Here is a 45,125-nt window from a genome sequence, read left to right as displayed (position 1 = left end):
ACCTTATTTGAAAGTGACCTATGCCTTTTTTATTGTCTGAAGTATAGAGTTTTCAAGGTGCATCACACCTTTTGGGTGTGGGAAGTTTGAGTTATATATAAATAATATCCGATTTAAGGGTATATGGTCAATTGAAGGCGTTATGTATGACAGATAAAATAGAGACTATATATGAATCCTTAAGACAGAAAAAGACTTTTCTCCGGCTATGTGCCAAAGAAAAGTCTTAACCACAGCATTTTATCCAAGAATCCATCTCACAAGCCTGAGATGATGAATGATAACTATACCAACATCCATAAAAATGTGTGCTATCAGAGTCGATACAAGCACACCGTTCGACTTCCATAAGAACCCGCTATGGAAACCGTACCAGATGGTGAAGCCTGAATATGCAATCATCATAAACAGTATCGGAAGATTTTTCCAGATACTGATGATATCTCCTCTGAAATTCTCCCAGGTTACGTCAAAATAAAAGAGTCTGCCGATAACCATCATCACAAAATAAATGATGATGCTTCCATAATTCGGACTTTGATAGATAAAGCAGATATATACAAGTATCAGTATGACATATATGGAACTCAGAAGCCGTATACCGGCCCGCTGCTTTGCATCTATATATCTGAGTCTCACAAGCAGGCGGTCGAAGATTCGGTTCATGACCATAGATACTATAAGAAATGCCACCAGAATCCAGTCTTTGTAGGTATCCCAAAGCATATGTACTTCCCTTAGATTTATACGGTCATTGATGATGTAATAGAGACTTAGCAGCAGCAACACCGCAGTACTTGCAAATGCCATTTCATAAAAAGACTCAATAAAGACAAATGGACGTATATCAATTTGACGCCTCAATGAACCCTGACGTCTTCGTGAGCGTCTCCTATAGTACTGCTGCGTGCGTGCATCCGGTCTTAAGTCATCATCTTCAGAGTAAACATTATCCCCATATGCATTTTCCGAATCAAAGGCGCCCATATCAGATTCGTCTATATACTCGCCCTCAGAACTCTTCCTGTCCAGTTCTTTTCTGATCCTTGCAATAACAAGGATTATGCCCATAACAACCAGAAGAGCTGCAAAGCATATCAAAAAGTAGGGGATAGCTTTCTCCATATCAAAATAATGTTCTGCGTATTCCTGAAATTCCATAAAACCTTCTTTTCTGAAAATATCATTGACTACTCAATCTTATTTCAAGAGTTTTATCATTCTCTGTTTCTAAGGTCAATCCATAATTAACAGAACGACATGAAACTAACCGAATAAACAGAAATTCTTTAAACATTATTAAGACATAAAATAGGGCTGCCGCAATGCGACAACCCTGTTTTTTATTTTCCTGCTGCGCCCTGTGCGATGGGGATAAATATCTTGGCAACCACAAAGCAGAGAATATACATAGGAATGAAGGTGCCAAGGAATGCAAAGATAAACGCAGACAGTGGTTCCTGTCACCATTAAATATAAATCATTGAATTTGAAGAAACTGAACTAGCAGAAGAGGCAGAGATAAGGCTTATACAATGAGGCTTTATCCCTGCCTCTTTGTTGTTTGAACATCGTATCTGTCCTTGCTTTGATAACAGACCTAAGCGCTATAAATGTTGAGTGGTGGTACTTTTTTGAATATCTGTTGTTTGCGCTAATTTATTCTTTGTCTGATCTCTCTTTGCATCATAGAAACAGAGGGGAGCTTTTTATCAAAACAGCTTTATTGGTTTTGACAGCCGTGATCCTGCTTCCGAGGGTATCGATCCTTATATTCATTTGGGCAGTGTTTATCTCGCTTGTTAATGCAATGATCATGGAGAAGATATATAATGGACCACTAAGTCCGTCCCCTTGGTCCACCGGCTGAACTGTTACCACTGAATAATATAGGAGGTTAATATCATGCAACCAACACTTGTTTTGGACAACATCATCACCATGGATCTCAGGCGTCCGACAGCAATAGCTGCGGTGGTCAAAAACGGTGTATTCGCCTTTATCGGCGATGCGCATACCCTTTATAATACTCACAGAGAGTTTTCAAATCATGCATAAGCGGAGAACATCATGACTGAACAGGAACTAATATATATTCTTGCAATCGCTGAAGAAAAAAACATTACACATGCTGCCCAACGGCTTAATATCAGCCAGCCTTCTTTGACACAATGTCTCAGGAAGATTGAAATAGAACTGGATACAAGACTGTTTACTCGGAGAAAATACGGTCTGGATCTTACTGATGCCGGGAAATTGTATATTGATATGGCTCGTGATGTTTCTTCCAGGATTGAAACATTCCGGGAGGATCTCAGAAAGATGAAGGATCCCATGAACGGGCATCTTGCACTTGGAGCTTCCTGGTACAATACATTGATCTATTTTTCGGCTTTTGTTAAACGATTCAGTCAGCTTTATCCTGATGCACAGATCAAGCTCGTGGAAAAACGGACAACGGATCTTCTGGATATGCTGAAGGGGCATGAAATAGATATCATCATTGCGCATGAGTATCCATCTGAATATTTGGGCATAAAAGAGAACTATGCCAAAGATATCTGCAGAGATCTCCTTGAAATTGAAAGATTTCGTCTGATCGGAAACAGAAGTATTTTGAATAAGGTGGGTATCTCCTACAATGAACCTGCTGATTTACAAAAACTGAAGGATCTACCGTTCATCTTTTTTAACGATAATCAACGCATACGCCGCATAACTGATCATATCTTCCATGAAGCGGGTATTTCACCGAAAGCACTGCTCTCCACACAGAGCTTTCCGGGTGCTTGGGCTCTTGCTGCGCAGGCTGTTGGACTGGTCATCCTGCCTGAAAAATATATAGAGCAGAATATTCACCGGTTTCCGGAGCTTGTTTCATTCTCTCTGGATTCCTCACTGCACGGTTATTGGTCAAACTACATCTATTACAGGAAACAGGAGTATCCTGATCCGCTCAGGAAAGAAGCAATCCGCATTCTGAAAGAAACCAAATACATCGAAGAATAAGTTATTCCTATTTTTAGGATTCATTTCATATATTTTCCTTTTTTTTACATCTCGGCTAACCTTTATTTATAAAGAAATCCTGTAATGAGGAGTCGAAAATGAAAAGATCATGGAGGAAAAATAAATGAAAGAGAATAAAAGAAAGTTCAAAGTCCCTCATTCGCTGGCCATCATTTTAGCTGTAATGGTAGCAGCCGCTGTTTTGACTTATCTGATACCTGGAGGTACATTTGAAAGAGTCAAGGACGACACCGGAAGAACTGTAGTCGTACCGGGAAGTTATCATCTTATTGAAAAGACGCCGGTTAATCCTTTGCAAGTTTTGGATTATGTATTCCCGGGGCTGCAGAGCGCAGCTCAGATCATTTTCGCACTTATGTGTGCCGGCGGCGGACTTGGAATCATTCTGTCCACCAACATGTTTCAGGGTGCTGCATGTACATTAAGCAAAAAAGCAAAGGGTAAAGAATGGCTGATCGTTGCTTTTCTTATGGTCGTGTTCGCTCTGCTTTGCATTCCGATCAACCTGAATTATTTCATTCCCTTCGCTCCTCTTGGCATTATCGTTGCAATGGCAATGGGTTATGATGCAATAGTCGGTATTTCAATCATCATGCTCGGAGGCGCTGTCGGATTCTCCTGCGGTGCAATGAATCTCTCAAACACTGGTACCGCACAGGCAATTGCCGAACTTCCGGTTTTCTCAGGTATGGCTTACCGTTTGTTCTGCATGATTCCTTTCTTGATAGTGACAATCCTATTCGTAGTACGTTACGGTGAAAAGGTCAAAAAAGATCCTGAGCAGAGTCTTGTTTACGGCACACCGCTTGATTTTGGAACATTTGATCCTGAAAATGTTCCGAAATTCGAGAAAAAACATATTCCTGTTGCAATCGTTGTTGCTATAGGCATTATATACATGGTTTATACCGCTATCTTCTCCACTCTGAGCTTCGCGATTTCGTCTTCCATCTTTATGTACATGGGTGTTCTTTCCGGTATAGTCTACCGTATGCCTGTTGACGATATGTGCAAAAAGTTCTGCGACGGTGCTAAAGGCATGGCAACAACTGGAATCCTGCTCGGCTTCGCCTATGCCATTTCCGGAATTCTCTCTGCCGGTGGTGTAATGGATACGGTCGTCAATGCCCTGGCAAGTGCCCTTGGATTATTTCCGAAGATCATTCAGGCTCCTGTTATGTTCTTCATGCACGTCATTATAAACTTCTTTGTCACATCCGGTTCCGGCCAGGCTGCTGTAACTATGCCGATCTTCATTCCGGTGGCAGACCTCGTAGGTATTTCCCGCCAAACCGCTGTTCTTGCATTCAACTTTGGCGATGGATTCTGCAACTTTATTCTGCCGCATGCTGCAGCAACGATGGGCTTTATCGGATGTGCAAACATTCCGTTCACAAAATGGTTCAAATATGCTATTAAACTGTTTGCAATTTGGTGTGTGGTCGGAAGTATCCTTCTGATCATCGCGGCACAGATGGGTTATTAATTCAAGTATTCAGAATTCAAACAAACTTCTGAGTATTGCAGAAAACAGGAGAAATCACATGAAAATCAAAAAAATCGATCAGAGTTTTGTCGGATCAAAAAGTATTTTCTATATCGAAGGTGATATAATTCGTGATTCCGGAAAACAGCATATGTACAATCAGATGTATGTAGAAGCTTTCTTTCCCGTAACACAGACAAAACCGTGGCCTATTATCATGTTCCACGGAGCAGGTCAGACAAATGTTAACTGGCTGATGACGCCGGACGGAAGAATGGGATGGGCAGACTGGTTCGTCTCCAAAGGATATGCCGTATATCTGTGCGAACAACCTTCCCGCGGTCGTTCTGCATATCATCCCGATCAAAATGGACCGAGGATCTATCATTCCCTGGAATCACTGCAACGGTTCATGGCTGATAACGGCAGCTGGCCGCAGTCAAAACTTCATACCCAGTGGCCTGGGGAAGGAAGCCTTGCATTCGATGACGAAACAGACCGTCAGTTTATTGCTTCACAGGTTGAGTATCTTCCGTCCAACAAAGAATCCCAGCGTCTCATGCTGTCTGCAGGAACAAAACTTCTGAAAGATACAGGACCTGCCATTCTTTTCACTCATTCACAGGCAGGACCGTTCGGGTGGCTTCTGGCAGACGCATGTCCGGAGCTTGTTAAGGGAATAATGGCTTTGGAACCATCCGGACCTCCGTTCTCTATGAATACAGACGTCCCGGTTTCACAAAACTTCGGTATTGCAGATCTTCCACTGCATTATGAACCTGAGATCAGTTCACCCGAAGATATAAGACTTGAACTTCTTACTTCGGATACACCCGGCATCAACTCCGGCTGGATTTTTCAGGAACCGGCTCCACAGCTTCCCCGTCTTGCTGGTATTCCAATATGGATCGTTGTCAGTGAATCCTCATATCATGCAGGATACGATCATCTGACAAGCCGTGTTCTGGAACAGTGCGGTGTTCCGCATCAATTTGTGCGTCTGGAAAATAGAGGCATTCACGGAAACGGTCACATGATGATGCTCGAGAAAAATAGCCTTGAAGTTGCAGGTCTCATTTTGAGCATGCTTGAAGAAGCAGATCTTTGACAGATGGAACTTTTTCCAAATGCGAGTGGTTGAACCCAGACTATAACGGCTGCAGATTCTCTTATGGGACTTACCCCACTGCAAGATATTCAATTTGAATCTGACAACAGTTTGAAACAAATTGGAAGTGATTCATTCGCATCTTTCGACGGTTTGCAGACTTCTTTTTTGGATCAAGCCGGAAGTGGAGTCCTTAATCTTAGTTTAGAAAATTCTGACGAGCGTTAACACTCATTAAAAATTATGGTTTTATAACGAATTCCCCGGTTGTGTGACTCAATGTCATTTATTTAACATCGGTCACGCTGTAGGGGAATTTTGCGTCAATATATGAGAACGCTTGTAGATAAAGAAAAAGCGCAGTCATCAGTTTCGATGACCGCGCTTTCCTGTCTTGCACTCATTATGCAGCAACACTTTTGCCTGCTGCGCCCTGTGCGATGGGGATAAATATCATGGCAACCACAAAACAAAGTACATACATCGGAATGAAGGTGCCAAGGAATGCAAAGATAAACGCAGGGAACGGAGCTCCTCCGAATACCTGGACATTGGCAAAATTCATAACAAGTCCGATTATGATCACGAAGATAAATACCACCGGTACATTTCCGAGAATCCTTCCGGGAACACTTTCAGGCTCTATCTTAAATAATTTAGGAAAACTTATGGCGATAAGGGGGATGGGAAGAGCTGCATTGACGATGCATGCAAACACAAATCCCAGTAAAATATTTACTAAAAGAGCCGGGGTAAGGAGCTTGTCAGCATTACCCGAAAAAAGCATTCCACCGATGGACATGGCTGTTGCCAGTGGAATATTCATGACCAGATTGAAAACTATAAAGAATTTTAAGCTTGGCTTTTCCATATGATTAATCTCCTGTAAAATATGACAGTTATTGACTGTTCTATTAAGGAATACTCATTCCATGTGATCTGTATTGAAAAATACTGCACCAGACGGCAGTACGTCCGATAAGCATGCATACCGGCCCTCAGCCATCTGATGGCTATGGCATTACCTGTCTGAAGTAATGCTTAGGAATTATATGTTCTGTGATGCCGATTTCAGCATCGATCTTACTTGCTTGGGCTTGGTGTAGGTGCGCAGACTGCTGTGTAGTGCATCTTACGTGCCTTGAACTCAGGATCCTTGTTAAGGTTCATGAGTCTTCCTTCATTTCTGAAGATATCATCGCCGTGAAGCTTCTTTCCCGAGATGGTATCGTGAGCCTTGTGCTCGTCGGCAGGGTCAAACTTAAACTTGAAAGCACCGTTGACTACTTCAAGTGTTCCCTCAAGTCCGCAAAGCTCACATACGCAGTGAGTTGTGCCCGGGAAGATATAGAAGTTGTTGCCCTGGCAATGAGGACATGCGCCTTCCTTACCCTGCCACTTGGCATTGTCCACATCCTTTGCTGCTTCAACGAGATTACGTGCGATCTGCTTCATTCTCTCGATCTTGTCATCCTGCATGATGACATCCTTTGACCATGAGAACCAGTCATTGTCGATAACTGTCCATGAAGGGCTCATGGCAAGCATTGCGTGATCTGTCTCTACGCGGCATGCCCAGTCGGAACCACCGATTCCAACGAAAGAAATAGCCTTCTTTCTGAGATACTTTGGATCGAGTCCTTCCTTTCCCTGCTCCTTAAGCTTTGCATCAGCCATGAAAAGCATTCCGAGATCATGTCCCGGACCCATACGGTCACATACGACATGGAAAAGTCCTGACCCGCCTGACTCATAGATAGGGTCAACAACCAGTACACCGTCAGCCTCAGCCATCTTGTCAAAAAGCGCTGCATAATCGTCCTTCTGTGAACAGATCATGCCCTTACCCATAACAAGACCTCTTGAACATGCAACACAGCCTGAGCAGTACTTGATATCCCAGTCAAATACGTGGATAAACTCGATCTCTGCACCAAGCTTCTGTGCCTCCTCGAGAGCAACGCGGCACATAGTATCGTTGTTGCCGTTTCTTGTTCCGAAAGATAAACCTAAAATCTTCATATAAATCTCCTGTTTACGTCAGCCCTTGGTATTCGTTTTGCGAGGCTGACGGTATTTTTGTATAAGACACTGCTTTTCTCCATGCTAATGTCTTATGATTTAATGTTCTGTATTTGAAATATACTCATACACCTCTGTGGAACCTGACAGCTTACACCAATGCTTTTAACGGTTTCTCGATAATAAGGCTGGTGATCAGCCCCACCACATGAAGTATGGGGTATGTTGACCACCAGGCGCCCAGGAATTCATCCCCGGCTCCAACATTGATAAGCGCCATGGAAAGGCTCACTATGGTGACATAAATTGCATTGATGATAAAGTTTCTTGCCAGCATCTCAGAAAATCTGCCGGGCTTTGTCTTTAAAAGGTCCTCTGCGAACCATTTACCGATGGCTCCCACCGGTATGATGACCGCCGCCACTGTGTTGATGGTGAAAGCACAGCAACAGCCTTTCACCCAGCCGGACAGGATGTCACCTCCTGCAAGAAGGGTTGCTGTTGTATTGATGGACAGCGCCATACAGATATTTGTAATGACATTCCACCTGAAAAAACGGGTTTTTTCCCTCATATCAATATCCCTCTATGACCGTATTCCGGCGCGTTTTATGCCTGACCTGCAGAACCGGATCTAATCAGGCTCCCTCTGTATTTACGCAGGTCATAACGAAAGCCATCACCCCATTTGTGCTTCACATTCTTCAGCTGCTGTAGTGTTCTTTTTTATCAGCATGGTACAAACCACCGCCATGACCACTGCCACCATCATGATCATGAAAATGGTCATATAACTTCCCTGTCTGTCGTAGATCACTCCCGCAAGAGTTCCACCGAAAGAGGCAAACAGCAGGTTCAGATTTACGATTGAGAAGTTTACGGGATAATGCTTCGTTCCGTAAAAATCCATCATAAATGCCGAGTTCGTTGGGGGAACTCCTCCGTAAGAAAGTCCGAAAAGAATAAAGCCAAGAATTACGAGCGGAAGGCTTCCGGTTTTCAGTCCGCCGAGGTTCACAAGCACCGAGACCAGGTACAGAGCGCAATTCAGAAGCATTGTCATCTTCTGTCCCAGCCTGTCATAAAGCCCGCCGAAGATCACTCTTCCCACTCCGTTAAACACTGAGATAAGTCCCACTATGGTGGCAATGTTTCCGGCGCTGAGTTCCGGTGCAGTATCCGTCACTATTCCCCTTGCCTGGGCGATAAGGGCGAGAGCCGCAGCACTGAGAAGTACCGCATAAACAAAGAATAACCAGAAGGATGGATCTGCTATCACCTGCTTTGTGGTAAAGTCATTGCCCTTCTTTTGTGCTGTCCCTTTGAATGCTGTAACATATCCGGAAATCTCTTCTGCATTTGGCTTTCTGATAATCATCCCGCAGAAAAGAATCACCAGGAAAACCATGACGCCAAGTGCACTGAATTCTGTTCTCCAGCTGAAAGTCTGATTTAAAGCTGTATAAAGCTTTCCTATTATAAAAGCGCCCATTCCGAAACCCATGAGAAGGATTCCCGAAATAAGACCTTTTTTATCAGGAAACCACTTGGTGACGGAGCCCATAACAGTGTTATAGGATAATCCGGCGCCAAGGCCCGCAAGAACGCCGAAACCAAGGTAAAGCTGAATCAGCGTTTTCATATTACTTACAAGGAAGAATCCAAGCAGAAACAGTATGGCTGACAGAAAGAAAATCACTTTTTCCTTTACTTTTCCGGCCAAAAGACCGGCTACGAGACCGCCGATACAGAAAAAGCTCATGGCAAGAGTAAAGCAGAGAGACATTGCCCCCTTACTCCATCCCGGATACTCCGCTGCCATGGGGCCCGAAAGAACGGACCAGGCATAGATGAGTCCGGCAAAGAGCAGGATCAGCACTCCGGCAATGGCATAAAGCCATCTGTTTAATTGTTTCATTTATTAATCACTAAACCCTTCTTTTTTATATCTTTAAATTCACTCAAAAATCCGCGCTTTCTCCTCGCCGCGAAGCACTCTGAGGGTTCCTTCCGCAAGGGCCTTCATCTCATTCTCCCCGGGGATAACCTCTATAGGCCCTACAAATCCGGCATGCTTTCTGATTGAGTTTACAAAACGCTCAGAGTATGCAAGTCCTCCTGTGAGAACGATGCAGTCAACCTGTCCGTCAACCGATGGAGCGATACGGGCGATGGTCTTTGCAGTGTTCAGAGCCATGGCTTCATAAAGAAGCGCTGCCTCTTCGTTTCCTTCATCGATAAGCTTTTCAACGTCGCGCATGTCGGCAGTTCCGAAATAGGAGATCATGCCGCCTCGACGCTGAAGATTCTTCATCATCTCTTCCTTTGTATACTTCCCGCTGTAGCACATATCTACAAGTGCGTAGGTGGGAAGTCCCCCTGCACGCTCCGGAGCAAAGGTTCCGATCTCATCATTGAAGAAATCAATGATTCTACCCTTGGAATGAAGGTTTACAGTGATTCCGCCGCCGAGATGTGCAACTATGATGTTTACCTTGTTGTAATCTAGCCCCTTGTCTCTGCAAAGTTTGAGAGCTGCTGCACGGGTATTGAGATTGTGACCCTTTGCAGGAACTCTTACACCCTTTAGGCCTGTGATCTTATTGACCTCAGTCATCTCATCAACGGTGATGGCATCGTAGATATAAGCTTTAACGCCGATTTCATTGGCGATGCTGTAGGCGATTCCTGCCCCCAGATTGCTGGCATGCTGATCTACAGGATGATAGTGAAGGGTTTCCACCATCTTCTCATTAACTTCATACGCACCTGTCTTCACCGGTGGAAGCGCCCCTCCACGACCTACAACTGCTGCAAATGAAGCAAGCTTGTCTCCGTGACTTACGAGACTTGCAAGGATAAGCTCCTTTCTCATATCAAGCTGATCATAGATTGTGGGATATGCTTTCAGATCCTCGAGACTGTGGGCAATGCTTTCGGTCCACTGCTGCTCTTCACCCTGATACACTGCGATCTTTGTAGATGTGGAACCGGGATTTATAACCAGTATTTTTTCGTTTAACATATATTTCCTTTACTTCACGACAGGTTATCTGCCTGTCATTTTCCAAATTTATCTCTTATTTGCTGGCTGCTGCCGATACCACGATGGAGAGATATTTCTCTTCTGCTGAAGAGCCTCTGGAAACCATAACGATAGGGCACTTGGCACCAACGATGAAACCTGCCATCTTTCCGCCGCAGCTAATGGTGTACATCTTTCCCATAATGTTTCCGGCGTGAATATTGGGCGCAACCAGTACATCAGGATCACCGGCGATCTTTGACTCAAGTCCCTTGAAATCTGCGATGTCTTTTCTCATGGCACAGTCATACTGTATAGGTCCTTCCACGATACAGTTCTTTATCTCGCCTCTCTCATTCATGGCCTGAAGTTCTGCTCCATCCACTGACTCAGGCATCTTCGGATTCACCTTTTCAACACAGGCAAGCACTCCCACCTTGGGACAGTCATATCCCATGGAAACAAGAGTATCTACAGTGTTTTCAATGATTTCTTTCTTCTGCTGAAGGTCAGGGTATGGTACCATTCCGCCATCCACAGGAACGATAAGCTTGTGATAGCCCGGAACCTGGAAGATGGAGAAATGAGACATGAGTTTGCCCTGTCCGAGACCGTATTCCTTGTTGACAACTTCCTTGAGGATGATTTTTGTATCAACCTTACCCTTCATAAGGAAGTCAGCCTTGCCATCCCGTACGAGTTTTACTGCCTTTTCGCAGGCTCCCTTAAGGTCCTCCATGGGAACATCGTAAATGTTTTCCTCCTGAATCTCTTCACCGAGACCTGAGAGAATTTCCTTTATTACCTTTCTGTCACCAACCAGTAACGGCTCAACGATTCCTTCACGTCTTGCATGAACAACTGCTTCAAGAGTGTGTTCATCATTGGCACAGGCTACCGCCATGACCTTTCGTGAAGGCTCGCCCTTAACCTTGGCGATCAGTTCTTCGAAATTGTGAAATACCATTTGTTCTAACCTTTCAAATAGGCACTTGATTCAGAAACGACCGGGGCGGGGCCTGGCCCACATCCCCTGCATTTTCTTATTGTGCAACTCTTTTTATTGTTTATTCTTCTCTCTGAACTCTCTTCCTATCTCAAGGCCCTTGTCGAAGGCTGCCTTGTTAAGAGGAAGAAGCTTTGGCTTGCTTGAAAGCTTATGCTCCACTGTTCCCCAGACAATCTCAGGGGCAACAACCTCTGTGTATCCAACATATACACCAAGCATGATGACATTGAGGACCTTTGCATTACCCATCTCAAGGGCAAGCTCAGTTACAGGTGCCGAAACGATCTCGATATCATCTCTCTCGATTCTGTCCTTTACGATGGAGCTGTTGATGAAAAGTCTTCCGCCTTCCTTCAGTGTTCCGATGAACTTGTTGAGAGACGGTCCGTTCATAACGATAAGGTCGTCCATCACATCCCCGAGAGGTGCACCGATAAGTTCATCCGAAATTACAACATAACAGTTTGCTGTACCTCCACGCTGCTCAGCGCCATAGGACGGGAAGAATGTTACATTCTTATCTGTAGAATCACAGGTAGCTGAAGCAAGGAATTTTCCAAGGGTCATGACGCCCTGTCCGCCGAAGCCGGCTACACATAAATTTGTTTCCATTATTTTTACCTCCTTCAGCCCTTATCTCTGATCACGCCAAGGGGATATTCCTTCAGCATGTTCTCCTCAAGGAAATCAAGTGCCTTAAGGGAATCAAGTCCCCAGTTTGTGGGGCAGCTTGTTACGATCTCAACAAGTGAGAAGCCCTTTCCTGCCAGCTGATATTCAAATGCTTTCCTGATGGCCTGCTTTGTTTTCATAACATTTGCAGGATTGTTGCAGCTGGTTCTTACGAGATACTGAGGTGCTGTAAGCTGGTTCAGGGTCTCGCACACATGCATGGGATAACCATGCTCCTCTGCAATACGTCCCTTTGGTGCTGTTGTTGCCTTCATACCAAAAAGAGTTGTAGGCGCAAGCTGACCGCCGGTCATGCCGTAGATACCGTTATTTACAAAAATAACAGTGAAGTTCTCACCTCTGTTTGCTGCAGACATGGTCTCTGCAAGTCCGATGGAAGCAAGGTCACCGTCACCCTGATAGGTAAAGTAAAGAGTACCCGGGTTAGCTCTCTTAAGTCCTGTTGCAACTGCACAGGCTCTCCCGTGAGGGGCAGTGATATTGTCAAATGCCATATAATCCATCTGAAGACCGCAGCATCCGATGCCGAGTACCATCGCAGTTTTATCAATGATTCCCATCTCATCGATAACTTCACCGATCAATTTCATGATGGTTGAATGCATACATCCTGGACAGAATCCGGAAACCTTGTCTTCCTGGATGTTTTTTGTTCTGCTATATAAAAGTTCTGCCATATAAAGCCTCTTTCTTTGAAAACATCAGCCCATTGAAAATTCGCTCCGCGAAGAGCTGATGCTGCATGCCGGGTTCATGTAGAATCCGGCATATTTTTTTCAAACATCACCAACTGAGTTTCTAACTAACTTAAAAGTGATGTCCCACATCGATATTCATCTCAAGTATCGATATTTATCCTATAATCTTCATCACAGCCTCTATCACGGCTTCTCTTGACATAATGTTTCCGCCTGAGCACAAGCACTTCTCAACAGGACAGCGCTTTCTCACAACAGCCTCAACATCAGTTGCATACTGGGCAGGGATAGACATTTCCACCGAAAGAATTGCCTTAACATGTCCGTAGTCAAGTTTCTCAAATGCTTCTGTCGGGAAGGGGTTCAATGTTATAGGCCTGATAAGTCCTGCCTTCACGCCCTTCTTTCTCAGGATATCAACAGCTGACTTTGCGATACGCGCTGAGATTCCGTAAGCTGTGAGCACGATTTCGGCATCAGACAGCTCATATTCCTCAACCATGACGTCATTTTTCTTCCATGACTCATAGAGCTCTGCTGCTTCCTCATTGCACTGCTGCATAACTGTGGTCTGCCACTGTCCCGGCTGAATCCATGCACGGTTCTGATAATCAAGCTTGTGACCTACTAAAGCCCACTTCCTCTTTGACTCTCTTATCTCTTGAACCTTCTCCTCCGGCATCATCTCCGGAAGCTCTACAGGCTCCATCATGGTGGCTATAACACCGTCAGCAAGGATATGAACAGGATTTCTGTCTCTGTCTGCCAGTTCAAATGCCTTTACCGTGAGATCCACAGCCTCCTGCACTGTTGACGGTGCAAGAACCATCATCTGGAAGCCACCGTTTCCTGAAGCCTTTGTTGCTTCGAAGTAATCCATCTGTGCAGGCTGAATGGAACCTACGCCTGGGCCGCCTCTCTGGAAGTTTGTATACACCATGGGGATACGGGCTGCGGCACAGTATGAGATACCTTCGCTCTTAAGTGCGATTCCCGGTGAAGATGAAGATGTCATGGCTCTGACACCTGCAGATGCCGCACCGTAAACCATATTGATGGATGCAACCTCTGACTCACCCTGTATAAATGTTCCGCCCACCTCGGGAAGTCTTCTTGCGAAGTACTCCGGAACCTCGTTCTGAGGTGTGATGGGATAGCCGGCAAAGAAACGACAACCGGCACGTACAGCAGCTTCCGCAACAGCCTCACTGCCCTTCATAAATGTTCTTGCCATTTCAGTCCTCCTTATAAATCTCTATAGCCCCATCCGGGCAGATACGTCCGCAGGTAAGACAGCCTACGCAGTCCTCCTGCTTTTCCGCTACCACATATTCGTAGCCTTTAGCATTAACCTCTGATCCTACCGAAAGCACATGCTTTGGGCAGAACTTAATGCAGTAACCGCAGCTCTTACACCGCTCGGAAACCACATTTATTCTGAACTTTGCCATTTCCTGACCTCCAAAATCAAAGTCAGCCATTTATATAACTTCGCAAAGGGCTGACGCTTCGCGAAGGTATTCATAGGAAAATCATTCCTGAATCAACTTTTAGACTCTATTTATTCATGCCATATCCGGTTTCAGCCAGTCATAGGTCAGATAAAGCTGCACCGGGAAAAGTATTGTCCCTTGAAGCTTAGCCCGAACTGCTTCTTCCAGCTCATTTCTGACCATAACCATCTCGATGGGCTTGTACTTTGAAACAAGCTCATCCATCCGTTTAGCACCCTCCACCACTTCATTTTCCGTGGTGGAGATGCCGATATTCGGATTGTCTATGAAATGGATATCTTCGGTACCGAGATGTGATACCGTAAGGATTTCTCTTAAGAATTGATCGATATGATCTATGTCCTGACAGAAAGGTCTGTAGTAATTGAGAACATACATGACATAAAGGCTGTTCCTGTCCGCCGCTGCCATGAAACCTCCTATGGCTCTGGCGCCGATGTCATCGCCGCCGACGTCCATGACCACCAGGCTGTCCGGGTCCTTCAGAAGTTCCCTCACACCCCCGACGATGGTTGGTGCGTCAAAGAACTGTTCCTCAAAATGAATGGTGACACCGGACAGTTCTTCGCAGTTCAAAAGGTCTCTTGACCTGAACAGCGGCTTCGTCATGTCCATATCGAAGAGATGAACCGTCTTTCCAGAAAGCTCATGAAGAACTTTTGCAAGATTAAGAGCTATCTCTGATTTTCCGCAGCCCGCCTCACCTATAAGCACGAAGTTTGTTTTTCCTTCTGCCAATGTTTTTTCCAAAAGTTCCATGTTCACCTCTTTACTTCAATAAAACCATTGCTTCTTTCGACTTTTGAACCACTCTTCATCCCACCGGATTAAGAAAACTATATTTAAGATGGTCACAGCCCTATATCAGAACATTCTCTGCTTTCAGTTGACCGCTGAAAGCCGTGTTCTCCCTTGTCACCTCATGGTTATATAGCCCCTGTACTGTGTCAGATTATCTGATGTACATCTGTCGCCAAGGAATACCGATGCTATGTTGTGCTGAGGCTTTAAGAAGGGGAACTCATCCTGCTGTGCCCACTCAGGCTTCTTAAGATGTGTCTTTGCAAGATTTACGCAAAGGTCATACCACTCTTCAGGTCCCTCAAACCAGACCTCGCAAACTCTGTCAAACTGAGCCTCGGGAGCGCCGTAATTCTTCATTACCCTGCTGCTGACAACACGGTTTACTCTTACGCTGCCTGTAAGGAAAGGAACCACTTCCTCGTGGAACCATCTCTCTCCCTCTTCCTTTGAAACACCTTCAGGATACTGGATCAGGAACTGCCAGCGGAAGTTTGGTCCATCTTCAAGAGTTCTTCCCTTGCCCTTGAAATCCTCTTCCCAGTTCATGGGAATGAAAGAGAAAATAAATGGCGGGAAATCTCCGCCTCCTGCTGCACGTCCTGCATCTCCGGAGTCTGCATTGTTATGAACCGTTGCAGAATCCACATCCGGAATACATCCCTGCCAGCGAAGCACATCCATAGGCATATACTCGCAGAAAATATTGTTTGCCATCTCCGGAAGATGCTCATCCACCATCCAGTAGTGCTCAGTCAGCTGCATCTTTCTGGCACCGAATCTGTCACCTTCAGGTGGTGTAGGATAACACTGATAAAATGCATACTTCGTTACATAAGGTGTGAACTTGCTGATGCTCTCAGGTACATGATGATAGTAAAGCCAGTGCTCAAGCTTCGGTCTGTACTCTTCCTTTGCAAGTCCCACATAAATAAGACTTCTCATGATATTAAAGTCGTAAGCCATAATTAAACCTCCGTTGTCTTATAAAATCGGTTCTTCCTGTCTACTCAGGAACCCGACATAAGCCACGACAAAAGGATTTCTGTCAGTCGCATATCATATGCACAATGACGTTAAACCTTTCTCTTAATGTCGCATCATGCACTAAGTTAGGCTTTGCTAACGCTTTTTATTTGTGCATCTTTGCGGTGACGCTAATATATCATTTCTGACTTTGAAGAAAAAATATCAATATTCGCGACTTTCCATAACAAATCTGTTATAGATTTCGAAAAAGTTAGATATTGGACGGAAAGAACCTTTATCCGCTAGACTTTCAGCATCGGCAAACAGTTCCGTCAGGGATTTTAGAATTCAACGGTACATTTATGGAACTGATACTACCAATACACTGAATTTTAAAGTTACTGTTTAGATTGATTTTTATAATTTGGAGGTTATATATGAGCGAAAAATTCTATGCGAAGAGTCCCGGAAATGAGGGATATATAAAGAATATGGAGGTTGTGGCTTACCATGATGCGGACAACCACTATCTTTTCCAGTCACAGCTTTATAAGACCGGGGACGGCCGCTACTATCTTTACGGCGGATGTTTCTACGGCTACGGTGTTGAGATCATAGAGGTAACAGATCCTGCACATCCACGTCATGTACAGTACATGCCCGTTATGGATCCCGAGAAGTATCCATACATGTCAACACCCAAGGTTCAGATCGCGGATGATTTAATGATTGTTTCCAACGGAAACTGCCTTGAATTCCTTCACGGACCGGCTCCTGAAAAGTACACACCGGCTCCAGGCGGAGTTCATATTTTCTCACTTAAGGAAGATCCGGAACATCCTAAAAAGCTTTCCTTCTGGGCGACCGGAGACACTGATAACCCCGGTGCAGGAGTTCACCGATTCACCTATAACGGAGGCAAATATCTCCATCTTTCCGCAACCGCTGTAGGATTTAAGGATTTCATTTACAGAATAGTAGATATTTCCGACCCGACAAATCCCAAGGAAGTTGGGCGCTGGTGGAATCCGGGACAGTTCTACGGAAATCAGACAAAGAAAACAAGAGAAAAGGAATGGAACGGCTGGCAGGGTTACAATACCTATCCGGGATTTGTTCATTTCCCTTATGTTGACGGAGACACAGCATACTTAAGCTGTGCCGGCGCAGGCTTTATGATTCTGGATGTTTCAAATCCTGAGTGGCCACAGGTCATCGGTGAAGCAAAAATGACGCCTCCTTTTGCAACCAAGTTCGGTGGCGCTCTGTGTCATACCTTCATGCCTATTCACGGCACAAAGTATGCCATCGGAATGCAGGAAGGCGAGCGTCAGTGGACCTACAACAGAAAGGATTTTGAGAAATTCGGTGTTCAGGCTATGTGCGGTATCGAAATGTTCGATATATCAGATCCTGAGGATCCTGTACTCATCTCTGTTCTTCCTTATCCTGAGGTTCCTGAGAACTTCCCTTACAAGAACTTCAACGACCTTGGATACGGATACCCCACATCCTTCGGTCCCCACAACCTTCATGAGCCTATGACAGGAAAGCCATGGCTTGAGGACAGAAGCGACAGAGCCTATGACTGCTATTTCCACGCAGGACTCAGGGTCTATGACATTAGCGATCCATACGTTCCAAAGGAGATCGCATACTTCATTCCTCCTAACCCTGAGAAGCTCTGCTTCGATGTGAAGATGCCTAACAAGCCTCTCGGAACCGCAGAAGATCTTGTAGTTGACGACAGAGGTTATATATACCTTAATGCAATGCACGACGGTATTTATATTCTGAAGTGCCTCGTTTGATGATTATTTTCCCCAAATAACCTGTTTTTTATTCTCCTTATATCCCCGGATCTTTGATTGGTCCGGGAATGTTGTTATATTTCAATAATCCATGCCTCTGCAAAAACATTTCTGCTATAATGTCCTCATGAATGATAAACAGATTGAAGCATTTTTAGAAACAGGAAAACATCAGAGTTTTACAAAGGCCGCACAGAATCTCTATCTGCCCCAGCCCGCCATCAGCCGCTATATTTCTGCCCTGGAGCAGGAACTGGGGGTTACTCTTTTCATACGCGAAAACAGCCGTCATATCACCTTATCGGATGAAGGCAAGCTGTACTTCAATTTTTTCCAGAGATATTACGCGGAGTTTATAAACATAAGAAAGATGCTTTCCCATAGCATGACAAGTCTTCGACTTGGATATAACGTGGGCTGGGATATGTCATCCTTTTTGCCGGATGTTATTGAAGCATACAGAAAAGACCATCCGAATTTTGAAATCTCACTGGAATGTATCAGCTTCCGGGATCTTTTGCAGGGTCTTGATGATAAGCATCTGGACGCCATCATTTGCACAGATGATTATATGGAGGGACGCTCGGATCTTTTGAGACAGAACTTCACGTCCATAAAACGTATCATAACCTATTCGGAAAAACTCCCTGGATTCGAAAACATCAAAACTCCCGCAGATTTCAAGGATTACACCTTCTATATGATGGATGACCCAAAGGTTGCCGAACTTTGTCAGGATATAGCGCTAATGTTTAAACCCTACAGCTTCATCCCCCGTTTTCTTGCTGTACCGAATATAAGCACAGTATTCGCATCTGTTGAAAACGGCCTGGGTGTAGCTGTTCTTGATTCCTGGTATGAAGGTGTACATCATCCGAATATCCATACCATGGACCTGGGCGGAGAGCTGAAGATTTCCATGGCCTGGCCCAGAAGTACCATATCTCCTGTGGTGGAGGACCTGTATCAAAAGATATATGATCACTTCAATAGTAAAGATAAATAGTCATCCATTTTTGTCATTAACATTGTCATTTGTTTTAGACCTTTTATGCCATTAAAATGGGTTTTTAAGAGTGTATCAGGATAAAAAACCGACCATCCGGCCGGGTTAAAAACAGGAGCTCTCGCCTTGATGCTGGTCATCAAAAGCGAAAGCTCCTGTCTTTGTTGTAGGGGTATCTCCTCATTTCAATGAGAAGCCCCCCAGGAATCTAAACTCAAAGGGATGCTTTTCTGTGAGTTTTTCGTAATCATCATAGCCGGCGTTCGAGCACTCGATAATATAATGATACTCTCCAAGCTCTGTTTTTCTCGGTCTGTCATGGATGGTTACAAGTTTCATTTCTGAATCTTCAAGATCATCCATGAGTTCCGGAAGATCCTCTGCTTTTCCGGACGCTACAAAAGCCATCCTGTCACTTTTTTCCCGAGAAGGCTCATTCTTTGAAAGAACATAGAATCTGGTTTTATTACTGTCATTATTCTGGATGCTCTCAGCGAGAACTTCCAATCCGTATACATCGGCGCAGGCCGCTGATGCAATTGCAGCATTTGAAGTATCCCCTTCTTCCGCCACAAGCTTAGCTCCCTCGGCTGTACTGGAAACCTCTATGATCTCTGCACCGGGAAGGTTGGATTTCAGCCAGTCTTTTCCCTGGGCAATTCCCTGTTTATGAGAGTAAACTTTTTTTATTTCTTCAAGTTTTGTCCCGGGCAAAGTAAGGAGATTCTGATTGATAGGGAGTTCCACCTCACCCACAACAGAAACATCTTTCTGTCCGATGAGGATGTCAACATAATCTATAACAGCTCCTCCAATGGTATTTTCCTGAGGAATCACAGCATACTCACTTTCTCCGTTTACCAGTGCTTCCACTGCCTCAGCAACCGTCTTATATGGTATATATTTACCCTTCTTGTCAAAAAACACACCGCAGGCTTCCTGGGTATATGTTCCCTCAGGTCCCAGATAACTGACTGTTGCGGATTCATACTCATTTACAGCTTTAGATTCAGTTTCTGAATCAGTTTCCGTTCCTGATTGAGTTTCTTCTTCGATTTCGGATTCCGAAACCGTATCCGATACAGCCGGTGTATTTAATGACTGCCCACAACCTGACTGCAACACTGCCATAGACATTATCATCATGAGAATTGATATTTTTTTCTTAATCAGCTTCATACTCTATACTCCTTCATCCTTCATACTCTCTGACAGTACGCTTACTTGAACTATTGACCAACAGCGATTGTCACAAGAGGCTCATTCTTCAATCACTGAAACAGACTCATCTGCCCATTCATTATCTTGTAGTAACCGTGTTCTATCCTCTCATTTCCTTCATGGGTCATGATTTCATAGTTACTTAGATTCTGCGGTTTTATAACCAGCTTCACAACACATTCAAAACAGTTGATGACATCACTCTTGTTTATATCCGAAAGACATATCAGCTGAACATTAAAGTGCTTTGCTATATCGAACATGGGTTTCAGGAGATGTGCGGAAGTGATCTTTCCGAAAGGATTATCCAGGATCAGCACGCTCTTGTTGTAGCGGCTTACAAGACCTGCTGAAGATCTCGTGTAGTTCATAAGTGTCAAAACAACTGAGAAGAACACTACGAACTTCTCAGCCCCGGAACTCTGGGTAAGAGTGTCCTCCCATCTCTTGTAGAGGGAATTTGCACTGTTCATATCTATCTTATAAACCTTCACCTGTATAGACTCCTGTCTTATATACTTATGAAGCAGCCTCTCACTTCCTACTATGATCCTTGCTCTTTTCAGAATCTGTTTATCATCAGCTTGAGCCTTAAGCAGATCTTTTATCTCATTGGCTCCCTGCTCGATTTCAGTCCTAATGGATATCCTTGACGCTTCCTCGGAGATTTCCTTCTCCTCCGGGAGATTCATTTTCACCATCTGGATCTGGGGCTTGCCCTCAAATATATGAGCCCTTGAACTTTGAACTATAGTCCAAAGATCCGTATACATCCGCTTCCCCTGAGTCATGCACTGGTCCACGATGTCGTTGAAATCATTTTCGATTTCCCTGAGATCCGTCTCTATCTTCCGGTTTATCTTTTCGATAGAATCCATCATGGCAGTGATGCTCTCACTAACAGTAAAGAGTCTGTCACCCTTTATTCCTGCATCCGAAAGCATCCCTCCTATGTCGCCGAGTTTATTCACTATCTCAGAAAGAGCCATATCCTTAAACTCTCTGACTGTATCTCCGATGCTTCTGTACAGCTTATCCTTTCTGTCCTGATACTCATTTTTGTGCCTTGTCAGCTCTCCGCGTATCTTCTTCCACTGTTCTTCGGGTGCTTCTTCCAATGTCACTGCCTTAACAACTTCACCAAACTGAAAATCATCAAGCAGGCTTCCTACATTGTCAAAAATCCTCTCCATAGCCCGTTTCTCATTTCCAAGCTCTGTGAGTGTTTCAGAGAACTTCTTTATATCTGCTTTTGCTGTTCTTCTCCTGTTTTTGAAATCATCACCGATCTCATTTTTAGGAAGAATCACACCATCAAATTCATAAAGGGCAGAAGTCGCTCTCTCTACTCTATCATTTAACTTAACGTAAGAAGCATTGGCATCGCTGAAACTTCTCTGGCACTTTTCAAGTTTATCCGAAGCTTCTTTCACCTGAAGCTTAACATCACGAAGCTTCTCCGGCGAGAAACGTACCGCTTCATATTCCGCCTTTTCGCAGGAATAGGTCTCAAGCGCCGCTTCAAGAGATGCCCTTCTCTCGTGCTTATCATCAAGCCGGTTTTTAAGTTCCAGTAGACCTTCACTGAGACTTTTCAAAAGAGTCATATACTGCATATAAAGGGACTCCAGTTCACCATCCAGAACTTCTGTCTTTCTTGCCCCTTTAACCTTATCATATTTAGCTTGTATTTCGTAAATCTCTGCTGAAATACCATCCCGCTCCACGTAAAGAACTTCAAGATCATTCTTTATAATCTCATATTCCTCACATGCTTTTTTATAAGCATTATCAGCATCCTGCTTTAAATTGTATGCATCATCAAGCTTCAGACTCCATTCTTTTTCCTTCGAGAGCATTACAGTAAGCTCTGAAAATGAACCAAGCCATATATCGATATCCCTTAATCCGGTTTGTATTTCCTCAAGTTTATCTCTTAAATCGTTCAGTTTTTTTCCGGTTTCAGCAAACTCTTTCTCAAGCTCCTTTTGTCTTGTACGAAGCATATCAACTTCACTACGGATATTTTCAATATACTTTTCTTTATCATCCCTCCAGTTCTCAGGATAATCAAATTTTGCCACCAGTTCATCTGAAGCTTCACAATCTGTCAGATGACTTGTATGCATCCTCTGTTTCTCTTCCAAAGTTCCTATCTGCTCTTTGATCTCATCCCAGTATCCTTCTCTGTCAGAAAAATAAGCCCTGTCACAAATAGCCAGAAACTGAGCCTTTGAAAGACTTCCTTTCATAAGTTCATCCATCTGCTCCATGGTAAATAGTGGGACCGGAGCAGGAAGCCACTCTTTATTACCCGCAGAAAGGAGTCTTTCCAGATCCTTTTCATTGCTGAAAAGAATAGAATAAGCAAGCTCAGGATAGTCTCTGAGTATTCCTTCAACCCTTTCCTTAGTCAGAGCTCCGGTTTCCAAAAGGCCGCACAGATACTCTTCTCCGGTCTGGCAGCTTATTCCTGTGGACACTACATAATCCATGACTGCCGGCAGTACATGAAGGTGTCCCTCTTCTGCGGCATGAAGTCTTTCCAAAAGAGCCTCCTTATCCTGACCGCACTTTAGGATATCAGCTCTTGTCATATCAAGATCTTCCTTAACCACTGTTTTCAATCGTCCGGTAAAGATCACATTGCTTTCAAGACTATACTTCTCACATATCTTAAGGAGTCTCTCATATAAATCATCATATTCGGAAAGCTCACTTTCGGCAGATTTCTTTTCGGACTCTTTTTCTCCCACTGAAAGCTTCACATCCGCCATTTCCTCAGGTATCTGATTCTTCCTGTTCTCAAGCTCATGTATTTCGGATTTAAGCTCTTCCTCGGCTGATTTTAATGCAGCTTCCTTCTCTTCCCTTTCCAGTTTCTCCTTTAGGATCTCCTCCTCCGGATAAAAACCATCAAATCTTCGCATGACATTTATTGCCAGGGTCTTGATCCTTTCATCTGAGCTTTCCCTTGCTGCATCAAGCCTTGATCTCAGCGAATTATATCTGTCCTTTGCTTCTTCATAGGCCTTTCCGGCTCTCTTCATTTCCGCTTCACAGTCAGATAATGCTTTTTTCTTTTCTTCTGTCTCAGTATCTTTTATAGTTTTTCGTTTCTCTGCTTCAGAAGCAGCGCTCTCAGCTTTTACAAGTACAGAATACTTAAGTCTCGCAATCTGCTCCGCATCCTCCGAATCATTTTCCTTTTCATCAATAAGCTTTTTAAGGACTGTGATTTCGTTTTCTGCCTCTGTCATATCTCTGTAAAGCTTTGCACTTTGAAGGATATCCTCTTCATGCTTTTTTACGTCGGACTCAGTTTTGGCTTCGGAAAGAGCGCGAGATGCTTCTTCAAAAACAGTCTCCGCAGTCTCCCGAAGTGCCTGAGCCTCATGGTATTCCTTTGACTTTTCCTCATGATCGATATGTCTTAACTCATTTTCCAGGCCTTGTATCTTTTCAGTGGCATCATATGACTCACTTTCGATAGATGAAATCCTTCTTCCAAGAGCCGCTTTAAATCCGCATACTTCCCCTATGCTTTCCGTCAGTTTATCATTGACCGTATAGAGCTCTTCACTCATTTGATTTAACCCGCTAAGCTCCTGAAGCAGACTGTCATTTACCTTCTTCTCCCGGATAACCTCATCCTTTTCCGAAATCTTTTTTGCATAGTTTATGAGCATAGTTTCGAGAGAACTGTCAGTTCCCCCGCCAGCTGCGCTTCTCATCTTCTGCTCTATTGCCGGAATGAAGAATTTGGCTATAAGTTTATCTGAGGTTTTGGCATCATCAAAGTACTGATTAAGACCACCTTCATCTTTATTGAGGGTTTCCATGACCGTTTCCCATTCAGATCTGTAGATACCGTATTCCGAAAGCTTTTTCGCCCACAGAACACTTTCATCTGAAGAATAATGGGTCATAAGCCCTTTACTCTGCTTTGCTTTTTCACGGACATACTCAAAAGAAGCCGGAACATATCTTCCGTTTTCATTTTTACTAAGTTCCAAAGAAGCTATGCTATAGGGAGAGTGTCTTTCATACTCAGATAAAAATGTATAGTACCTTACAGCGTTGCCCCTTTGATTGTCTTCCGAAGAAGCATTGGCTCTTCCTGCTATTGCTATGCCTGTAAGAAGCTTTTCCTTACTTCTGTCCTTATTCCACTCTATGAGAACAAAGGAATGCTCCCCCGGACGCCCAAAGTAGTCCTCTATCTTTCTTCCTCCGGCCATAGCCTTAGGATGAACCGGCTGAAGCATGAGCTGGACAAGCACCGTCTTGCCTCCGCCGTTATTGAGATTAAACAGAGAATTCAGCGCCTCACCCTCGGAGGATGTGAGGTCATAAAGCTCATCCGGTATGAAACGTTTGCCATCGTTATAACTGAAATTGACTATCCTTATCTTACTTATCTGCGGCATGCTGTTCCTCCTGAAGCCACTCATTGATCACCTGTATTCTGTCTTTTCGAAGCACATAGGGCATAAGATCCTGGGTCTTCTTTGTGGGCTTTATCCTGCCATCCTCATACTCCGTAAATAGTTCATCTGCCCTGAACTTAAGCATTATCTTGTTAATGATACCGTACCGGTCCTCAACTCTCCTGCTTCCGGGATCCCCTTCTTTTTTACCAAGCCAGTCCTCCGCCAGCATATAGAAATTTTCGCTGAAATCGGTCACCTTGTCTTCTCCTTCAATGCCCTTCTTGGTAACCTTCTCACAATGTTCCGTAAATTCATTTATCATCTCTTCTTTAGTGATAAATTCCCTTACCTGAGCTTCGTTACCTTCACCTTTGAAAAAGGTGAACAGAACAAATACGGCGAGATAATTAAGAAGATACAGATCTCTGGTTCTGACATCGCTGCCTGCCTTGATATCGGAACGGTAATCCACATTATTCTTCAGGAACAGGTCATTTTCCTGGGTCGGAACCATATAAATTCGATTCGGTGCCGGGATGATTTCAAATCCAAGCTCTATCCCCATCTGATCAAGCTCATCCCTCGCTTCCTGATCCTCGGTGCAGCTCCAGATGAGACTGTTATCGTCACGGTCTATCCAGCCCTTCTTCATAAGCTCGTGATAGAGTTTTAGAGTATTTGTATTCATGTCTTTCTCCTATAAAGGTTGTCACCTGATTATCTCAACAACAAAGTTCGTCATTTCTATGGTCGTTTTGTTTTCCCCGTCCAAAACAGTAAATTCGCATTTTTCCCCGGACGTTTCAAATGCTATCTTCCTCATGCTCAGGTGGCTTTTCGGAAGTTTTGTCAAAACCCAGAGCAGATCCAGCTCACCCAGCGGTTCCGCCACAAAGAGTCCGGTTTCATTACGAAGAGCTTCGAGGTCTATCTCCTTTTTCTGATACATGGTCATGAGGGTATTGGGAAGCATACTGTCTCTGTTCCATCTTAGAAGCTGATCCATGGAAAGAGAACGAATATATTTCTTTATCTCGGAAGTCTTTTCGTCCTGAAGAAATGCGAAAAAGGATGTAACTATCTCAAGATATATCTCATTTCTTTCCCGATTGATGTCTTCCGCCTCAGCATCCTCAGAATCAAGATTAACTCCCTCTTCCTCTATGGCATCAGCTATACTACCGTTCATGGCATAAAAATTCTCGATGCTGAATCTTTTCTCCAGTTCCGGTTTTACCAAAGGCCAAAGCAATACTTTTACCGCATCGCCGAGCTCGTCTCCTGCTTTACGAAGTCTTCGCATGATATCCTGTTCAAAGTTCATCCGTTCAAAACTTTTTATGACGAAGCTGTCTCTCAGCATTTGCTTATACGATTCTGAAACAAAACTTTTTGTAATTATAAGTGCACGCTGCTGGAGTATGGTTATGTCAAGATTCTTATTTATCTCTTCAAGAGACTGAAGATTCTTTCTGGCTTCCTCCGTATCCGCCCCGCTTTCCAGGGCACTCCTTATGGATTCTGCCTCTCTTCTTGCATTTCTCTGTATCTCTTCAAGTTCTTTCTGTTCATCAACCATGAGATTTCTGAACTGTCCCACTATTCTCTCGTATTCATCAACAGTAATCTTCGCAATGTTCTGGCGACAGCGAAGTATAAAATCATACATACTGTGATGCATGTTCCTTAGTCTCGCCACCAGCTCCTTACTTTGGGTAAGAGCTTCTGTATAGTTCTTTCGCTTCATATACTCCTGCATCTTGAAACGGGTGACAGAATAATCAAGTTCCGACTCTATCTCCTTTGATCTGTATAGGAAATCAAATACATCGTCCGTAAGATGATAGGAACCTTTTTCTTCATTGATAAGACGCACCGGCATCTTCTTGAAGTTTTCTGAATCTGCATAATAAGTCTGATATTCAATGAGCTTTCCGTTGTTCTGAAGAACATTGACAACTATGAAGCCGGCGAGCTTAAAGGTATCTATCTCATATTCTTCCGGCACTATCTGGACTATATTATCCAAGAACTCCGCTACGTCTTTTATACTGCAGGTCTGCCTGTCACTTAATGTTCTTTCTTTTATATACAAAAGAACGGCAACCACGAGGTTATTTAAAACATCGTAGTCGCCTTTAAACATTTTCTTTATTTCGTCAGGATAACTTGTAACCGTTATGCTCCTGACTATATCTATAAACTTCATTCTGTTCTGAAAATCCTGAAGCAACTCTTTAATGTCAGAACGAAGCATGTGGTGTCCTCCCTTTTATAATAATTCTGTGAATGTCAAAAATCGCCATAAATCTGAGTTTGTGTCGCTCTCATTCCTTCGGAAATATATGTCTCCTATGCTGATCCGAATGCTCAGGGTTTCAGCTGCGTATAGGATATGATTTCCTGCGGTATCAGTTTGTTCTCTTCAAGTACTGTATCGAGATATATCTGCTCGTCCTCAGTGAACTCTGTTAACAGTTCGCCGAAATCTCTTCCTTTCTTTTTTGAAGACGGACTGTCTTCAAGCAGAGTGCCCTTTGCTCTTTCAAGCATTCTCCTGTATCCTGGAATAAACAGCGAAATATCTAGAGAAGTATTTACTTCTTTGGTTCTTTTAAATATATCGAATCCTTCTCTGTCTATATCTCCCCAGTACAAGAAACTAACCTGAGGTTCACCCATAAATTTTACATACTCTGACAGGGCTCCCTCTTTTTGTGAAATTCTGTTTCCTTCTCCGTAGACAACTCCATCTATCGGAACTCCAAAAAGACTTTTCCACTCATCCTCAAACATGCATCTTCTGATGTTGAACCATATATCTTTATTCTCACAGATAAGGAGGATCATACTGTCTTTTCTCACCGGAATATAATCATGAAAACAGTACTCAGGAGTATCATAAAACCGAAGATCTTCCCGGGATATACCAAGCTTATTGAGAAGTCCTTTTACTCTGCTGTCATTCAGCACCTTCTCACGACCAAACAACTCATAGGATCTTTCTTTCCTCGATATATAATCCCCGTTCCTCTCAGAAAAGAAAAAACTGTTCAGACCATCAATAATTTCCCTGAATTCAAGATATCTTACATGGTCAGCCGTAAGATATCCGCTTTTTAAAAGCACAGGATGAAGCCTGTTAACGGCCTTAATCGTCTCCTCATCCGCCTCTCTCTTAACCAGAATCCTGTACTTTTTATACAAAGGGTATCTGAGATTCCCATTTGTACCGGAGCTTTTCACAGGTTCTATAACCCCGTCAGACTTAAGAGCTTCTATTGTTTCGAATAGTTTTTCCGTATCCGACTGTCTCACCTTTAAAAGTACAGCCAGCTCCTCTGTGACTATACTCTTTTTCCCGTAATTAAACAGACTCTCTTTAATCCCCATATTTCCCGTCCAGTCCACTCCTTCACAATTCATATAACCTCATTTAGAGCCGGGATTAGAGTACATACCCATACGTACAGATTCCCTCCTGTGAACCACTTTCAGACTCTGATTTTTGCTTTTATTACATGCGAAAAAAGCTACGATATAAGCATAAATCAACGTTTATAGACTGCTTATATCGTAGCATAATCCAATCTTAAATTAAAATACGGATTTACCATATTCAGCTGCTTTCATTTTCAAAGCGTTGCAATTTGTAACGTTTTGAAAATGAAGAATGATACAATAAAAGGACGTTAACTACTTTTAGTTAACATCCCTGAACAGTTCATGCAGTTCTTCCGGCTGCATTCGTTCTTTCTTCTTATTCTGCCACTTCCAGAAGGGTAATGTCGAAATTCAGTGCCTTACCCGCAAGTCTGTGGTTTCCGTCAAAGGTAACTGAATCCTCTGTCTTTTCGGTTACGGTAACAGGAAAACGCATTCCCATATCATTCATGAGCATGACATTCTGTCCGATTTCAAGATTTTCAGCACCGGGAATATCTGAGATCTTAGAAACAAGAACTCTCTTTTCATTGTATTCTCCATATGCATCTGCCGGCTCTATATGGATGCTCTTGCTCTCTCCGACTTCCATATCAACAACGATACGGTCAAATCCCGGAATCATCATTCCGACACCTGCAATAAAAGACAATGGCTCATTTCGGTCATATGATGAATCAAACTTGCTTCCGTCATCGAGAGTTCCTGTGTAGTGAACGCTTACGGACTTACCTGCATTCTTACCCTCATAAATAACTCGCATTTCATGGCTTCCGCAGCCGCCGCAACCGCCTCCGCAGCCGCCACATCCCTCTTCACAATCATCTCCGCAACCACCGCAGCTTTCTTCTTCACCATGGTGTCCACAGCCACTGCATCCGCCTTCCTCATGATGCTCTTCATGGTGGTGGTCATGATGGTCGCAATTAACCCCCTGTGACACCAGGTCACCCGCAAGGAACTTTTCAACAACATCATCTGTATTTCCCGATGCTCCTGAAATAACCTCGATACCCATCTCTGCAAGGGCTGCCTGTGCACCGCCGCCCAGACCTCCGCAGATCAGAGTCTCAACCTCTGCGTCCTTAAGAACACCTGCAAGAGCTTCATGACCCGCTGTACCTGATCCAAGAATCTCGCTTGAAACAACCTTTCCATTCTCTACTGTGTAGAGCTTGAACTCCTTTGTTTTTCCGAAATGCTGGAATACCTGACCATTCTCATATGTTACTGCTATCTTCATTTCTGTTCTCCTACTATCCATAACGTTGTATTTTTGCCGCTCTATCTGACATACAGCCGCATATCTGAATGGCTAATCCCTCAAACTGTATTTACCCATAATATCTGACTTATATATTCCGAATTATTTGGCTATATAAACACAAGTTGCCGCCACCCACTCATGCATCAATCAAAAGTCTCATACATGATCTTTTTCAATCAAGCATATAGATTATAAAGTATAAGGTATATATTATTTTTTTGAAAGTAAAATATTAATGCGGAATTCCCATACCCTATGATTCTCCAGAAATCCATAGAACTATTATTGAACTCACCTGTTACTGCCTAATTATCCTTTTAAGTTGTTTATCATGCTATAATAATTCAATAAGAAATAACACACCCTTATCCACAGCTCAAAGATATGAGAAAAAGGATAGAATCAAAGCTGTCCCTTATGAAATTATAGTCAAATATGCAAAAAATTTTTGACGTTTCTCCATCTTACATATCAGGTAATAAAAAGAGCTTCCGGCTCGCCATAAGCAACTGGATGATTACATAGTTAAACTATAGAAAGGAGCTGATGTTTTGACGTTAAAAGAATTTGAAAACATAATAACCAATGGTGAATCTCAAACTGTTGAATTCAAATCATGGATAAATACATCTACGATGAAGGAGCGCATCAGCCTTGCAGTGGATGAATTGATGGCATTTGCGAATGCAAATGGCGGCACGGTATATTTTGGTGTCGAAGATGATGGAACTATAACCGGATGCACAAAATATGATTGCCAAAATCTCATTGAAGCCATTTATGATAAGACACGCCCTCCACTTTTTACAGAAATAGAAGTCATAAAACATACTAAAGGTGATGTATTAGCTATTCATGTTCAACATGATGGAATCACCTATGCCACCACGAGCGGAAAATGCTTGAAGCGACTTGGCAAGAATTCAAAGCCCTACTATCCGGAAGAAATGAGCAATAAATACTCAACAACACAGAACCCAGATTTTTCAGGGCGCATAATAACAGAAAGTACTATCGATGATGTTAATATAATGGAGGTTTATAGTCTTAAAGAAAAGCTACGAGTCAGAGATTCTGAGTCCACTTTACCAAATCTGGATGATATGGCTTTCCTAAAAGATCTTGGCCTGATTAAATATGAAGCAGGTACACCAAAGCTCACTATAGCAGGTTTGCTATTTGTGGGAAAAGAGCAATCACTTATAAGGCTGCTTCCTCAAGCCGAAGTTATATATCTTCATTATTCAATAGACAATCTGGAAGAATATGATGCAAGACTTGATATGAAAGCCCCCATTATTTCTGTTATAGATAGGCTGTCTGAAAGAATCCAAAATTCCAACAGGATAGTAAATGTACAAGTAGGATTATTTAGATTAGAAATAGTTGATTTCTCTGAAAAAGTATTCCAGGAAGCACTACTAAACGCACTATCCCACAGGGATTATCAAAATACATCAGCTATATACGTAAAACATTATCCGGATAAGATTGTAATAGAAAATCCTGGTGGTTTCCCCGAAGGTATAAGTACATCTAACATCATTACACATCCTTCTGTCCCAAGAAACAAATTAATTGCCGAAACATTGCAACGTCTTAAATATGTTCAAAGAACCGGGCAAGGTGTCGATATTATTTTCCGTGAAATGGTTTCTTCTGGAAAACCTTATCCTGAATACAGATCGTATAATGACGCCGTTTCGCTGACAATTTACAGTGCTATTGATGATGTGGAATTTGTTAAATTCATTGCCAAAGAGCAAAATGATCTTCAAAGAAACCTGTCTTTATCAGAATTGATGATACTGAGATATTTGACGGACAATCGCAGGATCTCTTTAAAATCTGCTACAGAATTAGTTCAAAGTACTCGCGATCAAGCCCAGAAAAGCTGCAATAGCCTTATAAAAGATGGCCTTATCGAAGTATCTGGAAAAGAGTATATGCTCACCGCTAGAATGTACGAAGCCATGAAATCTTCTATCGAATACACAAAAGATAAGTCAATACAATATATCAAAGCAAAAGAAATGATACTTGAATACATTGAGGCCAACGGCTCTATCACCAATGAAAAGACTCGTGAATTGTGTGGATTTAGTAAACAGCAGGCAAGAGGAACTCTTGATAAGATGAGAAACGAAGCTTTAATAAGACTGACCGGAGCAGCTCGCTCTGCAAAGTACATAAAATCGAGTGCCACTCGATAAAAACTCGATTTTCACTCGATAATAAACGTTTAGCCTATAGTAGGCCGCATAAATGCTAGCGTTTTACTATGTAAATAGTATCGAGTGCCACTCGATAAAAACTCGATTTTCACTCGGTAATGTTTATTTTGGCATGTATACCAAGAAGAAACAGGAGAGCGAATCTCAAACAGCATTCGCAGAAAACTCAAAACAATGTTCTAGTAATATGAAAGCCCGGTGATATTTTCACCGGGCAATTTACTGGGCAATTTTGTGACCGAAATATGACTGTAAGCGGTTTATTTTTGACCGCTTTAGGACACAAAAAAGGCGGAAATCTCTAGAAATTTCAAGGTTTCTCTAGGATTTCCGCCTTTTCTTTATTCGAGCGCGAGACGGGGGCGCTACATGCCCTTTGGCATGTGCTTAGCGCCGACCGAGACGGCAGGCGAGACGAACCGTAGGTTCGATCCTCGTTGAACGCGAAAAGAGCCTCAGGTCACTCCTGAGGCTCTTGAGAAGCGCGAGACGGGGATCGAACCCGCGATCTTCTCCTTGGCAAGGAGACGTAGTACCACTCTACTACTCGCGCGCTATTAATGTTCGTTCAACTTTCATTTCTGTGAAGAACGAAAACATTATACAAAAGATAATGAAAACCAGTGTGAATGTTATCGCTGAGATTCAGTATCTTGAGTGCCCAGAACCGGAATCGAACCAGTGACACGAGGATTTTCAGTCCTCTGCTCTACCAACTGAGCTATCTGGGCAACAGAGCGGGTGATGGGAATCGAACCCACATGTTCAGCTTGGAAGGCTGACATTCTACCATTGAACTACACCCGCGAAGGCTTTTCGCGAACCACTTATCGGTGACGCGAGTGTTATAATACACAACTGAAAAGCCTTTGTCAACAAAAAATATTATTTTTTTTAAAATTCTCAGATGCTCCACGCAGCTCCCTGAGTCTGAAGTTCCAGCATCCGGCCGAAGATACTGTTGGAATCCTGCTTCAGCGTCACAGGATTTCCTTCCTCTGCCACACGTCCATTCTTAAGAACCACCACCTTGTCAGCCTTCTCCACAGTTCTCATTCTGTGAGCTATAACAAGCACTGTTTTATTTCTCAGAAGCCTCGACAACGCACTCTGGACCTTTGTTTCATTTTCCACATCAAGCGAAGCTGTTGCCTCATCCAAAAGGACGATGGGCGCATTTTTAAGAAGGGCTCTGGCGATGGATATCCTCTGCCTCTCACCTCCCGAAAGCTTCGTGCCGTTTTCTCCTATCCTGGTGTTATAGCCCTCCGGAAGCTTTTTCACGAACTCATCACAGTTCGCCGCCCGGGCCGCGTTCAGAACCTCTTCATCCGATGCACCGTGCTTTCCAAGGCGAATGTTTTCCATTACCGTATCATCAAAAAGCATACTTTTTAGATCTGCTCCATCACATTGACCATCTCGATGGCTCCCACCGCACAGTCATAGCCTTTGTTTCCGGCCTTGCTTCCGGCTCTTGAGATAGCCTGCTCGATGTTGTCGGTTGTGAGGATTCCGAACATAACAGGAAGCCCTGTCTCCAGTGACACCTGTGCAACACCCTTTGATACCTCATTGCATACATAATCATAGTGGCTGGTCTGTCCTCTGATAACAGCTCCGAGAGCGATGACAGCATCATACTTGCCGCTTTTTGCCATCTTCTTTACAACTGCGGGTATTTCAAAGGCTCCCGGCACCCAGGCAGCTGTGATATTGTCGCTTTCTACCCCGTGACGTACCAGACCGTCCACAGCTCCCCCAAGAAGCTTATTTACGATAATCTCATTGAATCTCGCTGCCACGATTCCAACCTTCATGCCTTCCTTTGCTACAAGCTTTCCCTCTAAAACATTGATCTCATTCATTTTATTTTCTTCCTTTCTGATTACTCTTTTATTATTTAAAAGTACCACTACAGATATTCAACTATTACGCAATTAACAGTTTGGGTACATTAATAACCTTTTTATTTCCGCAATACTTCTGAATATACTTCTTTATCACCAAATCCTATGCATAGACACCTTTAGTCTTTCATAATCTCAGTCTCATATTATGATATGAGTGTCAAAATCCGACATCGAATCCTTCCTTGCATAGCGCTCTCACGCGCAGGTAGAATCTGCCTGAGTTCCCTTATCCTCGATCCCATCATCTCCCTCAAGATCTATGGCCTTGAAAATATGTCCCATCTTAGTCATCTTAGTTCTTAAATATCTTCTGTCATAAATCTGAGCCGGTATCTCGATAGGTACGCGTTCACTGATGGTCAGACCGAAATCCGACAGTGAATATACCTTATCCGGATTGTTGGTGAGAAGCCTCAGGGACTTAACCCCAAGATCCTTCAGAATCTGTGCCCCTACCCAGTACTCCCGGAGGTCCGGTGCAAAACCGAGCTTGACATTGGCCTCAACAGTATCGTAGCCCTGTTCCTGAAGGGCATAGGCTTTTATCTTGTTGATAAGACCGATGCCACGCCCCTCCTGTCGCATGTAAAGGACTATCCCCCGGCCTTCCTTTTCAATCCGCTCCATGGATTTTTCAAGCTGAAGTCCGCAGTCACATCGCAGGGACCCGAAGGTATCTCCCGTGAGGCACTCTGAATGAACTCTGCAAAGCACATCCTTTCCGTCACCGATATCCCCCTTCACCAGAGCCACATGATGCTCTCCGGTGATGTCATTGATATATCCATACATCCTGAAATCACCGTATTTTGTAGGAAGCTTGGCAACAGCCTCCTGAACCACATGCTTCTCATTGATGCGGATATAAGTCTGGAGATCCTTTATGGTTATGAAACTGAGATCATACTTATCGGCAAGCTCCCAAAGCTCCTCACTCTGCATCATGGTACCGTCTTCCGCCATGATCTCACAGCAGACACCGCACTCAGTAAGCCCCGCAAGCCTCATAAGATCCACCGTCGCCTCAGTATGTCCGTTTCTTGTAAGCACTCCGCCCCTTCTTGCAATCAACGGAAATACATGTCCCGGTCTTCTGAAATCCGTGGGCTTTGAGTCACCTGCCGCAAGCCTCCGCATGGTGAGGCCTCTCTCCTTTGCCGAGATTCCCGTTGTGGTATCAACATGGTCCACCGATACCGTAAATGCTGTCTCATGATTATCAGTATTTTCGATGACCATCGGGGGAAGTCCCAGTCGTCCGGCATGCTTCTGGCTTATGGGTGTACAGATAAGCCCCTTGGCGAAGCTTGCCATGAAATTGATATTCTCCTGTGTTGCAAACTCAGCCGCACAGATCATGTCGCACTCATTTTCCCTCTCTGGATCATCCGAGCAGAGAATGATCTTCCCGTTCCTTAAATCCTCCAGCGCCTTTTCGATACTTGCATAATGTTTCTCCATTTATATTTACCTCCCATTTTCCCTTTTTGCAGCCCATTAATAACGTCAGCCTATACTTTTCATATCCCGTATTTCTCCAGAAATTCCATGGTGATTCCGCACCGGCCACCACCATAATTCCCATCGGCCTCTATAGAGTCATCACTTCTCCCGGACCCTGATATTCCTCCGGAAAAATCCTTTGCGCCGGTTTCTGCATCAATTTTTCCTGTTCTTCCGTAACCAAGCCCCAGGAGCTTCTCCACGTATTTTCCGACAGAATCATTTTCAAGATTCACTCTGTCCCCGGGCCTTCTTGATGCCAATGTTGTCTCCTGCATGGTATGCGGAATGATGGACACCTTGAAAACCGTTTCGTCAACGTATGCCACCGTAAGACTGATTCCGTCTATGGCTATGGAGCCTTTCTCGATTATGTATCTCAAAATCCGGGAAGGTGCCTTTATGGTGAACCACACCGCATTCTCTTCATTTTTAACTTCCTGCACAACTCCGGTCCCGTCTATATGTCCGGATACTATATGTCCACCGAATCTTCCGTTTGCCGCCATGGCCCGTTCCAGATTTACATGGTCCTGCTGCTTCGCTGCGGACAGAGAACTTCTCCTGACGGTTTCCGCCATTATATCCACTGAAAATCCGTCATCGTAAAGCTCCGTCACAGTAAGACATATCCCGTTCACTGCTATGCTGTCGCCAATCACTGTTCCCTCCAGCACCTTCCTGCACTGAACCTCTATCCTTCCGGAGCTCCCTCTGATATCCAGTTTTCGGATGCTGCCTCTTTCCTCTACTATTCCTGTAAACATCTGAAATGCCTCTTCTCCCTAAACATCATGATTTCCAGCCGCCTCAGGTAACCTGTACCTGAGAAGTATGTCCTCTCCGATCCGTTCCATATCTTTCAGGCTGAATTGATAGGCATTCTCAGGATCAGTAACCCCGGTACCCATGACCGGTGATTTAGCATTGCCGCCAAATATCTTCGGTGCCACAAAGACGTCAATTTCATTCACGATCCCCGCTTTTAACGCACTCTCATTCAGGCTTCCTCCGCCTTCTAAAAGAATACTGTCCAGCCCCTTTTCTCCAAGAAAAGCCATAAGCTTTTTTAGATCCACTTTGTCAGATATTCCGGAATTCTCTGAATGATTTTCACTTTGAACAGGGACACCTTCATGAACTATTTGCCGTATCTTTTCAGTTTCCGAATATGCTTTCCTATTTGTCGGAAAATTAATAATCTCGACTTTGGCATCCAACAGAGAAAGAATTTTCTCTTTATAACCATGCGTCACCGCATTTGTCTTATTGTCAGATGAACAATCTGCTGAAATTCCGGAGACAATATCCTTTGTGATTTCCCCTTCCGGTATCTCCCTGATACCGCATGAAACTATAGTTCTGTATTCCTTCGCAGACCTCACTATCTGCGAATCCAAAGGAATTCTCAGCCTGCTGTCACATATGATCCGTACAGGAGATTTGCCTCCCTCTATCCTCGAGTTAAGCATGGGATCATCTTGAAGAACCGTACCTATCCCCGCCATGATTCCCATTGCTGCATGACGCATTACATGAACCCTCTCCCTGGCTTCCCCACCGGTTATCCATTTGGACCTGCCGGTTTTTGTTGCGATCTTACCATCCATGGTCATGGCATATTTCATGGTGACATATGGTCTTTTGGTCGTGATATAGTGAAAAAATACCGGGTTCAGTTCATCACATTCATCCCTAAGAAAATCCTCAACAACTTCCACTCCATGCTGCCGGAGAAATTCTGCTCCTTTACCTGATACCAGGGGATTCGGATCTCTTGAACCGATAAATACTTTTCTGATACCGGAAGAAATTATGGCCTCGGTACAGGGAGGCTGTTTTCCATGATGACAACAGGGTTCCAGTGTCACATATATAGTCGCACCTTCTGCGGACTCTTTCAGATTACGGATAGCATTCCTTTCCGCATGAAGATCCCCGTATCTCTCGTGGTAACCTTCACCTATTATGCGTCCATCTTTGACTATAACTGCTCCAACCAGAGGATTGGGATGGCACCAGCCTTCACCCTTCTTTGCAAGAGCGATGGCCCGACGCATATAATCCTGACTTTCCAAATGGACTCCTCTCCGATCTTCGATGGAGATTTCCTGTGATGATCCGATTCCGGCATGGAATTTTAGATAAGTCATAAGCTTCTATTGCCTATGCTTAGTGTGATAAGAAACTGCTTTATCTTCTTCAGCAGCTAAAAACACCCCGAAACATCACGTTCCGGGGGTGTATAACTATACCAAAAGATAAAACTGTTCTTTAATCGTATATCTTATCTTCTTCCATCCAGACTTTACTGTCGGCCCCGGAATCAAACCGGATCATGCCATAAGGCTCGCGGGCTATACCGCCGATAAGGAATTTCACCTTTCCCCGAAGATCAATATGTAATTATTAAATGATTATTATAAAAAAATTTTCTTTTCCGAAAATCATCATATACCCATTCATAAAAAAAGTAAATGATTTTTTCCATTCCAATCATTTTAAGAGTCTTTGCTAATATCAGTATAGAAATGGTACTGAACAATCAAAACGCATAGCGCTAAGCATTGAAACGATGATATTCATTATTTTTTCAAAAGACTTTATTTTCAGTACCATTTCAGCTAACGGCTGTATTATGAGTCCTGTCAGATGAAACAGATCTGACAAACGAAGTTTTTTCATACTACTCCGCCGGAGGATAACCCTACTCCTCCGGCAAACCCTCAAAAAATTATCAAAAATCACGAACAGGACCCCCGAACTAATCAGAAACTTAGTCCGGAGGTCCGCTTTTTTATGTCAGTCTCACATTGGTTTCGTTATATCCGTGAGACTATGAGCCTCTAGTATGACAAACTGCCACATATATGCTCTTTAAGTTTTTTGATTCATTCTTTTCTCTATCTCATTCAAATCCAGATTACCAAAAAGTGAAGTGCAGAGCTCATCATATTCCTTCCAGGCATCTGTATCCGAAAGCTCGTCTGAAAGTATGTCTCTTATGCTTTCATAGTACCATCCCTGAAAGTCAGGGTCCGTTTGATTGAATCTCTCCCAAAAGGATTCTTTGTTGTCTTCGTGGTCTCTTACTGAAGCACGAATATTGGAAAGTTTATCCCCCAGACAAATAATCTTTGAATCCCTATCGGATTTTCTGAGCTGTTCTATGGTTTCCTTTTTACGCACAGCCCATGTATGCTTCTTCGACTGGTCACGCCTCTTATCCTCAGTCTCTCCCTGAACAAGATCTGCAACCCTTGATCCGAAACGTTCCTTTATATCCTCGTAACCGTACTCTGTATCTTCTATGACATCATGAAGCAGCGCAGCAATTATAACATCCTCGTCTTCGGTTATAGCCGCTACTATCATTGAACACTCAATAGGATGAATGATATACGGAATATCCACTCCCTTCCGCAGCTGTTTCCTATGCGCAAATGCCGCGAAATTCATCGCTTCATAATATCTTTTTCCGGCAAAGAACTTCACCATGGCTTCTCCTCCTTCAACGAATCCAAAGGATGTGAGTACTACCGACTAACAGGATCACTTAATCGGATATCATGATCCATCATCGGAACGATCCGTATTAATACATAACAGATTATACATATAAGTCTAACTTATACTTTTCGTTTTGAAAAATAAAATAATAAATTTTTAGACCTGCTATTCCTGCTGCTTCTTCCCACTGTCCTCTTTATCTTTCTGATCCTCCGATGATACTCCCGTATCCTCCGCCTCCATGGACTCGTCTTCGACCACTCCCGGCTTTACACTTACACTCATTCCCTCCGGCAGATTTACATCCTCCTTAGGGAAAGCCTTAACCGTATAATAATTTTCATCGTCACTATCCTGCCGGATACCTATTACGCTTCCGTAAATCTTTATATCTCGTATCAGGAAAGTCAGCTTCTTTCCCGGAAATATTTCAGAAAGAAGCTCCTTCTCTACTCTGAACAGAACATATTTTACCGAAGTTTCCTCCAGTTCAAACAATGTATCTCCCGGGGCAACTTCCTGCTCCTTCCTGACCTTTATCTCACCTATTCTGCCATCCGCCGGTGCCTTTACCAAAGCATTGTCAGCGGCAGTTTCATATTTTGATTTTGCATCCTCGGATATGCGTATGGCTTCGTTAAGTTCTTCGTTTGCAAGATTTACCATATCCACAACCTGCTGATAAGCCTCTGCATTCATCTCACCTGTATTAAATGCAGGAGTGATCCTGTTTAATTCGGAAACAGCAGAAGAAGCTTTTACTCTTGCTTCCGTCACTTTAAATACAGTTTCATCCCATACGCTCTTCGCCTCTTCAACCTCTTTTCTGTTATCTATCAGTAATATGGCATCGCCTTTCAGTACCTTTCTTCCCTTATTGGCATAAACCTGAAAGACCTTACCTGTGACCAATGAGTCAACAGTGAATGCTTCGGAACTCTCCACACGTCCGCTGAATGTCATTTCAGAAACAACCTGCTTTTTAGTATCTGAACCGGTCTCTGCACCTGCTGCCGGGGCCAATACTTCCAGCCTGACATAGTGATACCCATAAAACGCCGTCAATCCCACAAGAATCACCAATATGAATATGAGTATTCTCTTCTTCATAACTTAAGATCCTTTCCCCAATAATCTTAAAATACGATTCCTGCTTTAAAATAAAACATTCTTACCCCAACATCTTTTTCATATATATAATTCGTATGGTTTATCCGCCAATATAACATTAAATTAAAAAAACTCTCCCCTGCCGGTTTTTTCCGACAAAGGAGAGTGTGATTTTAAATATTGCTTAGTTTGCTGCTGCACCGGTAGGCATCTCAGGTGGCTGCTGTCCGTTTGCTCCATCCGGAGGAGTCTGTCCGTCACCGGGCATACCCATAGGAGCGCCGCCCTGGCCATTACCCTGAGCATCACCTTCCGGCTTCTCAGGTGGCTGCTGTCCATCACTCATACCTGCCGGTGCCTGGCCGTCTGCCGGTGCCTGACCATCGCCGGGCTTTCCTGAAGGAGCTTCACCCTGCTGAGGGCCACCCTGGCCATCCTCAGGTCTCTGACCCTTACTGTCATCCGAAGCTTCACTCTTGTAGGCTTCTACAGCTGTGCCCTTTGACTCTGTTCCCTCGGAATAAGCTTCACCGTTTACGTAAAGCGTAAATCCGTCAAGATCGATGGCATCCTCATCACAGGTAAGACTTGTGATATATGAATCCCCTGTAAGTGTCCATGTGGAATCATCCGAAATTTCTACATAAACAGCTCCGGCTACGCCATCTGTATTGATGGAACCTGAGTAGAGTGTTCCGTCATTGAGATACATATTAAGTGTTGAAATGCTGTCAACTATAGTATTTCCTTCAAAATTCTGCTTTGCGGCTGTAAATGTAACCTGGCCGCCGTTAGAGCCTTCTCTTCCCCAGCCTGCTGCCTCGATACGAAGGAAGTCATCACTTGCGTATGTAAAGTCCACATCCTCGATTTCAATCTCAGCCTTTGTGTTGTTGATATAGAACATGCCGCCGTTCTTATTAATCAAAGAACCGCCTGTCATCCTGAATGAAGCCGTTCCTTCATCAGCATCACCTGACATTGACTGGTAGAGCATTACTGCCTGATATACCGATGATTTATCACTGTTCTTCGTGACATTGTTAGCGGTAAGAGAAACATTATCCAATGTGACTGAATTCTTTCCTTCCACAACGATGCCCTGAGCTGAATTTGAAACAAGCTCTGCATCCTTTACAGTGATATCGGCTGTTGAGTAAACAGCAGGTGATCCCTTACCGTTTGCTTCATAGTAACCTCCTGTTACATTAACAGTTCCACCGCCTCTGTCGGAACGGATAGCTGCCGATGAACCTCCCTGTGTGATGACATCAAGATTTTCGGCATTCATGGTACCGCCGCCTGTTGTCATAAGACCGCCTGAATTATTGGAAGTGGTTCTGATCTTTGAATCGGAGATGTTTACTGTTGTACCCTCTCCGTAGCTGAATACCGCATTGGCATGACTGCCGTCTGTTGTGATTTCAGCATTCTTTATAGTGAGTGTTGCTCCGTTCTCAGCAAAAACAGCCGCATTCTCGCCATAGAAATCAGCCTCTTCGCTGTTTGAATCGCCTGTCTTTTTTACTTCAATGTTTTCGTATTCTGCATCCTCACCGTCAGCATGGATTGCATGTCCGCCATCCTCGTTGTTCTCATAGGTTTCTTTTACAGACTCAGTCTTTGACTCCATAGCCGGAGTCTCTGCATCAATCTTCCCTTCTGTTGCTTCCACTGTAGTCTCTGCAGTTTTATTTGATCCGCAGGCTGCTACATTTGCAGCAAGCATTGATGCCGCCATTACCAATAGTAATTTTCTCTTCATATAATATTCTCTCTTTCCTAAAGGTCAGCCCTGTGGATCCATCAGGCTTTGGGCTGCCTGTACAAGTCAGGTTTTCACTGAAACCATGACAAATATCTAAGTTTTTTTAGAAACGGTTTTTGTTTCTGACATTGGTCATATTAGCCCTAATAGCTTAAATGAGTCTGAAAACTGTAATTAAATTTGAAAATATGATGTGGGAGTCAAAAAGTTGACATAAAATCGCATCCATGAGTGTAGATTTATGACACTTATATTGTTTTATATTTCTGTGTAAATCTCCGATATAAGTATAGAACACTCATTGTTTAGGTTTTTTCTTTGACCATTCAAAAGCCTTTTGGGGTTTTACAGATAAATTATGAAAGTTGCAAAAATCAACCATATAGGTTTCAGCTTAAAAGAAAAAATCATGTGGGCCACTACCGTAGTGGCTCTGTTAATAGTGTTTTCTGTTTCTTTATATTTCAGTTATGCGACTTACAGTTCCATGGTTGTAAGGGGAGAAGCTTTTGTTTCCGAGCGCTCCGATATGATGAAACAGCGTATCATGTCCAATCTTGATTCTAAATTTGCAGTGCTGGACTATATTGCTTCGCTACCGGAAGTATACGGTATGGATAAAGTGACCCAGCAGGGATATCTGAGCGAAAAGGTTGATTCCGTGGGATTTGAATATATGTTCGTAGTAAATAATGATAAAGAACCCTTTTTTATTAACAGCGGTACTGACTATGATCTTTATGACGAAGATATTTTCAAATTCGCTGTTTCAAACTACAGATATATCTCTGATCCATATTACGACCAAAAGAATAATGCCCCATTAGCAACCTTATGTGTGTCTATATATGATGAGGATGATCAAAAAGTTGGTGCTTTATGCGGCGCTCTAAACCTGAATGTCCTATATTCGGAAATTAAAAATATGTACAGTACAGGAATAATTGCCGCTATCACACAAAACGGTGAATATGTCCTCTATGAAGATGTAGCCTCAGTAATAGCCCAGGACAATGCACTGGACACTTTCTCTGATTCCCCTGTGGTAGTTGATTTTATTTCTAAAGGACTTCACAGCCCCAAAACTATTTCCAGTCATCTGGGGTACCATGATGATGTTTATTACGTCGGAATGTCCGACTTGAATTATTGTCACTGGAAAATCATATATATCATGAAGGATGACCTGATCATGCGCGGCGTTTGGAACATTCTGGTGGTTCAATCAGTGTCCATCATTATGATGATTCTTGCTTTTATCCTGATTTTCAGGCATCAGTATTGGGCTATTAAGACAAAGTCCATGGCATACACAGATGACCTTACAGGTCTCGGAAATGCACAGAAGTGCCATGAGATGCTTAATTATTTCAATGAGTTGGAAGACAACACCATGTTGATATGCTTTGACTTGAATAAGTTTAAAGAAATCAATGACACCCTCGGCCATCAAATGGGAGATGAAGCATTAAAAGTTTTTTCAAACTGTTTAAAGATCAGCTTCGGAACCGAAGGATTTATAGGCAGAATAGGCGGCGATGAATTTATTTCCATTCTTTCAGGTGATGTTCATAAAAAGTATGAGATTTCACTCACAAAACTTAACGAAGCAATAGAACATGAAAATAATTCTGAAAATTCATCTTTCAAACTGTCTGTTTCCCATGGCATATCCATCCGAGAGTCCGGCAATACACCATATAAATCCATTAATGCCATGTATTATGAAGCTGATAAGAACATGTACGAGAACAAAAAAATCTATCATGACAGTTTAAGCTCTACTGATCTGACATGAGTGTCAGGAGTCGATATAGGACTGCTTCAAGCTTTATGCTCACGTGGGATAAGACTTACACTATGATGTTGAATATAATCTATGATTAAACTACAATAATTATAACTACATTTGAAGGCAGGTGATGATATGGCAGGTAATATTAACAATATTTCAAAAAAGAAAGCTCTGGATTATTTAAATGAGAAGCTGAAAGAAAAAAGCATTAAAGAAATTACTGATTTCATGTACGAAATTGTATTCTGGGGCAAAGATATCTCCATGGAAAACAATGATATTTTTTATTACTGCAGAGCCTACAATATCATTTCATATGGCGTCGAACATAACGTAACCAATGTAATGCATGACTATGTTGAAGAACATGAATCAAGAATTATATATCGTGCCTATTCCAAAGTTATCTCCAGGTTTCCAAAGGGTATCCCTAACGATACTCCGCTATTTTCAGAGTTGCTGGATACTCAGCTGAAAATAGAAGTTGCTGAAGCTGAAGCTGAGGAAGAAAAGGCTCACTCTTCTTTCCTCGGAAAATTAAATAAACTCTTCAAAAAGTAATCTGCAGATTTACTGTTATGTGCAGTTATATACTGTTTTTAACTGCTGTCCTATTTCACATAAAAAGCTGAGATTCCATCATTCCGGAACCTCAGCTTTTTTACATTAAGTGTTATGACCCGTGGCAGATTCCGTAGGATTCTGCTATATGGCGCCAGACATCACATAAGAACCTTATGTCAATTTTCACATGGATCTGTCAATCAACTCTCTGTCTGACGGATTGGCTACGGAGAGCTCCAATTCTCTTACGTATCCATGACGAAACACATTTACCAGAGTATACATCTGTGTAACTTTACTTTTTAAATTTATACAGTCTCCGACTCTTGATACCAGTTCAACATCGCCCTGACACATATCCACAATTGAGAAAAATTTCATCGGATTTTCAATTTCTCTGACTTTCATAGTTTTACCCCTCTATGTTACAAAACCGGCAGAATCTCGTAGCATTTCCATTAATTATGTCTGTATTTTTGTCTACTCCGATACTATATACCACCTATTATCACAGTACTGTCACACTTCATTATAGATAAAAAAACAGTCGAGCCTTAATATTCAGGCATTCGACTGTTTCCTTTTTATCTGCAGCTTCTGTAGGAACTGTTACTGCAATAACCGATTCCTGCGCATCCTCTGTAATTCCTGGTGGTACAATACGCACCTGCTCCGTTTCCGTTACCCCGGTAACAAGCTTCGTAATTTCCTGCACAATATGCGCCATATTCCGAAGTCTCGTCACAAACGTAATCGTTACAATAATTTGCTGCATAATTATGACTATTCCCGTGATATGCAAATGCCGATAATGTTGCAGCCATGGTAAAAGCAGCTGTAGCCATCATAATTCCAAGTTTCTTCATATTTTGTCCTTCCTCTCTTTAACATTTGAACATATTTTCATATTTTGACTTGTTCTTTACTAGAATAACACATTGAGGAAAAAATGGGTGTTATTCCGCAATATTTAACACTTTCTTAATATAATTGATAGCTATTATATTGCGCGCAAACATGCGATTACAAAAAACAGGTGTATATCCTGCCGCTTTTTCTGTTCTATGTCATTATTTGAATACAAAAAAGTCCCGATGTAACCATCGGAACTTCTAAAGCTTTTATCTATATTAGGTATCGTCTCTTGAAAACTGTACACCACATTTTATAAGTTATTCTCAGTAATCCATC

Annotated in this window: 37 protein-coding genes, 3 tRNA genes, 2 pseudogenes and 1 riboswitch; of the genes and pseudogenes, 9 read left to right on the top strand and 33 right to left on the bottom strand. The window is 43.1% G+C overall.

Annotated features, from left to right (window positions below):
- Window positions 1–240 precede the first annotated feature (240 nt).
- Both T515_RS12295 and T515_RS18565 read right to left on the bottom strand, forming a co-directional pair.
- A complete protein-coding gene (locus T515_RS12295) occupies window positions 241–1,161 on the bottom strand; it encodes a hypothetical protein (RefSeq protein WP_036611608.1) in 921 nt (306 codons plus the stop codon).
- 446 nt (window positions 1,162–1,607) lie between these two features.
- Window positions 1,608–1,682: pseudogene (locus tag T515_RS18565) on the bottom strand (hypothetical protein); the annotation flags it as partial.
- A gap of 223 nt (window positions 1,683–1,905) precedes the next feature.
- On the opposite strand from T515_RS18565, the gene T515_RS17410 reads away from it, so the two are divergent.
- The 4 genes from T515_RS17410 (at window position 1,906) to T515_RS12280 (ending at window position 5,624) form a co-directional block, all read left to right on the top strand.
- A complete protein-coding gene (locus T515_RS17410; RefSeq protein WP_155988373.1) occupies window positions 1,906–2,058 on the top strand; it encodes a hypothetical protein in 153 nt (50 codons plus the stop codon).
- Between the two features lie 12 nt (window positions 2,059–2,070).
- Window positions 2,071–3,009, top strand: a complete 939-nt coding sequence (locus tag T515_RS12290; protein WP_036611606.1) for a LysR family transcriptional regulator — start codon at window positions 2,071–2,073, stop codon at window positions 3,007–3,009.
- Window positions 3,010–3,133: 124 nt separating this feature from the next.
- Entirely contained in the window at window positions 3,134–4,516 is a 1,383-nt protein-coding gene (locus T515_RS12285) for a YfcC family protein (protein ID WP_036611603.1), read from the top strand.
- A 58-nt stretch (window positions 4,517–4,574) separates the two neighbouring features.
- Entirely contained in the window at window positions 4,575–5,624 is a 1,050-nt protein-coding gene (locus T515_RS12280) for an alpha/beta hydrolase (protein ID WP_036611600.1), read from the top strand.
- Window positions 5,625–6,027: 403 nt separating this feature from the next.
- Here the strand turns inward: T515_RS12280 and T515_RS12275 are convergent, their stop codons facing one another.
- The 12 genes from T515_RS12275 to T515_RS12220 form a co-directional block, all read right to left on the bottom strand.
- Window positions 6,028–6,495, bottom strand: coding sequence for a hypothetical protein (locus T515_RS12275; protein WP_036611597.1), 468 nt, complete (start codon window positions 6,493–6,495; stop codon window positions 6,028–6,030).
- Between the two features lie 212 nt (window positions 6,496–6,707).
- Window positions 6,708–7,646 (bottom strand): flavodoxin family protein, encoded by a 939-nt coding sequence (locus tag T515_RS12270; RefSeq protein ID WP_036611595.1) that lies wholly within the window; start codon window positions 7,644–7,646, stop codon window positions 6,708–6,710.
- Between the two features lie 151 nt (window positions 7,647–7,797).
- On the bottom strand, window positions 7,798–8,220 hold the full coding sequence (locus tag T515_RS12265) for a DUF2798 domain-containing protein (RefSeq protein WP_051671702.1): 423 nt from the start codon (window positions 8,218–8,220) through the stop codon (window positions 7,798–7,800).
- Between the two features lie 105 nt (window positions 8,221–8,325).
- Complete coding sequence (locus tag T515_RS12260) at window positions 8,326–9,564, bottom strand: MFS transporter (RefSeq protein WP_036611593.1); 1,239 nt, start codon at window positions 9,562–9,564, stop codon at window positions 8,326–8,328.
- A gap of 39 nt (window positions 9,565–9,603) precedes the next feature.
- Entirely contained in the window at window positions 9,604–10,671 is a 1,068-nt protein-coding gene (gene buk, locus T515_RS12255) for a butyrate kinase (RefSeq protein WP_036611590.1), read from the bottom strand.
- 55 nt (window positions 10,672–10,726) lie between these two features.
- Window positions 10,727–11,638 carry a phosphate acyltransferase gene (locus T515_RS12250; RefSeq protein WP_036611586.1) on the bottom strand — a complete coding sequence of 304 codons (912 nt, stop codon included), beginning with the start codon at window positions 11,636–11,638 and terminating at the stop codon, window positions 10,727–10,729.
- A gap of 93 nt (window positions 11,639–11,731) precedes the next feature.
- Window positions 11,732–12,292 (bottom strand): 2-oxoacid:acceptor oxidoreductase family protein, encoded by a 561-nt coding sequence (locus T515_RS12245; RefSeq protein ID WP_036611582.1) that lies wholly within the window; start codon window positions 12,290–12,292, stop codon window positions 11,732–11,734.
- A 14-nt stretch (window positions 12,293–12,306) separates the two neighbouring features.
- Complete coding sequence (locus T515_RS12240; RefSeq protein ID WP_036611580.1) at window positions 12,307–13,050, bottom strand: thiamine pyrophosphate-dependent enzyme; 744 nt, start codon at window positions 13,048–13,050, stop codon at window positions 12,307–12,309.
- Window positions 13,051–13,225: 175 nt separating this feature from the next.
- On the bottom strand, window positions 13,226–14,305 hold the full coding sequence (gene vorB, locus T515_RS12235) for a 3-methyl-2-oxobutanoate dehydrogenase subunit VorB (RefSeq protein WP_036611577.1): 1,080 nt from the start codon (window positions 14,303–14,305) through the stop codon (window positions 13,226–13,228).
- A gap of 1 nt (window position 14,306) precedes the next feature.
- The gene (locus tag T515_RS12230) at window positions 14,307–14,522 is read right to left on the bottom strand and encodes a 4Fe-4S dicluster domain-containing protein (protein WP_036611575.1); all 216 of its coding nucleotides are present in this window, start codon (window positions 14,520–14,522) and stop codon (window positions 14,307–14,309) included.
- Window positions 14,523–14,636: 114 nt separating this feature from the next.
- Window positions 14,637–15,344 carry a nucleotide-binding protein gene (locus T515_RS12225; RefSeq protein ID WP_036611573.1) on the bottom strand — a complete coding sequence of 236 codons (708 nt, stop codon included), beginning with the start codon at window positions 15,342–15,344 and terminating at the stop codon, window positions 14,637–14,639.
- Between the two features lie 156 nt (window positions 15,345–15,500).
- Complete coding sequence (locus T515_RS12220) at window positions 15,501–16,352, bottom strand: hypothetical protein (RefSeq protein WP_036611571.1); 852 nt, start codon at window positions 16,350–16,352, stop codon at window positions 15,501–15,503.
- A 440-nt stretch (window positions 16,353–16,792) separates the two neighbouring features.
- On the opposite strand from T515_RS12220, the gene T515_RS12215 reads away from it, so the two are divergent.
- Together T515_RS12215 and T515_RS12210 are read left to right on the top strand one after the other, a co-directional pair.
- Window positions 16,793–18,166 (top strand): LVIVD repeat-containing protein, encoded by a 1,374-nt coding sequence (locus T515_RS12215; RefSeq protein WP_036611569.1) that lies wholly within the window; start codon window positions 16,793–16,795, stop codon window positions 18,164–18,166.
- A 127-nt stretch (window positions 18,167–18,293) separates the two neighbouring features.
- Entirely contained in the window at window positions 18,294–19,172 is an 879-nt protein-coding gene (locus tag T515_RS12210) for a LysR family transcriptional regulator (protein WP_197026444.1), read from the top strand.
- A 180-nt stretch (window positions 19,173–19,352) separates the two neighbouring features.
- On the opposite strand, the gene T515_RS12205 is transcribed toward T515_RS12210, so the two are convergent.
- From T515_RS12205 to T515_RS18480, 6 genes are all read right to left on the bottom strand, one after another.
- Window positions 19,353–20,351: a prephenate dehydratase gene (locus T515_RS12205; protein WP_036611566.1), complete on the bottom strand. Its 999-nt coding sequence runs from the start codon at window positions 20,349–20,351 to the stop codon at window positions 19,353–19,355.
- 92 nt (window positions 20,352–20,443) lie between these two features.
- Window positions 20,444–24,823, bottom strand: coding sequence for a hypothetical protein (locus tag T515_RS12200; RefSeq protein WP_036611565.1), 4,380 nt, complete (start codon window positions 24,821–24,823; stop codon window positions 20,444–20,446).
- Window positions 24,807–25,514 (bottom strand): DUF6063 family protein, encoded by a 708-nt coding sequence (locus tag T515_RS12195; protein ID WP_036611561.1) that lies wholly within the window; start codon window positions 25,512–25,514, stop codon window positions 24,807–24,809. Before T515_RS12195 ends, T515_RS12200 begins: the two co-directional genes overlap by 17 nt.
- A gap of 21 nt (window positions 25,515–25,535) precedes the next feature.
- Complete coding sequence (locus tag T515_RS12190; RefSeq protein ID WP_036611560.1) at window positions 25,536–27,083, bottom strand: hypothetical protein; 1,548 nt, start codon at window positions 27,081–27,083, stop codon at window positions 25,536–25,538.
- 113 nt (window positions 27,084–27,196) lie between these two features.
- Window positions 27,197–28,252: a Wadjet anti-phage system protein JetD domain-containing protein gene (locus tag T515_RS12185; RefSeq protein WP_036611557.1), complete on the bottom strand. Its 1,056-nt coding sequence runs from the start codon at window positions 28,250–28,252 to the stop codon at window positions 27,197–27,199.
- Window positions 28,253–28,586: 334 nt separating this feature from the next.
- Entirely contained in the window at window positions 28,587–29,513 is a 927-nt protein-coding gene (locus T515_RS18480; RefSeq protein ID WP_036611554.1) for an FKBP-type peptidyl-prolyl cis-trans isomerase, read from the bottom strand.
- Window positions 29,514–30,088: 575 nt separating this feature from the next.
- On the opposite strand from T515_RS18480, the gene T515_RS12175 reads away from it, so the two are divergent.
- The gene (locus tag T515_RS12175) at window positions 30,089–31,750 is read left to right on the top strand and encodes an RNA-binding domain-containing protein (protein ID WP_051671701.1); all 1,662 of its coding nucleotides are present in this window, start codon (window positions 30,089–30,091) and stop codon (window positions 31,748–31,750) included.
- A 502-nt stretch (window positions 31,751–32,252) separates the two neighbouring features.
- On the opposite strand, the gene T515_RS12170 is transcribed toward T515_RS12175, so the two are convergent.
- The 11 genes and pseudogenes from T515_RS12170 to T515_RS12120 form a co-directional block, all read right to left on the bottom strand.
- Window positions 32,253–32,324: transfer RNA gene (locus tag T515_RS12170), tRNA-Gly, on the bottom strand.
- 105 nt (window positions 32,325–32,429) lie between these two features.
- Window positions 32,430–32,502, bottom strand: a tRNA-Phe gene (locus T515_RS12165).
- 5 nt (window positions 32,503–32,507) lie between these two features.
- A tRNA-Gly gene (locus T515_RS12160) sits at window positions 32,508–32,578 on the bottom strand.
- A gap of 96 nt (window positions 32,579–32,674) precedes the next feature.
- Window positions 32,675–33,157 (bottom strand): annotated as a pseudogene (locus tag T515_RS12155) (ATP-binding cassette domain-containing protein); the annotation flags it as partial.
- An 8-nt stretch (window positions 33,158–33,165) separates the two neighbouring features.
- Entirely contained in the window at window positions 33,166–33,639 is a 474-nt protein-coding gene (gene ribH / locus T515_RS12150) for a 6,7-dimethyl-8-ribityllumazine synthase (protein WP_036611549.1), read from the bottom strand.
- Window positions 33,640–33,879: 240 nt separating this feature from the next.
- A complete protein-coding gene (locus T515_RS12145; protein WP_051671700.1) occupies window positions 33,880–35,145 on the bottom strand; it encodes a bifunctional 3,4-dihydroxy-2-butanone-4-phosphate synthase/GTP cyclohydrolase II in 1,266 nt (421 codons plus the stop codon).
- A gap of 59 nt (window positions 35,146–35,204) precedes the next feature.
- The gene (locus T515_RS12140; protein ID WP_036611546.1) at window positions 35,205–35,954 is read right to left on the bottom strand and encodes a riboflavin synthase; all 750 of its coding nucleotides are present in this window, start codon (window positions 35,952–35,954) and stop codon (window positions 35,205–35,207) included.
- 18 nt (window positions 35,955–35,972) lie between these two features.
- Window positions 35,973–37,265, bottom strand: coding sequence for a bifunctional diaminohydroxyphosphoribosylaminopyrimidine deaminase/5-amino-6-(5-phosphoribosylamino)uracil reductase RibD (gene ribD, locus T515_RS12135; protein ID WP_155988374.1), 1,293 nt, complete (start codon window positions 37,263–37,265; stop codon window positions 35,973–35,975).
- 207 nt (window positions 37,266–37,472) lie between these two features.
- A riboswitch (FMN riboswitch) is annotated at window positions 37,473–37,587 on the bottom strand.
- 477 nt (window positions 37,588–38,064) lie between these two features.
- Window positions 38,065–38,685, bottom strand: a complete 621-nt coding sequence (locus T515_RS12130) for an HD domain-containing protein (protein WP_036611544.1) — start codon at window positions 38,683–38,685, stop codon at window positions 38,065–38,067.
- Window positions 38,686–38,862: 177 nt separating this feature from the next.
- Window positions 38,863–39,807, bottom strand: coding sequence for an efflux RND transporter periplasmic adaptor subunit (locus tag T515_RS12125; protein WP_036611542.1), 945 nt, complete (start codon window positions 39,805–39,807; stop codon window positions 38,863–38,865).
- A 184-nt stretch (window positions 39,808–39,991) separates the two neighbouring features.
- Entirely contained in the window at window positions 39,992–41,572 is a 1,581-nt protein-coding gene (locus tag T515_RS12120) for a proline-rich domain-containing protein (protein ID WP_197026443.1), read from the bottom strand.
- A 361-nt stretch (window positions 41,573–41,933) separates the two neighbouring features.
- On the opposite strand from T515_RS12120, the gene T515_RS16775 reads away from it, so the two are divergent.
- Both T515_RS16775 and T515_RS12110 read left to right on the top strand, forming a co-directional pair.
- Window positions 41,934–43,373 carry a sensor domain-containing diguanylate cyclase gene (locus T515_RS16775; RefSeq protein WP_051671699.1) on the top strand — a complete coding sequence of 480 codons (1,440 nt, stop codon included), beginning with the start codon at window positions 41,934–41,936 and terminating at the stop codon, window positions 43,371–43,373.
- A 129-nt stretch (window positions 43,374–43,502) separates the two neighbouring features.
- On the top strand, window positions 43,503–43,931 hold the full coding sequence (locus T515_RS12110) for a hypothetical protein (protein ID WP_036611540.1): 429 nt from the start codon (window positions 43,503–43,505) through the stop codon (window positions 43,929–43,931).
- Window positions 43,932–44,117: 186 nt separating this feature from the next.
- Here the strand turns inward: T515_RS12110 and T515_RS12105 are convergent, their stop codons facing one another.
- Together T515_RS12105 and T515_RS12100 are read right to left on the bottom strand one after the other, a co-directional pair.
- Window positions 44,118–44,342 (bottom strand): hypothetical protein, encoded by a 225-nt coding sequence (locus T515_RS12105; RefSeq protein ID WP_036611538.1) that lies wholly within the window; start codon window positions 44,340–44,342, stop codon window positions 44,118–44,120.
- 176 nt (window positions 44,343–44,518) lie between these two features.
- Window positions 44,519–44,800 carry a hypothetical protein gene (locus T515_RS12100; RefSeq protein WP_036611536.1) on the bottom strand — a complete coding sequence of 94 codons (282 nt, stop codon included), beginning with the start codon at window positions 44,798–44,800 and terminating at the stop codon, window positions 44,519–44,521.
- Window positions 44,801–45,125 lie beyond the last annotated feature (325 nt).

It is taken from the genome of Oribacterium sp. P6A1 (genome assembly GCF_000702885.1).
In the GTDB taxonomy this organism is placed as follows: Bacteria; Bacillota; Clostridia; order Lachnospirales; family Lachnospiraceae; genus Oribacterium.
This window is presented reverse-complemented; position numbering and strand designations above follow the sequence as displayed.

Coding starts and splice junctions, on each gene's coding strand:
- T515_RS12295 (WP_036611608.1), bottom strand. CDS start 1,161: ATGGAATTTCAGGAATACGCAGAACATTATTTTGATATGGAGAAAGCT.
- T515_RS17410 (WP_155988373.1), top strand. CDS start 1,906: ATGCAACCAACACTTGTTTTGGACAACATCATCACCATGGATCTCAGG.
- T515_RS12290 (WP_036611606.1), top strand. CDS start 2,071: ATGACTGAACAGGAACTAATATATATTCTTGCAATCGCTGAAGAAAAA.
- T515_RS12285 (WP_036611603.1), top strand. CDS start 3,134: ATGAAAGAGAATAAAAGAAAGTTCAAAGTCCCTCATTCGCTGGCCATC.
- T515_RS12280 (WP_036611600.1), top strand. CDS start 4,575: ATGAAAATCAAAAAAATCGATCAGAGTTTTGTCGGATCAAAAAGTATT.
- T515_RS12275 (WP_036611597.1), bottom strand. CDS start 6,495: ATGGAAAAGCCAAGCTTAAAATTCTTTATAGTTTTCAATCTGGTCATG.
- T515_RS12270 (WP_036611595.1), bottom strand. CDS start 7,646: ATGAAGATTTTAGGTTTATCTTTCGGAACAAGAAACGGCAACAACGAT.
- T515_RS12265 (WP_051671702.1), bottom strand. CDS start 8,220: ATGAGGGAAAAAACCCGTTTTTTCAGGTGGAATGTCATTACAAATATC.
- T515_RS12260 (WP_036611593.1), bottom strand. CDS start 9,564: ATGAAACAATTAAACAGATGGCTTTATGCCATTGCCGGAGTGCTGATC.
- buk (WP_036611590.1), bottom strand. CDS start 10,671: ATGTTAAACGAAAAAATACTGGTTATAAATCCCGGTTCCACATCTACA.
- T515_RS12250 (WP_036611586.1), bottom strand. CDS start 11,638: ATGGTATTTCACAATTTCGAAGAACTGATCGCCAAGGTTAAGGGCGAG.
- T515_RS12245 (WP_036611582.1), bottom strand. CDS start 12,292: ATGGAAACAAATTTATGTGTAGCCGGCTTCGGCGGACAGGGCGTCATG.
- T515_RS12240 (WP_036611580.1), bottom strand. CDS start 13,050: ATGGCAGAACTTTTATATAGCAGAACAAAAAACATCCAGGAAGACAAG.
- vorB (WP_036611577.1), bottom strand. CDS start 14,305: ATGGCAAGAACATTTATGAAGGGCAGTGAGGCTGTTGCGGAAGCTGCT.
- T515_RS12230 (WP_036611575.1), bottom strand. CDS start 14,522: ATGGCAAAGTTCAGAATAAATGTGGTTTCCGAGCGGTGTAAGAGCTGC.
- T515_RS12225 (WP_036611573.1), bottom strand. CDS start 15,344: ATGGAACTTTTGGAAAAAACATTGGCAGAAGGAAAAACAAACTTCGTG.
- T515_RS12220 (WP_036611571.1), bottom strand. CDS start 16,352: ATGGCTTACGACTTTAATATCATGAGAAGTCTTATTTATGTGGGACTT.
- T515_RS12215 (WP_036611569.1), top strand. CDS start 16,793: ATGAGCGAAAAATTCTATGCGAAGAGTCCCGGAAATGAGGGATATATA.
- T515_RS12210 (WP_197026444.1), top strand. CDS start 18,294: ATGAATGATAAACAGATTGAAGCATTTTTAGAAACAGGAAAACATCAG.
- T515_RS12205 (WP_036611566.1), bottom strand. CDS start 20,351: ATGAAGCTGATTAAGAAAAAAATATCAATTCTCATGATGATAATGTCT.
- T515_RS12200 (WP_036611565.1), bottom strand. CDS start 24,823: ATGCCGCAGATAAGTAAGATAAGGATAGTCAATTTCAGTTATAACGAT.
- T515_RS12195 (WP_036611561.1), bottom strand. CDS start 25,514: ATGAATACAAATACTCTAAAACTCTATCACGAGCTTATGAAGAAGGGC.
- T515_RS12190 (WP_036611560.1), bottom strand. CDS start 27,083: ATGCTTCGTTCTGACATTAAAGAGTTGCTTCAGGATTTTCAGAACAGA.
- T515_RS12185 (WP_036611557.1), bottom strand. CDS start 28,252: ATGAATTGTGAAGGAGTGGACTGGACGGGAAATATGGGGATTAAAGAG.
- T515_RS18480 (WP_036611554.1), bottom strand. CDS start 29,513: ATGAAGATAGCAGTAACATATGAGAATGGTCAGGTATTCCAGCATTTC.
- ribH (WP_036611549.1), bottom strand. CDS start 33,639: ATGAATGAGATCAATGTTTTAGAGGGAAAGCTTGTAGCAAAGGAAGGC.
- T515_RS12145 (WP_051671700.1), bottom strand. CDS start 35,145: ATGGAGAAACATTATGCAAGTATCGAAAAGGCGCTGGAGGATTTAAGG.
- T515_RS12140 (WP_036611546.1), bottom strand. CDS start 35,954: ATGTTTACAGGAATAGTAGAGGAAAGAGGCAGCATCCGAAAACTGGAT.
- T515_RS12130 (WP_036611544.1), bottom strand. CDS start 38,685: ATGGTGAAGTTCTTTGCCGGAAAAAGATATTATGAAGCGATGAATTTC.
- T515_RS12125 (WP_036611542.1), bottom strand. CDS start 39,807: ATGAAGAAGAGAATACTCATATTCATATTGGTGATTCTTGTGGGATTG.
- T515_RS12120 (WP_197026443.1), bottom strand. CDS start 41,572: ATGAAGAGAAAATTACTATTGGTAATGGCGGCATCAATGCTTGCTGCA.
- T515_RS16775 (WP_051671699.1), top strand. CDS start 41,934: ATGAAAGTTGCAAAAATCAACCATATAGGTTTCAGCTTAAAAGAAAAA.
- T515_RS12110 (WP_036611540.1), top strand. CDS start 43,503: ATGGCAGGTAATATTAACAATATTTCAAAAAAGAAAGCTCTGGATTAT.
- T515_RS12105 (WP_036611538.1), bottom strand. CDS start 44,342: ATGAAAGTCAGAGAAATTGAAAATCCGATGAAATTTTTCTCAATTGTG.
- T515_RS12100 (WP_036611536.1), bottom strand. CDS start 44,800: ATGAAGAAACTTGGAATTATGATGGCTACAGCTGCTTTTACCATGGCT.